Origin of the sequence: Pseudomonas asgharzadehiana (genome assembly GCF_019139815.1) — a bacterium.
Taxonomy (GTDB): domain Bacteria; phylum Pseudomonadota; class Gammaproteobacteria; order Pseudomonadales; family Pseudomonadaceae; genus Aquipseudomonas; species Aquipseudomonas asgharzadehiana.
Genome location: NZ_CP077079.1, coordinates 4,861,766 through 4,917,367, shown reverse-complemented (window position 1 = coordinate 4,917,367; position 55,602 = coordinate 4,861,766). Strand labels below are relative to the sequence as shown.

The 55,602-nt window shown below is 61.0% G+C and carries 51 protein-coding genes, 3 tRNA genes, 3 pseudogenes and 1 riboswitch (2 of these 58 only partly in view); of the genes and pseudogenes, 33 read left to right on the top strand and 24 right to left on the bottom strand.

Annotated elements, in window-relative coordinates; all coding sequences use genetic code 11:
• A protein-coding gene (locus KSS96_RS22255; protein WP_017529116.1) for a LysR family transcriptional regulator crosses the window boundary here: on the top strand, positions 1 to 791 show its 3' portion. The gene continues 106 nt to the left of window position 1, outside the view; only the last 791 of its 897 coding nucleotides appear in the window; the start codon falls outside the window, past its left edge; the stop codon is at positions 789 to 791.
• Here KSS96_RS22255 and KSS96_RS22250 read toward each other — a convergent pair.
• Entirely contained in the window at positions 788 to 1,705 is a 918-nt protein-coding gene (locus KSS96_RS22250; RefSeq protein WP_026067362.1) for a LysR family transcriptional regulator, read from the bottom strand. The two genes, KSS96_RS22255 and KSS96_RS22250, sit on opposite strands and share 4 nt — an antisense overlap.
• Positions 1,706 to 1,822: 117 nt before the next feature.
• Here KSS96_RS22250 and KSS96_RS22245 point away from each other — a divergent pair, with 117 nt between their 5' ends.
• From KSS96_RS22245 to KSS96_RS22235, 3 genes are read left to right on the top strand one after another with little or no spacing between them, the layout of a single operon-like run.
• Positions 1,823 to 2,629: a 5-oxoprolinase subunit PxpA gene (locus tag KSS96_RS22245; protein WP_065876707.1), complete on the top strand. Its 807-nt coding sequence runs from the start codon at positions 1,823 to 1,825 to the stop codon at positions 2,627 to 2,629.
• Positions 2,622 to 3,500, top strand: a complete 879-nt coding sequence (locus tag KSS96_RS22240) for a 5-oxoprolinase subunit B family protein (RefSeq protein ID WP_065876708.1) — start codon at positions 2,622 to 2,624, stop codon at positions 3,498 to 3,500. The genes KSS96_RS22245 and KSS96_RS22240 overlap by 8 nt, the downstream gene beginning before the upstream one ends.
• Positions 3,497 to 4,471: a 5-oxoprolinase subunit C family protein gene (locus tag KSS96_RS22235; RefSeq protein ID WP_017529112.1), complete on the top strand. Its 975-nt coding sequence runs from the start codon at positions 3,497 to 3,499 to the stop codon at positions 4,469 to 4,471. Before KSS96_RS22240 ends, KSS96_RS22235 begins: the two co-directional genes overlap by 4 nt.
• A gap of 60 nt (positions 4,472 to 4,531) precedes the next feature.
• On the opposite strand, the gene KSS96_RS22230 is transcribed toward KSS96_RS22235, so the two are convergent.
• The 3 genes from KSS96_RS22230 to KSS96_RS22220 form a co-directional block, all read right to left on the bottom strand.
• A complete protein-coding gene (locus KSS96_RS22230) occupies positions 4,532 to 6,148 on the bottom strand; it encodes an inorganic phosphate transporter (RefSeq protein WP_065876709.1) in 1,617 nt (538 codons plus the stop codon).
• Between the two features lie 157 nt (positions 6,149 to 6,305).
• Positions 6,306 to 7,325: a transporter gene (locus KSS96_RS22225; RefSeq protein ID WP_017529110.1), complete on the bottom strand. Its 1,020-nt coding sequence runs from the start codon at positions 7,323 to 7,325 to the stop codon at positions 6,306 to 6,308.
• Positions 7,326 to 7,475: 150 nt separating this feature from the next.
• Entirely contained in the window at positions 7,476 to 7,790 is a 315-nt protein-coding gene (locus KSS96_RS22220) for a PepSY domain-containing protein (RefSeq protein WP_065876710.1), read from the bottom strand.
• Positions 7,791 to 7,942: 152 nt separating this feature from the next.
• Here KSS96_RS22220 and KSS96_RS22215 point away from each other — a divergent pair, with 152 nt between their 5' ends.
• Positions 7,943 to 8,806, top strand: a complete 864-nt coding sequence (locus tag KSS96_RS22215; RefSeq protein ID WP_017529108.1) for a sterol desaturase family protein — start codon at positions 7,943 to 7,945, stop codon at positions 8,804 to 8,806.
• Here the strand turns inward: KSS96_RS22215 and KSS96_RS22210 are convergent.
• Positions 8,798 to 9,463: a helix-turn-helix domain-containing protein gene (locus KSS96_RS22210; RefSeq protein ID WP_065876712.1), complete on the bottom strand. Its 666-nt coding sequence runs from the start codon at positions 9,461 to 9,463 to the stop codon at positions 8,798 to 8,800. The genes KSS96_RS22215 and KSS96_RS22210 overlap by 9 nt on opposite strands.
• The gene (locus KSS96_RS22205; RefSeq protein WP_065876713.1) at positions 9,464 to 10,591 is read right to left on the bottom strand and encodes a glycerophosphodiester phosphodiesterase family protein; all 1,128 of its coding nucleotides are present in this window, start codon (positions 10,589 to 10,591) and stop codon (positions 9,464 to 9,466) included.
• Between the two features lie 232 nt (positions 10,592 to 10,823).
• Between KSS96_RS22205 and KSS96_RS22200 the strand changes: the two genes are divergently transcribed.
• Entirely contained in the window at positions 10,824 to 11,147 is a 324-nt protein-coding gene (locus KSS96_RS22200; RefSeq protein ID WP_017529105.1) for a DUF2025 family protein, read from the top strand.
• Between the two features lie 47 nt (positions 11,148 to 11,194).
• On the opposite strand, the gene KSS96_RS22195 is transcribed toward KSS96_RS22200, so the two are convergent.
• Together KSS96_RS22195 and KSS96_RS22190 are read right to left on the bottom strand one after the other, a co-directional pair.
• Entirely contained in the window at positions 11,195 to 11,515 is a 321-nt protein-coding gene (locus KSS96_RS22195) for an antibiotic biosynthesis monooxygenase family protein (RefSeq protein WP_017529104.1), read from the bottom strand.
• Positions 11,512 to 12,213 carry a CTP synthase C-terminal region-related (seleno)protein gene (locus KSS96_RS22190; RefSeq protein ID WP_065876714.1) on the bottom strand — a complete coding sequence of 234 codons (702 nt, stop codon included), beginning with the start codon at positions 12,211 to 12,213 and terminating at the stop codon, positions 11,512 to 11,514. The genes KSS96_RS22195 and KSS96_RS22190 overlap by 4 nt, the downstream gene beginning before the upstream one ends.
• A gap of 81 nt (positions 12,214 to 12,294) precedes the next feature.
• Here KSS96_RS22190 and KSS96_RS22185 point away from each other — a divergent pair, with 81 nt between their 5' ends.
• On the top strand, positions 12,295 to 13,176 hold the full coding sequence (locus KSS96_RS22185; protein WP_017529102.1) for a LysR family transcriptional regulator: 882 nt from the start codon (positions 12,295 to 12,297) through the stop codon (positions 13,174 to 13,176).
• Positions 13,177 to 13,207: 31 nt separating this feature from the next.
• Here the strand turns inward: KSS96_RS22185 and KSS96_RS22180 are convergent, their stop codons facing one another.
• The 5 genes and pseudogenes from KSS96_RS22180 to KSS96_RS22165 form a co-directional block, all read right to left on the bottom strand.
• Positions 13,208 to 13,726, bottom strand: a complete 519-nt coding sequence (locus tag KSS96_RS22180; protein ID WP_017529101.1) for a DUF1003 domain-containing protein — start codon at positions 13,724 to 13,726, stop codon at positions 13,208 to 13,210.
• A gap of 81 nt (positions 13,727 to 13,807) precedes the next feature.
• Positions 13,808 to 14,242: pseudogene (locus KSS96_RS28395) on the bottom strand (methyl-accepting chemotaxis protein); the annotation flags it as partial.
• A 117-nt stretch (positions 14,243 to 14,359) separates the two neighbouring features.
• A pseudogene (locus tag KSS96_RS28390) lies at positions 14,360 to 15,127 on the bottom strand (PAS domain-containing protein); the annotation flags it as partial.
• 260 nt (positions 15,128 to 15,387) lie between these two features.
• Positions 15,388 to 16,446 carry a diguanylate cyclase gene (locus KSS96_RS22170; protein ID WP_217855329.1) on the bottom strand — a complete coding sequence of 353 codons (1,059 nt, stop codon included), beginning with the start codon at positions 16,444 to 16,446 and terminating at the stop codon, positions 15,388 to 15,390.
• Between the two features lie 187 nt (positions 16,447 to 16,633).
• The gene (locus KSS96_RS22165; RefSeq protein WP_017529098.1) at positions 16,634 to 17,260 is read right to left on the bottom strand and encodes a TetR/AcrR family transcriptional regulator; all 627 of its coding nucleotides are present in this window, start codon (positions 17,258 to 17,260) and stop codon (positions 16,634 to 16,636) included.
• A gap of 123 nt (positions 17,261 to 17,383) precedes the next feature.
• On the opposite strand from KSS96_RS22165, the gene KSS96_RS22160 reads away from it, so the two are divergent.
• Positions 17,384 to 18,430 (top strand): MBL fold metallo-hydrolase, encoded by a 1,047-nt coding sequence (locus KSS96_RS22160; protein ID WP_068937296.1) that lies wholly within the window; start codon positions 17,384 to 17,386, stop codon positions 18,428 to 18,430.
• 142 nt (positions 18,431 to 18,572) lie between these two features.
• Positions 18,573 to 19,298 carry a hypothetical protein gene (locus tag KSS96_RS22155; protein ID WP_225913299.1) on the top strand — a complete coding sequence of 242 codons (726 nt, stop codon included), beginning with the start codon at positions 18,573 to 18,575 and terminating at the stop codon, positions 19,296 to 19,298.
• A gap of 83 nt (positions 19,299 to 19,381) precedes the next feature.
• Here KSS96_RS22155 and KSS96_RS22150 read toward each other — a convergent pair whose 3' ends face one another.
• From KSS96_RS22150 to KSS96_RS22115, 8 genes and pseudogenes are all read right to left on the bottom strand, one after another.
• Complete coding sequence (locus tag KSS96_RS22150) at positions 19,382 to 19,669, bottom strand: helix-turn-helix domain-containing protein (protein ID WP_017529095.1); 288 nt, start codon at positions 19,667 to 19,669, stop codon at positions 19,382 to 19,384.
• Positions 19,670 to 19,775: 106 nt separating this feature from the next.
• A complete protein-coding gene (locus KSS96_RS22145; protein ID WP_065876718.1) occupies positions 19,776 to 20,723 on the bottom strand; it encodes a hypothetical protein in 948 nt (315 codons plus the stop codon).
• Between the two features lie 115 nt (positions 20,724 to 20,838).
• Entirely contained in the window at positions 20,839 to 21,486 is a 648-nt protein-coding gene (locus tag KSS96_RS22140) for an HAD-IB family hydrolase (RefSeq protein ID WP_032883485.1), read from the bottom strand.
• A gap of 71 nt (positions 21,487 to 21,557) precedes the next feature.
• Positions 21,558 to 21,731, bottom strand: a pseudogene (locus KSS96_RS22135) (HNH endonuclease); the annotation flags it as partial.
• A 4-nt stretch (positions 21,732 to 21,735) separates the two neighbouring features.
• Positions 21,736 to 22,245 carry a hypothetical protein gene (locus tag KSS96_RS22130; RefSeq protein ID WP_017529092.1) on the bottom strand — a complete coding sequence of 170 codons (510 nt, stop codon included), beginning with the start codon at positions 22,243 to 22,245 and terminating at the stop codon, positions 21,736 to 21,738.
• 76 nt (positions 22,246 to 22,321) lie between these two features.
• Positions 22,322 to 23,572 (bottom strand): ribonucleotide-diphosphate reductase subunit beta, encoded by a 1,251-nt coding sequence (locus KSS96_RS22125; protein WP_217855327.1) that lies wholly within the window; start codon positions 23,570 to 23,572, stop codon positions 22,322 to 22,324.
• A gap of 458 nt (positions 23,573 to 24,030) precedes the next feature.
• Positions 24,031 to 24,615, bottom strand: coding sequence for a LysR substrate-binding domain-containing protein (locus tag KSS96_RS22120; RefSeq protein WP_263978345.1), 585 nt, complete (start codon positions 24,613 to 24,615; stop codon positions 24,031 to 24,033).
• The gene (locus tag KSS96_RS22115) at positions 24,564 to 24,947 is read right to left on the bottom strand and encodes a LysR family transcriptional regulator (protein ID WP_083221600.1); all 384 of its coding nucleotides are present in this window, start codon (positions 24,945 to 24,947) and stop codon (positions 24,564 to 24,566) included. The genes KSS96_RS22120 and KSS96_RS22115 overlap by 52 nt, the downstream gene beginning before the upstream one ends.
• 93 nt (positions 24,948 to 25,040) lie before the next feature.
• On the opposite strand from KSS96_RS22115, the gene KSS96_RS22110 reads away from it, so the two are divergent.
• The 3 genes from KSS96_RS22110 to KSS96_RS22100 are packed head-to-tail and all read left to right on the top strand — an operon-like array spanning position 25,041 to position 26,726.
• A complete protein-coding gene (locus KSS96_RS22110; protein WP_217855325.1) occupies positions 25,041 to 25,373 on the top strand; it encodes a 3-isopropylmalate dehydratase small subunit in 333 nt (110 codons plus the stop codon).
• Between the two features lie 7 nt (positions 25,374 to 25,380).
• The gene (locus KSS96_RS22105; protein WP_217855324.1) at positions 25,381 to 26,400 is read left to right on the top strand and encodes an aconitase family protein; all 1,020 of its coding nucleotides are present in this window, start codon (positions 25,381 to 25,383) and stop codon (positions 26,398 to 26,400) included.
• Positions 26,286 to 26,726, top strand: a complete 441-nt coding sequence (locus KSS96_RS22100) for an aconitase family protein (RefSeq protein WP_217855323.1) — start codon at positions 26,286 to 26,288, stop codon at positions 26,724 to 26,726. The genes KSS96_RS22105 and KSS96_RS22100 overlap by 115 nt, the downstream gene beginning before the upstream one ends.
• 66 nt (positions 26,727 to 26,792) lie before the next feature.
• Here KSS96_RS22100 and KSS96_RS22095 read toward each other — a convergent pair whose 3' ends face one another.
• On the bottom strand, positions 26,793 to 27,062 hold the full coding sequence (locus KSS96_RS22095; protein WP_017529408.1) for a DUF2790 domain-containing protein: 270 nt from the start codon (positions 27,060 to 27,062) through the stop codon (positions 26,793 to 26,795).
• A 397-nt stretch (positions 27,063 to 27,459) separates the two neighbouring features.
• On the opposite strand from KSS96_RS22095, the gene acs reads away from it, so the two are divergent.
• From acs to KSS96_RS22060, 7 genes are all read left to right on the top strand, one after another.
• On the top strand, positions 27,460 to 29,415 hold the full coding sequence (gene acs, locus KSS96_RS22090) for an acetate--CoA ligase (protein ID WP_065876832.1): 1,956 nt from the start codon (positions 27,460 to 27,462) through the stop codon (positions 29,413 to 29,415).
• A 669-nt stretch (positions 29,416 to 30,084) separates the two neighbouring features.
• On the top strand, positions 30,085 to 30,870 hold the full coding sequence (locus KSS96_RS22085; protein ID WP_017529410.1) for an ABC transporter substrate-binding protein: 786 nt from the start codon (positions 30,085 to 30,087) through the stop codon (positions 30,868 to 30,870).
• Between the two features lie 92 nt (positions 30,871 to 30,962).
• Positions 30,963 to 31,652, top strand: coding sequence for an ABC transporter permease (locus tag KSS96_RS22080; protein ID WP_010208305.1), 690 nt, complete (start codon positions 30,963 to 30,965; stop codon positions 31,650 to 31,652).
• On the top strand, positions 31,649 to 32,347 hold the full coding sequence (locus KSS96_RS22075; RefSeq protein WP_017529411.1) for an ABC transporter permease: 699 nt from the start codon (positions 31,649 to 31,651) through the stop codon (positions 32,345 to 32,347). Before KSS96_RS22080 ends, KSS96_RS22075 begins: the two co-directional genes overlap by 4 nt.
• 1 nt (position 32,348) lies before the next feature.
• Complete coding sequence (locus KSS96_RS22070) at positions 32,349 to 33,461, top strand: succinylglutamate desuccinylase/aspartoacylase family protein (protein WP_017529412.1); 1,113 nt, start codon at positions 32,349 to 32,351, stop codon at positions 33,459 to 33,461.
• A 27-nt stretch (positions 33,462 to 33,488) separates the two neighbouring features.
• On the top strand, positions 33,489 to 34,253 hold the full coding sequence (locus tag KSS96_RS22065; RefSeq protein ID WP_017529413.1) for an ABC transporter ATP-binding protein: 765 nt from the start codon (positions 33,489 to 33,491) through the stop codon (positions 34,251 to 34,253).
• A gap of 200 nt (positions 34,254 to 34,453) precedes the next feature.
• Entirely contained in the window at positions 34,454 to 35,434 is a 981-nt protein-coding gene (locus tag KSS96_RS22060; protein WP_017529414.1) for a GlxA family transcriptional regulator, read from the top strand.
• 10 nt (positions 35,435 to 35,444) lie between these two features.
• On the opposite strand, the gene KSS96_RS22055 is transcribed toward KSS96_RS22060, so the two are convergent.
• Entirely contained in the window at positions 35,445 to 40,493 is a 5,049-nt protein-coding gene (locus KSS96_RS22055) for a leucine-rich repeat domain-containing protein (protein WP_217855322.1), read from the bottom strand.
• A gap of 299 nt (positions 40,494 to 40,792) precedes the next feature.
• Between KSS96_RS22055 and KSS96_RS22050 the strand changes: the two genes are divergently transcribed.
• The 7 genes from KSS96_RS22050 (at position 40,793) to astE (ending at position 48,678) form a co-directional block, all read left to right on the top strand.
• A complete protein-coding gene (locus tag KSS96_RS22050) occupies positions 40,793 to 42,013 on the top strand; it encodes an aspartate aminotransferase family protein (RefSeq protein WP_065876830.1) in 1,221 nt (406 codons plus the stop codon).
• Between the two features lie 260 nt (positions 42,014 to 42,273).
• A complete protein-coding gene (gene aruF, locus KSS96_RS22045; protein WP_017529417.1) occupies positions 42,274 to 43,293 on the top strand; it encodes an arginine/ornithine succinyltransferase subunit alpha in 1,020 nt (339 codons plus the stop codon).
• 60 nt (positions 43,294 to 43,353) lie between these two features.
• Positions 43,354 to 44,379 (top strand): arginine N-succinyltransferase, encoded by a 1,026-nt coding sequence (gene astA, locus KSS96_RS22040; protein WP_017529418.1) that lies wholly within the window; start codon positions 43,354 to 43,356, stop codon positions 44,377 to 44,379.
• Positions 44,376 to 45,845 (top strand): succinylglutamate-semialdehyde dehydrogenase, encoded by a 1,470-nt coding sequence (gene astD, locus KSS96_RS22035; RefSeq protein ID WP_161979904.1) that lies wholly within the window; start codon positions 44,376 to 44,378, stop codon positions 45,843 to 45,845. Before astA ends, astD begins: the two co-directional genes overlap by 4 nt.
• Positions 45,846 to 46,001: 156 nt before the next feature.
• Complete coding sequence (gene astB / locus KSS96_RS22030; RefSeq protein ID WP_017529420.1) at positions 46,002 to 47,348, top strand: N-succinylarginine dihydrolase; 1,347 nt, start codon at positions 46,002 to 46,004, stop codon at positions 47,346 to 47,348.
• Positions 47,349 to 47,374: 26 nt separating this feature from the next.
• Complete coding sequence (locus KSS96_RS22025; RefSeq protein ID WP_017529421.1) at positions 47,375 to 47,662, top strand: hypothetical protein; 288 nt, start codon at positions 47,375 to 47,377, stop codon at positions 47,660 to 47,662.
• Positions 47,663 to 47,673: 11 nt separating this feature from the next.
• Positions 47,674 to 48,678, top strand: coding sequence for a succinylglutamate desuccinylase (gene astE, locus KSS96_RS22020; protein ID WP_017529422.1), 1,005 nt, complete (start codon positions 47,674 to 47,676; stop codon positions 48,676 to 48,678).
• Positions 48,679 to 48,750: 72 nt separating this feature from the next.
• On the opposite strand, the gene KSS96_RS22015 is transcribed toward astE, so the two are convergent.
• Complete coding sequence (locus KSS96_RS22015; protein ID WP_003175649.1) at positions 48,751 to 49,260, bottom strand: 6,7-dimethyl-8-ribityllumazine synthase; 510 nt, start codon at positions 49,258 to 49,260, stop codon at positions 48,751 to 48,753.
• Between the two features lie 97 nt (positions 49,261 to 49,357).
• A riboswitch (FMN riboswitch) is annotated at positions 49,358 to 49,527 on the bottom strand.
• A gap of 190 nt (positions 49,528 to 49,717) precedes the next feature.
• Between KSS96_RS22015 and ltaE the strand changes: the two genes are divergently transcribed.
• The 7 genes from ltaE to KSS96_RS21980 all read left to right on the top strand — a co-directional run.
• Entirely contained in the window at positions 49,718 to 50,722 is a 1,005-nt protein-coding gene (gene ltaE / locus KSS96_RS22010) for a low-specificity L-threonine aldolase (RefSeq protein ID WP_217855321.1), read from the top strand.
• A 146-nt stretch (positions 50,723 to 50,868) separates the two neighbouring features.
• Positions 50,869 to 53,487 (top strand): alanine--tRNA ligase, encoded by a 2,619-nt coding sequence (gene alaS / locus KSS96_RS22005; RefSeq protein WP_017529424.1) that lies wholly within the window; start codon positions 50,869 to 50,871, stop codon positions 53,485 to 53,487.
• Between the two features lie 94 nt (positions 53,488 to 53,581).
• Complete coding sequence (locus tag KSS96_RS22000) at positions 53,582 to 54,823, top strand: aspartate kinase (RefSeq protein ID WP_017529425.1); 1,242 nt, start codon at positions 53,582 to 53,584, stop codon at positions 54,821 to 54,823.
• A 175-nt stretch (positions 54,824 to 54,998) separates the two neighbouring features.
• Positions 54,999 to 55,187 carry a carbon storage regulator CsrA gene (csrA, locus tag KSS96_RS21995; RefSeq protein ID WP_003175645.1) on the top strand — a complete coding sequence of 63 codons (189 nt, stop codon included), beginning with the start codon at positions 54,999 to 55,001 and terminating at the stop codon, positions 55,185 to 55,187.
• A 62-nt stretch (positions 55,188 to 55,249) separates the two neighbouring features.
• Positions 55,250 to 55,340, top strand: a tRNA-Ser gene (locus KSS96_RS21990).
• 108 nt (positions 55,341 to 55,448) lie between these two features.
• A tRNA-Arg gene (locus KSS96_RS21985) sits at positions 55,449 to 55,525 on the top strand.
• A gap of 72 nt (positions 55,526 to 55,597) precedes the next feature.
• A tRNA-Arg gene (locus KSS96_RS21980) sits at positions 55,598 to 55,602 on the top strand; it runs 72 nt beyond the window's last position.

Below are 55,602 nucleotides of genomic sequence, written 5' to 3'. Positions count from 1 at the left end.
ATGTGCAGGCATTGGAAGAACTGCTCGGTGCGCGCCTGTTGCAACGCACCACGCGCAAGGTGCAAGCCACCCAGGACGGCCGCGTTTTGTATGAGCGCAGCAAGGATCTGCTGGCCCATATGGACGAGCTGGAAGGCCTGTTCCGCCAGGATGAAGCGCAGTTGGCCGGGCGCATCCGTGTGGACATGCCCAACGTGATGGCCCGCGATTTGATCTTGCCGCGCCTGCCGCAGTTCATGGCCGCGCACCCGCTGATCGAGCTGGAAATCAGCACCACCGACCGCCAGGTCGACCTGCTCGCCGAAGGGTTTGATTGCGTGTTGCGGGTCGGCGCGCAACCGGACCAGACGGTGGTGGCGCGGCTGCTGTGCAGCATGCCGATGATCAACTGTGTCAGCGCCGCCTACCTGCAACGCTTTGGTGTGCCGCAAACCCTGGCTGACTTGGCCGGCCACCACTTGGTGCACTACGTGCGACCGTTGGGTTCGCGCTCGGCGGGGTTCGAATACCTGCAAGGCAACAAAGTGCAACGTATCCCCATGGCTGGGCGTGTCACTGTCAGCAGCACCGATGCGTACAAGTCGGCGTGCCTGGGCGGCTTCGGGATTATCCAGGTGCCGGCCCTGGGCATCGGCGATGAGTTGGCCAGCGGCGAGCTGATCGCGGTACTGCCGCAGTACCCGGCGCCGCCCCTGGACGTGTCGTTACTCTACGCCGGGCAGCGGCATTTGCCATTGCGGGTGCGGGTGTTCATGGACTGGTTGGCGGCCATCGTGCAAACCCATCTTTAACGCCGCGCCGACAACTGCTGCGGCGCCAGGAACGCGTCGTGGAAGTAATCGCGCAGCGCCTGCATCGCCGGGGTAAACGCACGCTCGCGGTGCCAGGCCAGGCCGACGCTCATGGGCGTGACGGGGTCAGTGACGGTCAGGGTTTCGATGCGCTTGCCTTCCAGTGACCAGGGCCGGTGCACCAGGTCTGACAGGATCGCCACGCCGCTGCCGTTGGCGACCATGCTGCGTACCGCCTCCACCGAACTGGTGCGCAGCCGCACCTTGGGTGTCTGCCCGGCCTGTTCCCAGTAGCGCATGGCGCTGTGTTCGGCTTCATCCACGGTGAGCAGGATGTAGGGGTGCCGGGCCACCTCGGCCAGGCTGACGCTGGCGTGTTCGCACAGTGGGTGATGGCTGGGCAGCCACAGGCGCCGTTCCGAGTTAAACAGGATTTCGGAGACGATATCGGGGTGGGTCAGGTTGGCAGTGAGCACCACGGCCATGTCGAACTGGCCGTCGAGCAAGCCCTGTTCGATGGCCTGGCGCTCCTGCTCGAACACCTCGATGGTCACGTCCGGATGCCAATGCTCCAGGCGCTGCAAGTGGTGGGGCAGGAAGTAACCGAGCACCGTGTAACTGGCGGCCAGGCGCAGTACGCCGCTGGCGCGATGGTCGGGCAGGGGGCTGTTCAACGCATCGTCGACACTGCGCGCAATCACATAGGCGCGGTTGAGAAAATGCCGCCCGGCGTCGGTCAGGTTCATGCCCTGGGCCGAGCGCACAAACAGCTGCACGCCGAGCATCGCCTCCAGCTCCTTGATCGCCGTGGTCACCGCCGACTGGGAGATATTCAGGTGAATCGCCGCCTGGGAGATCTGGCCGATCTCGGCGGTGGCGATGAAGTAACGCACTTGGCGCAAGGTCAGGGACATCATCGCTCCCAGCATCGGGTTATCTGTTTTTCAGAAGAAGGGCCATCTGATAATAGATCTTCCCAAGGGGTCAAGCCGCGCCTACTTTTCCAGCATTACCTTGGCGGAGCGACCTTGATGCAGGCAGTGGATTTCAACTCGGACATGGGCGAAGGCTTCGGCCCCTGGACCATCGGCGATGGTGTCGATGCAGAACTGATGGCCTATATCAGCTCGGCCAATATCGCCACCGGCTTCCATGCCGGCGACCCCGGCACCATGCGCCGTACCGTCGAACGCGCCAAGCAACTGGGCGTGGCCATCGGCGCGCACCCAGGCTTTCGCGACCTGGTGGGGTTTGGCCGCAGGCACATCAATGCGCCGGCCCAGGAATTGGTGGACGACATGCTCTACCAACTGGGCGCCCTGCGTGAAATTGCCCGTGCCCAGGGCGTCAGCCTGCAACACATCAAGCCCCACGGCGCGCTCTACATGCACTTGGCCCGCGACGAAGAAGCCGCGCGACTGCTGGTGCAAAACCTGCAAGTCGTCGAGCCGACGCTGCTGCTGTACTGCATGCCCAACTCGGTGATCTGGCAGGTGGCCAAGGAGCTTGGGCACCCGGTGGTGCGCGAGTTTTATGCCGATCGTGAATATGATCTGAGCGGCTCCATTGTGTTTACCCGTAAGGTCCGGGCGTTGGACCCCGCAACGGTCGCGGCACGTGTGCTGCGGGCTTGCCAGACCGGGCTGGTGCGAACCGTGGAAGGCGAAGACCTGGTTATCGAGTTCGATTCGATCTGCCTGCACAGCGACACCCCCGGTGCGCTGGAACTGGTGGAAGCCACCCGCGAAGCGTTGGACCAAGCGGGGATTGCGGTGCGCAACGCGGCTTGTGTCATCGGGCAGGCCCGCTCATCCCACCCGAGGAACACCCATGGCTGAAACGTCGCCCATCCGCTACAGCTTCGGCGGTGATGAACACCTGTTTGCCGAGGTCAGCGACAGCATGTCGCTGGAGGCGTTTTTCAAGGGCATGGCCGTGACCCGCGCGGTGGAGCGCCTGGCGCTGGACGGTGTGCTGGATGTGTGCCTGGCCAACGCCTCGTTCCAGGTCCGCTTCGACCCCGACCGCATCGCGCCTCATGTGCTGCTCGACGCCGTGCAAAGCGCCGAAGCCCAGGCCGTGGCCGAACGCCGTCTGCACACGCGCATCATCGAAATCCCGGTGCTCTACAACGACCCCTGGACCTTGGAGACCTTGATGCGTTTTCGCGACCGCCATCAAGACCCCAGCGGTACCGACCTGGAGTACGCCGCACGCATCAATGGCCTGGCCGATGTGGACGCGTTTATCGCCGCCCACAGCGGCGCGCCGTGGTTTGTGTCGATGGTCGGGTTTGTTGCGGGTCTGCCGTTCATGTTCCAGATGGTCGAGCGCGCGCGGCAATTGCAGGTGCCCAAGTACCTGCGCCCACGCACCGACACACCGAAACTCACCCTGGGGCACGGCGGTTGTTTCGGTTGTATCTACTCGGTGCGCGGCGCCGGCGGTTACCAGATGTTCGGCGTGACCCCGGCACCGATCTATGACCCGGCGCAGCAGTTGGCCTACCTCAAGGAACATATGGTGTTCTTCCGCCCCGGTGACATCGTGCAGTTCAAACCGATTGACCGCGAAGCCTACGACCGGGCCCTCGCCGAGGTGGACGCGGGACGTTTCGACCTGCGTATCCGCCCGGTGGAGTTTTCCCTCGATGCGTTCCTCGCCGACCCGATCGGTTATCCGAAAACCCTGCAGGAGGCGTTGGCATGATCAAAGTGCTCAAGCCCGGTCTCGCCACCTCCGTGCAGGACCTTGGGCGCGAAGGTTATTACCACTTGGGCATCCCGCCTTCGGGCGCGCTGGACCAATATGCGTTGAGCGCGGCCAACCATCTGGTGGGCAACCCACTCGGCGCGGCGGGCCTGGAGTGCACGTTGATCGGGCCTGAGTTGGCGTTCCGGCAGGATGCGTTAGTGGCGTTAAGCGGCGCATTGATGTCGCCGCGTCTGGACGGTGAAGTGGTGCACCAGGACACCGCCTTTCACGTGCGCGCGGGGCAGGTATTGCGCTTCGAATTTCCCCAGGCCGGTGCGCGCACGTACCTTGCGGTGGCCGGTGGCATCGACGTGCCGCAGGTGCTCGGCAGCCGCTCCACTTATACCCTCGGCGCACTGGGTGGGTTTCACGGGCGGCGTTTGCAGGAGGGCGACGAACTGCCCATCGGCGTGGCGAGCGGGCAGGGCCGGGCGGGTAACAGCCTGCCGATGGCTTTGCGCCGCTCGGTGGGCGGCGACATTACCCTGCGCGTGGTGCCCGGTCTGTATTACGAACGCCTGATGGATACGGCCAAACACAGCTTTTTTGCCGAGCCGTGGACAGTCGGCTCCGAAGCCGACCGCATCGGTTATCGCTTCAAGGGCGGCAGCGCGTTGAGCTTCCAGCCACGGGAGCAGCCATTTGGTGCGGGCTCGGACCCTTCGAATATCGTCGACAGTTGCTACCCCATCGGCTCGATCCAGGTGCCGGCGGGGCTGGAACCGATCGTGTTGCATCGCGATGCGGTGTCGGGCGGCGGCTACGCAATGATCGGCACGGTGATCAGTGCCGACCTGGATTTGATCGGGCAGATGCAGCCGAACCAGCGGGCGGGGTTTGTGGCGGTGACGCTGGAGGAAGCGTTGGAGGCGCGGCGGGTGTACAAAAAACGGCTGAAGGCGATGGCTGCACTCTTTAGTCACTGACACCGCACGGTACTCATGTGGAAGGGAGCAAGCCCCCTTCCACATTCAAGCGATGGTGTGTCAGAAAAGCTTGGTGAACAGCCAGTAGAGGCTGCCCGACAGAAGAATCGCTGCCGGCAATGTCAACACCCAGGCCATCAACAGATTGCGGATGGTCCGCATCTGCAACCCACCGCCATTGGCCACCATGGTGCCCGCCACACCGGACGACAACACATGGGTGGTCGATACCGGCAACCCATACATATCGGCCGCGCCGATGGTCAGCATCGCCACGGTTTCCGCCGAGGCGCCCTGGGCGTAGGTCATGTGGGTCTTGCCGATTTTTTCGCCGACGGTGACCACGATGCGCTTCCAGCCGACCATGGTGCCCAGGCCCAATGCGATGGCCACGGCGATCTTGACCCACAGCGGAATAAAGCGCGTGGAGTTATCGATCTGTTGCTTGAACAGTTGCAGCTTGCCTTGGGTGTCGGCGTCAAAATTGCCGACTTTGCCCTTGTCCATCAAGCGGATGGTTTCGCTGGTCAGGTACATGTCGTTACGTACGTTGCCCACCGCTTCGGCGGGGACCTTGGCCAGGGAGCCGTAGCCTTTTACCTCTTCGCCGATATGCCCGGTGAGGGCCGCCAGGGCCGGTACCAGTTGCGGGGTGGCTTCCTTGGTGCGCACGTAGGTCGACAGGATCGGCCGTGGGTCAGCCGCCAGTGCCTGCGGCGCGGTTTTCATCAAGGCCACCTGGGTGACTTCCGCCACCGCCGCAAACTGCAACGATTGCTCGGCCGGCATCGTGCGGTTCAGTGCGTAGGCCATCGGCAGGGTGCCGACCAGGATCAACATGATCAGCCCCATGCCTTTTTGCCCGTCGTTGGAACCGTGGGCGAACGACACACCGGTGCAGGTGGCGATCAGCATGCCGCGAATCCACCATGGCGGCGGGGTGTCACCTTTGGGGGCCTTGTACAGCGCGCGGTTTTTCACGAAGGCGCGCAGGGCCAGCAACAGCAATGCGGCAAACGCGAAGCCGATCAGTGGCGACAGGAGCAGCGCGTAACCGATCTTGATCGCCTGGCTCCAGTCCACACCGCTGGTGCCGTCACGCCCGTGCATCAGGGCATTGGCCACGCCCACGCCGATGATCGAACCGATCAGTGTATGGGACGACGACGCCGGCAGGCCCAGCCACCAGGTACCCAGGTTCCACAGGATCGCGGCGATCAGCAGCGCAAAAATCATTGCGAAGCCGGCCGAGGAGCCCACCTGTAAAATCAGCTCGACGGGCAGCAGGGCGATGATGCCGAAGGCCACCGCGCCGCTGGACAGCAGCACCCCGAGGAAATTGAAGAAACCCGACCACACCACCGCGAAATGCGGCGGCAGCGAGTTGGTGTAGATCACCGTCGCCACCGCGTTGGCGGTGTCGTGGAAGCCATTGACGAACTCAAAGCCGAGGGCGATCAGCAGCGCCACGCCCAGCAGCAGGAACGGCGTCCAGGTGGTGACCACCGTGCCCAGCTCCCTCATGTCGTGCATCAGGCTGTAGGCGGTGAACAGCAGGCCCATGGCGAGCACGGCGAAGAAAATGATCACCGTCACCAGGCCGGGTTTCTTGTCCAGCCTGGGTTTGGGGTTGGCAGTCGAGGTGTGTGTGGAAGCAGTCAGGGAAGGGGTGGCCATGCCGGAGCATCCAGGTAATGAAGGATGTCGTTCATAGTCATTGCAGAATGTTACAGAGATGCTGCGATAAGTCACTGTTTGTGAAATTGGCTATGCCGCTCGTCTACAACACCCCGTAGAGCCCTGCGATCTACCCTTTCCCACAGCCGGTCGCCTTTCAATTCGAGAATTTGCGAAAGGCCCAGCGCCCCGCGATCAGCGTGAATGTCGCGACCAGCGCCACCAGAATCCAGAACCCCTCGGGGTCTTGTGAAAGCGGTACACCGCCCACGTTCATGCCAAAGAAACCGGCGATGATGTTGATCGGCAACGCCAGCACCGTGACCACCGTGAGGGTGAACAACGTGCGGTTGCTTTGCTCGTTGAGGTTAGCGGCGATCTCTTCCTGCAATAACTTGATTCGTTCGCCCAAGGCCGTCAGGTCGTTGATGACCAGCGCAAACTCCTCGGTAGATTTGCGCAGTTCCTTGACGTCTTCCTTTTGCAGCCATTGCGGTGGACGGTTGAGCAGGCGCAGCAGCGACCCCGGCTCCAGCGCCAGCAGGCGCTGCAGGCGCACCAGCACGCGGCGCGCGGCGCCCAATTCAGCGCGGTTGGTGGACAGGCGCGAGGACAGCAACTGGTCTTCGATATGGTCGACGCTGAGGCTGGTCTTGCGCACGATCTGCGTGAGTACTTCGCCCTGGTCGCGCAGCAAATGCACCAGCAACTCCAGGGGCGAGCGAAAGCGCTCACCGGCCTTTACCGATGAGCGCAGTTTGTCCACCGAGTGCAGCGGTTGCAGGCGCGCGCTGACCAGCAGGCGGCTGCGGGCGCATACCCACAGCGTGGAAATGTCCGACGAAACCAAACTGCTGAAGTTGAACACCACGTCGTTGACCACCGCCAACAAGGCCGAGTCGACGTGCTCGATCCGCGTGGAGCGCGAGCCCTCGTGCAGGGCTTCGAAGAACTCTTCGGGCAATTGCAGGTGCGTCTGCATCCAGCGCTCACAGGCGGCGTGGGCCAGGTTCAGGTGCAGCCACAAAAACTCTTCGGGGTCTTGAGGGCTTGTCAGCGCCGCCAGCGCAGCGGCTGAATCAATCTGTTCCGCCTTTTCACCTGGGCGAAAACGAAAACCGTAAAGCAAGCCAAACAGATCGGAGTCCTGATGGCTGTGGTCAATGCTGTGGTTCATGGAGGCTCGCAGAGAAAGCGCCTGTAGGACGTTTCACAGGATCGCGTAGGCGAATCATTGCAAGGCGGTATGACGGTTATGTGACGGTTTAGCGGCGCCCATAAAAAAACCGCGCCACCCGAAGGTGGCGCGGTTTTACAGCGGGGTGACTCAAGTGTCTTGCTTGTTTTCGAGTACGGCGCCGGTCTTGGCGTCGAGCTTGACTTCAAACTTCTTGCCCGCCGTGTCAGTCAGGTCGACTTCGTACACATATTCATTGGCTACACCGTGTTTGGTGTCCAGTTCGGTATCGGTAATCGTCGCCCCTGGGTGGGTGGCTACGGCGGCTGCGTTGAGTTTGTCGAACTGCATGACGGCGCCGGATTTGACCAAGCCTTCGATGTGGTCCGGACGAACATCAGCCTGGGCCAGGCCGGCAGTCAGAGTCAGGGCCGCGGCGGCGAACAAAGTGGTCATGGTTTTCATGGTGTGTCCTTCTGGGGGTGAGCTGTTTAAGTGGGATCAGGTTATCCCGCGCAACTTAATTCACGCTTAATTATGTCAAGTGGTTGCGCAGTTTGTTCAATCCACCCGCCGCCGACACTTTCATGCTGGGGCTCACTTGGAAGGAGACTCGGATGAAACGGTTAATGAGCTGGATCTATGCACCGGCGTTTATGACGGGATTTATCGGTTGGGCCATCGCGCAGCCAAATGGGCTGGTGCTGGTGTTTGCCACGGCGGTAGGGGTGTCATTTTTCATGGAGCAGTGGTTGCCCTATGAGCCGCAGTGGAATCGCAGCCTGGGGGACCGGCGGCGCGATACGCTCCACGCGTTGGTCAACGAAAGCCTGAATGCCGTGGGCCTGCTGATGCTGCCGGGGCTGACTGCGCTGTTGGCGTTCGAAAGCATCTGGCCGCGTGGTTGGCCGTTGTGGGAGCAACTGCTGATGGCCATCGTACTCGCCGACGCAGGCATTACCTTGATGCATTACGCCAGCCACCGCATCGCGCCGCTGTGGCGTTTGCATGCGGTGCACCACAGCGTGCAGCGGCTCTACGGGTTCAACGGTTTGATGAAGCACCCGTTACACCAGATGCTGGAAGCGACTGCCGGCTTGCTGCCGCTGATCCTGCTGGGCATCCCGCTGGAGGTGGCGCAGCTGTTGGCCCTGGCTATTGCCGTTCAACTGTTGCTGCAGCATTCCAATGTGGATATGCGCCTGGGGCCGCTGCGCTGGGTGTTCGCCTGGGCACCCGTGCATCGGTTTCATCACATGAAGTACGGCCGCGCCGGGGATGTCAATTTCGGCCTGTTTTTCAACCTCTGGGACTGGCTGCTGGGCACGGCGTTTTATCGCGACCGCTATCGCATGGGGCCGGGGGATCTGGGCATTGGCAGTCGCCCGGATTTTCCAGTGGCCTATGGGGCGCAGTTGCGTGATCCGTTCCTGCCCGTTTGCGTGCGCAAGGAGCCGCCGCTGCCGGAAGAGTTACGCTAGAAATTGCACGTTCAGTTGGCGCAGCGATGCGGCGGCCGTTACGCCGAACAACTGCTTCATGGTCCGCGAGAAGTGCGCCGAATCGGCAAAGCCTGCGGCATGGGCAGCCTCGGTCAACGTACTGCCGGCGAGCGCCAATCCCAGGGCGACGCGCAATCGTCGCCACACCACCAGGCGGCGCACCGGCAAACCCAACTGATGGGTGAACAGGCGTTCCAACTGGCTCAGTGACAAATGTGCCACCTCGGCCAAAGCCTGGGCCGACACCTTGCCGCCGAGCTGTTGGTCCAAGGTGTCGAGGGCGCGCTCCAGGCGTGGATCACCGAGGCTGCGCCGGGGCAGTTGGTGCAGGGCGTCCAGTGACAAGTCGGCGCCGGTCAACAGCTGTTGCAAAGGGGCGGTATCAAATACGGCGGGTTCGGCGTACAGCACCCGCACCTCACCCTCGCTGTCGAGAATGGCATGGGTTTTTCGCGAAGGGATAAACAAGCGCTGGGCCACGGTGATCTGGCCATTGAGGCGGACCGTGATGGCGCCGCCGGGGCAGAACATCAACTGATGGGCGTAGTGCGCATGGGGCGCGGTACGCCCCAGCTCGCCGAGGATCAAGCCGTAGTCGCGCCCCAGCCACAGGCGGCCTGACCATGGGGCCTTCACTCAGTATTTATAGTCGTTGAGCAAATCCTGCACGCTCGATGACGGCCAGCGCTTGTAGAACTTCAGCAGTTCGGCGGCGCGGTTGGTGAAGATGCCATCGACGCCGGCCTTCATGACTTTTTCGAAGTCCACCGGCTCATCCACGGTGTACACATGCACCAGCAGGCCTTTGTCGTGGGTCAGCTGGTTCATTTCAGGCTTGACCAGGTCGGTGTAGCTCTGGTCGCCATGATCGGTCAGCTCTGCCGACGGGCCGGTGCCGATGGCGCCGAGGCTCTTGGCTTCGTCGACCCATTTTTCGAACTCGGCGGCGTCCTTCGGCTCTTGTTTGGCGTAGTAGGCGGCCTTGGTGGGTTCGCCGGACTCGGCGAAGGTCTGCTTGGATTTGGGTTCGATGCTGCCTTCACCGACCCACAACAGCAGGATTTTCGGGGTGTTGGGCATTTCTTTTTGCAGCTCTTTGAGGCTGGCGGTTTCGAAGGTTTGCAGCACCACGCGGCCCTTGCCCTGGCCGACGCCGGTGTTGCTCTTGCCCAGCTTGGAACCGGCGGAACTCAACCAGCCTTTATCCAGCAGTTTGTTTTTCAGGTCGGCTTCGATTCCAGGAAATTGCTTGGGCTCTTTGGTTTCGATGTACAGGCCGGGTTTGTGCTGCGGGTTGCCTTCGGCGATCTTGATGATGTCGTCCAGGCTCAGGATCTTCAGGCCGGCGAAACCGGGGCGTGCGCGGTCCGGGTAAGCCGCGTTGAACCAGCTGCCGGCGTCGAGGGTTTGCAGCTCTTTCCAGGTGAATTCGTTGGCCGGCGCGTCTTTGCGCTCAGGGAACTTGGTGGCCACGTCGGTGGTGCGCTGCAGGTTGTTGTCGTGCAGGGCGAACAGCACGCCGTCCTTGCTGCGCTGCAAGTCCAGCTCCAGATAGTCGGCGCCCAGGTCACGCGCGACCTTGTAGGCTGCGGCGGTGGATTCAGGCGCGTCGTACGAGGCGCCACGGTGGGCGATCACGGCGGGGTACGGGATGCCTTCGTTAGTTGCCAATTCAGCCGGGCTGATCGGGTCGGCAGCCTGCGCCTGGCCAAGGCCGAGCATCAGAGCCAGCAGCAAGGCGCTCTTGGTAAACGTGACAGGCATATGCGAAGTCCTTTCGTGGAGGTAGCTTTGAGATGGCCTCCTTTTTAACAATTGATTGCGAAAGGCGCTATCACCAAACCGACATTAACGTGCGCCCGCGCCAATTTTTCGGTTTTTTTTGCCAGGCATTGCAGTACTCTTGTTCGCAGCCGCCCCGTCAGAGGGCAGTACTTTCCGCCACGCGTGTAAACCATCTTTCCAGTCCATGTAGGACTTTTCAGTGAGGTTTACCATGCGCATCACCTCCGAGCTTATCTGCCAGGCCGCCGACCAACTTAACGGGTTTGTGGGCCTTAACCGCAAGACCGGCCAATACATCGTGCGTTTCAGCGAAGACTCCTTCGGCATGGACGTTGCCGACGACGGCATCATCCCCACCGCCGAATTCGTCTGGTTGCCGGCCCCCGGGCAAACCATGACCCTGTCGCGCGAGCGCATCCGGTTGTTGCTGGACCAGAACATCGACGACCGCATCAACATCACCGAGCCGCTGCGCGTGTACATGCGCCGGGTAGAGATCCCGCAGATCAGCGCGTTGCGCAGTCTTGTGAGCTAGGTTTGCGCGTTGCCCGCAGGGTTTTGCAGTGTGTTATCGACTGCCTTTCAATGCGCGAATCCATAGTCTCGTTCCACCTTGCACACCCGCGTATGAAACGCCGCGTACCAGGTGGAGCGTCCTCTCTCACGCACGGCGCGGTGCTCGGCCTGCTGCTTCCAGGCCAGGATCGCGGCTTTGCTGCTCCAGTACGACACGGTAATCCCCAGCCCATCTTCTCGTGCCGATTCCACCCCGAGGAAGCCTGGTTGTTCCCGCGCCAGTTCCAGCATGCGGCCGGCCGCCTCAACGTAACCGTGGTCACCGTCGGTGCGCAGTGAGCTGAAAATCACTGCGTAGTAGGGCGGGGCGGGCGTCTTGGCGATCATGCCGTTTGCGCCTGGCAAGCCTTGAGCAAGGCCAGCGCCAAGGGTGGTGTGCGACCCTTGAGCGCCGCGCGTTCGGGTTGGAACAGGGTGGCGACGAAGAACGGATGGTCCAGCGACTCGATGGCGCGCAGGTCGCCTGCCGAATCGTGGCCGCTGGCTATCAAGTCACGTGCGAGCAACGCCGCGGCAAAATCAGGGTTGATGCCATAGCGACAGCGGTAGCCTTCCTCAACCTCAAGCGTGTCGTAGGCCTCGGCGATGCGTGTGTAAGGCGCCAAGCGTATGGTGTCGCGCGCTTCCACCAAGGCGCAGCTCAGGGGCGTGATCACCGCGCGCTTGGCATCCGGAGCCAGTTCACCATGTTCGGCGTCGGCCCAGCCCAGTACGTTGCGGGCATATTCCAGCACCGCATGTTGAAAACCGCCGCAGGTGCCGAGGAACGGTCGCCGTTGTTCGCGGGCAAAACGGATCGCGCGCAGTGCGGCTTCGGTGTCGCGATAGGGGCTGGCGGGCACGCACCAGAAACCGTCGAAGTCGTGCAGGGAGTGCGTGAGCGTATCGGTGTCGAGCCAGTGGGCGTTAACTGTCACGCCCAAGTTGGCGGCAGCCTGTTGCAGCGCCAGGGGGATGGCCTGGTGGGCGATCACCTCAGGGTTGTAGTCACCGATCAGGGCAAGGCTCAGAGGGCGGGTTGTCATCGTAGGCGTTCCATGGCTTGTGGTGGGGCTGGGGTGCACTATAGATTGGCGCTCACGCAATCAATATTGGCGTTTACCCATATGCTCAATGCGGCCACGCACTATTCAATCGCTTATACCGACCTGTCGCTGATCCTCGCCCTGGTGCGCGGCGGCAGCCTGGCACGCGCGGCGGCGTTGCTGCGCGTGGATGTGTCCACGGTGTTCCGCGCGGTGCGGCGCCTGGAGGCGGCGCTGGGCCAGACGCTGTTTGAAAAAAGCCGCGCGGGTTACTTGCCGACCAGCCTGGCCAGCACCCTGGCGCAGCAGGCCGAGCGCGCCGAGCAGGCGTTGGAGGCCGCGCGCATTGGCGTGGAGCAGGGCGGCGAAGTGATCAGCGGCACGGTGCGCCTGACATGTACCGACTCGGTACTGCAAGGCCTGCTGCTGCCTGCGCTGGCGCAGTTTATGCCGCAGTATCCCGCGCTCACTCTGGAGTTGAGCACCTCCAATGATTTCGCCAACCTCAGCCGTCGTGATGCGGATATCGCCCTACGCTTGACCAGGACGCCACCGGAGCATCTTGTAGGGCGCTGCCTCGGTACTGTGTCGTACGTCGTGTGTGCCAATGCCGACTATGCCCGGTGCCATGCCGGTCGGGAGTTGGCCGAGTTGGCCTGGATCGCACCGGATGATTTCCTGCCCGACCACCCCACCGTCGCCTGGCGCCGCGAACACCTGCCAGGCGTGCGCCCCAGCTATCGTTGCAACAGCATGTTGTCGGTCACCGAACTGGTGAAGGCCGGGCTCGGCGTGGCGGCGTTGCCCGACTTTTTATTGGATGACGCCCTGCAACCGCTGGGGCCGGCATTGGCAGGGCACGACACTGCGCTGTGGTTGCTCACGCGCCCCGACTGCCGGGCGTTACGCTCGGTGGTGACGTTGTTTGACGAGCTGGGACGGCACGTGCGCTTGAATAAATGAACGTTTGGGGCGAACTGCACCGACCTTGGCTTCAGGTTTTTCTCACAAAGTGCTCATGCATTTCACACGTCAGGGTTTCGATGTGTTCCGTCAGTTGCTTGGTCATTTCTGTCAGCCGGGTGTTTTGTTCGAGCAGTTCCAGCAGTTGTCTGGTGGTCTGCGCGGCCTGGGCCTGGCGTTCGGTATTGGCGATGGCCAGGGCTTCGCGGTGTTGCGCGTCGGCGTCTGACTGGGCTTTATCCCGTGCGGCTTGCCGGGTCTGGGCCAGCAGAATCAGCGGTGCGGCATAGGCTGACTGCAGGCTGAAGGCCAGGTTGAGCAGGATGAACGGGTACACGTCGAAGTGGGTGATGCCGGTGGCGTTCAATGCCACCCACAGCACCACGATGGCGGTTTGCGCGCCGAGGAAGGTCGGCGTGCCAAAGAAGCGCGCGAACGCTTCAGCCTTGAGCGCAAAGGTGTCGTTGCCAAAGGTGGGCGCCAAGTGCGCGTGGGCACGATGGAAGCGCAGGTGGTCGACGGGGGCTGTGTCGGGCTTTTCTGAGTGCATGGCGGGCTCGGGTCATCGTTAAGACAGGGGGTGACTATAGCCCTGGCGACCTGTCTTACGCATGAATAACCCGTAGCCTGCTTAGCGCCCGGCGCGCTCGTTGGCAAACGCACTCACCGCCTGCACCGCCTCGCTGGTGCCCTCGCGGATCTGCAGGATGACCGTGCCGGCTCGGTTGGCCAGGTCCACGGCTTGAGCGGCGCGGTCGCGGGTGCCGTCCATGCTCTCGATGGCCTGGCGGGTTTCGTCCTGGATCATCGCGATCATGCTGGAAATTTCCGCCGTTGAGCCACTGGTGCGTGCCGCCAATTGCCGGACTTCGTCGGCCACCACGGCAAATCCGCGGCCTTGCTCACCCGCGCGGGCTGCTTCGATGGCTGCGTTGAGGGCCAGCAGGTTGGTCTGCTCGGCGATGCCGCGAATGGTGTTGACGATGGTGGTGATCTGCTGCGAACGCTCGCCCAGCTTGGCGATCAGGTGCGAAGAGTCGTCGATGTCGGCGGCGATGTCGCGCATGCCGTTGGCGCTTTGCTGGATCACCTCGGCGCCTTTTTCGGCGATGTCCCGGGTACTCAGGGAAATGTGATACGCCTGGGCCGCGCTGGCCGCATCGGCCGCGTGTTGTTGCACGCTCGCGGTCACGTCCGAGGCGAACTTGACCACTTTGCACAGCTGGCCGCTGGCGTCATACACCGGGTTGTAGTTGGCTTCGAGCCAGACGGTCTGGCCGTTTTTGTCCACGCGTTCGAACTGGCCGCTGAACAGTTCGCCCTGGTTCAAACGTTTCCAGAATTCTTTGTAGGCCGCACTGTTGGCCAGTTGCGCCGGGCAGAACAGGCGATGATGCTGGCCCTGGATCTGCGCCAGGCTGTAGCCCATGCGCTGCAGGAAGTTCGCATTGGCCGTGATGATGGTGCCGTCGAGGTTGAATTCGATCACCGCCATTGCCCGGCCGATAGCCGCCAATTTGGCATTGGCTTCGCTCTCGGCCTGCAGGCGGTGGGTGACGTCCATGGCGTACTTGACCACCTTGATCACTTGGCCTGCCTCATCACGTACCGGGTTGTAGCTTGCCTCCAGCCACACCGACTGCCCCTTGTCGCCCACGCGTTCGTACGTACCGGCCTGAAATTGGCCGCTGCGCAGGTTCGACCACAACTGCTGGTACTCGGCGCTACGGGCGAACGCGGGGGGACACAACAGACGGTGGGGCTGGCCCACGATCTGCTCGGCGCGGTAGCCCATGGTTTTGAGGAAATTGTCATTGGCCCGCAACACATGGCCCTGCAGGTCGAATTCGATCACCGCCATGGAGCACTCGATGGCGTTCAGCAGGCTGGCCTGTTGCGCGAGGGTGTGGTGCAAGAGGCTGATGGTTTTTTTATGGGCGTTGAATAACATGTTCGGGGGCTCGTACAGGCAGACGTGAGGTATCCATGAATGTGCGCCTGTCCCCGTAAGGCATTCTGCCTTACGGTTGACCTGCTCATTGTCAGTGTCCTGTTTCTGACAGCGGGGGGGGAACAAGGGGCTCAGAGTGGTCAGCGTGACAAGAAGTTCGCCCCAGGGGCAGGACCTTTTTTGGGTAGGCGACCAGTGGCGGCATTGTGCTATCGCTCAGCCGGCCTGACGGGAGAATCAGACGAGGTGCGTAAGGCCTTTCAACTGCAGTGAACGACCTTTTTCTCACTGAGGTTGACCCGGTTGCGCCCGGTGTCCTTGGCGGCATACAGCGCCCGGTCCGCCGCATTCAGCCACATCGCGGCGTCGGTGAAGGAAGGATGGAAATCTGCCAGGCCGATGCTCAGGCTCACGCGCAGTTCGGGGATATGCGCGGGACGGTAGTTGCTGAATTTTTCGCGCATGCGCTCCATGATTCGCGCCGCTTCCTCCTGATGCATCTGCGGAAGAATCACACAGAATTCATCGCCGCCATAACGTCCCGCCAAGTCGTTATTCCCCAGGTTGCGCCGGAGCTCCAGGCTCAGTTGGCGCAGCACGGCGTCGCCGACGATATGGCCGTGGGTATCGTTGATCTGCTTGAAGTGGTCGATATCGATCAGCGCGATGGTGGCGTGGCTTTGTTGCTGCCGGCACTTGTGGAACGTGAGGTGCAGCAGGTCTTTCCATGAGCCGTGATTGAGCAGGCCGGTGAGGCTGTCGATGCGGCTTAACGCGCTGAGGGTGCGTTTGTGTGCCGACAGGTTGATCGCCAATTGATAGCAGACCATGCCGATGGCCATCGGGTAGAGGGTCAGCATCGGCAGGCAGGCATAAACTTGCACCAAACCGACGCTGGGGTTGAAGTGCAAGCCAAACAGCAGCACGGCCACCCCGGCGCCGAACAGTTGGGCCAGTGCGCCGCGAATCAACAGGCGTTTGCCGCCGGCGGCCACGTTGTTCATGGACACCATCGACAGCAGGGTGACGCTGGTTAACGGTGTGAACTGCAGCGTCGCGACCCAGAACCCACTGAACAAGGCGTCATACACCAGGTTGCGCTGTTCGCCGTCATAGGGAACCTTGGAATGGGCCGCCCACTGATACGCCAGGTGAGGCCAGACCACGCCATTGAACAGCAGTAATGCCCAGACCCAGCCAGGCATGGCCAACGGATACAGGGCTGCAATCACGCCGATGCTGCACATGGCCGCGCCGATGATCCTTGGCCTGTAGATGCGTCTGGCAAACGAAAGCCCTTTGCCTTGTCTGTTTTCCATAGATTCCCGGTTCAGCTGCTTGACCTGCACGGCGATGCACGCTCGGTGGATTAACCGTTGATCGGATAAGCGCGGTGAATATTGTGGGGACTCGCAGGGGAATAATCAGTGTCCTTCCAGGCCATTTGCGCAGAGCAGAGGGCGAAAGCGTCAAAAACGACCTGGAATGTCGCGCCTGCAACACCTTTTATGGGCGGCGCGGGGCAGTGACTTCGTAGCCGGCCAGGAACAGGTCGATGGCCGACTCGATGACATTGGCCTGGCTGGCAGTGTCGAGGATGGGTTGGCCGAGGGTGATCTGGGGCCAGAAAGCGAAGGCTTTGAGCAGGCTTTGGATCTGGTGGGCGGCAAACGCCGGGTCGGTGCAGCAGAGGCGGCCGTCTTCCTGGGCGGCACGTACCCATTGGGTGAAACCTTCTTCGCGCTGGCTCAGGCGGTTGACCATGTCTTGCGCGCGGTCCGGCGAATGAATGGTCGCAGCGATGGCGACGCGGGCCAGGTCGAGGAAATTGGCATCCGACATCATCTTCATCTTGGCCTCCAGCAACCCGCGCAATTGTTCGCGCAGCGGGCGTTCGCTGGCGTAGCTGACATCGAGTTGCGCGACGCTGCTGGCCCAGAGTTGGTGCAGGATTTCGGCGAACAACTCTTCCTTGCTGGGGAAGTGGTTGTACACGGTGCGTTTGGAAACCCCGGCGGTGGCGGCGATTTTGTCCATGCTGGTGACCTCGAAACCGTTCTCGCGAAACTCGGCGATGGCCGCTGCCACGATGGCTTGGCGTTTACGGTCGGTGAGGCGCTGAGGGGCAGTCATGGGTGGCGTTCGGCTCTTGAAGTAAAATTACACTCGGTAGTTTACTTGCTAACGGTTTTGTTGCAATCTTGAAACTACACTGTGCAGTGTAGTTTAGCTGCGGACCGTAGGAGTCACTCTGCAATGGCCACCGTCTCACCCCGCATCGACCCTTCCTCCACCGCCGTGCAGGGCAAATCGCATTTCAGTAACGCCCCCCCTGTGCCGCACGGTGGCTTCGGCAAAACCTTGCGTATCTTTTGGAACATGCTGTTCAACAAACCGCGTACCACGCGGCCGGTAGGGGCGATTCCGGTGCAACCGTTGTCCCGCGACCAATTGCTGGCCGCACCCGATCACAGCGTGTTTCGCCTTGGGCATTCCACCGTATTACTCAAGATGCGCGGTAAGTTCTGGGTGACCGACCCGGTATTCGCCGAACGCGCCTCGCCATTCAGTTGGGCCGGCCCCAAGCGCTTTCACCAGCCACCGATCAGTCTGGATGAGCTGCCTGAGCTGGAAGCGGTGATTCTTTCCCACAACCACTACGATCATCTTGACCGCAAGGCTGTCATCCAACTGGCCGCCAAGACCCGTTATTTTCTTGCGCCGCTGGGCGTGGGTGACCTTCTGGTCAAGTGGGGCGTGGCGGCCGACAAGGTGCGCCAGCTGGATTGGTGGCAGGGCACCGAGGTGCAGGGCATTCGTTTCGTGGCGACGCCGGCGCAGCATTTTTCCGGGCGCGGGCTGTTTGATGCCAACCAGACGCTGTGGTGTTCCTGGGTGATGGTCGACGGCGCGCGGCGGATCTTTTTCAGCGGTGACACCGGTTATTTCGACGGCTTCAAGCGGATCGGCGAACAGTACGGCCCATTTGACCTGACGCTGATGGAAACTGGGGCCTACAACGTCGACTGGCCACACGTGCACATGCAGCCGGAGCAAACCCTGCAGGCGCACATCGACCTCAAAGGGCGTTGGCTGCTGCCGATTCACAACGGCACCTTCGACCTGGCTTTCCATGCCTGGCACGAACCGTTCGACCGCATCATGGCGCTGGCGTGGGAGCGCAATGTGTCGATTACCACGCCGCCGATGGGGCGCGCGTTCAGTTTGAATCACCCTGAGCGTGGGTATGCATGGTGGTTGGAGGTGGAAACTCAGGATGCGCAACAGCCCCTCGTGAGCTGATGAGGGGGGATCGGAAAAAGGAGTTTTCAAGCTGTTTCAGGACTGCGACACGTGCCCATGAAGGGTGCGATGATCCCCGAAAATGAGTGTTCAGGGGGCAGATCTGATGGAAGGCAAGTGTAAGAAATATGGGTGGCCGGGCATGGGTTGTCAGATCGGAGCGTGGGGGCCCGCGCTCACGGAATCCACCGGCCTGGCGACGGCAACCTGCCATTCCGCCGTCGAACCCGCGAGCCCGCCCAGCATTGCGTTTGGTGGTGTTCCCTTGCCTCAGGTGCATGCCGACAGCCGCGTCCCGATCCCGGGTTATGACGCACCGGCACTTCCCATAAAGCCCATGCGGGATCCCTCGTTGTCGCTGATCGCCTTGAACGGTGTCGACCCAAGGGAGCCAGTCATGGTGGCGGTGCCGCCGGTGCAAGACAATTGCACGTTTACGACCGTCTACGGGTTGTCCGGCAAACGCATAGGGTTTGCCGACTGCTACGGGAGTGGCCCTGATCAAACGTCTATCGCACACCGGCCGCCCTTCACGCGGGCGCTGGAAACCCTGTGTCGGGCCGGGGTAAAGCTGGTTCCGGTACCGGCACGACGGGTTGATGCAAGCCTCCAGTTCAACCTGCACACCCACAATGAAATCGACGAACTGGTGAACGAGTATCGGCTGGATGCCCTGGTATCCGACAGCCAGAGTGCCGCGTTCCATGAGGCGTGTTGGGCTGGGTATCCACGGTTTGGCGAGCCACTCGAGGGCGGCACTACGGTGTGGTTCTACGGTGCGCGATGGTCGAGGGAATCACTGGCCGTGGTGGTGCAGGGGTATCGCAGCGTGCGTTTGAACAACCCCACGCCTGACCCTGGGCACTGAAACCAATGGCTCCATCATTGTGCCCGCGGTGTTCCAACGCCGTGGAGCGAACCCCGCCAAAGTAGGCGTCAAACCTGGGGGGTTTAGCCTGCGCACCTGGCGTCGGCCCTCATTCCCCACCCCGGCGCAAACCCTGGAAAAAATACCAGCCCTTCTGCTTCCAGCCGAAACGCCAGGGCCAGACGGGTTTTGTCATCCACCTCGCCAAGGCCTTCAAACTGTTGAACCGATTCGACCGCGACGCCCGCGTGACGGGCCAGGTCTTCGCGGCTCCAGCCCAGCATGAGCCGGGCCTGTGCGCTATGTTTGGCGGTGAATTGGTGCAGGACGATCTGCTGTTCTACAAAAGAGCTCATTGCCAGAGAGGACATCGGGTTTCTCCAGGGTTCGACGGGGAGGGCAAACTATACTGTGTTTTTGTACAGTTGTTTCGACCGCTCATCAACTGGATTTTTTTGATGGCTTTTCAGCCTCCCTCTATTCGACCCTCGGCGCCTCCCGAATAATCAGGTGGTCCAGGTTCTCGATATTCGCGCTGAACACCCCGAACGTCTGCTCGGGGTTCTTCTTGCTCGGCACCTGTTTCAGCTCGGGCGTCACTCCATAAAAGAAGCAATACAGCGACCGCTCACTGCTCGCAGCGGCTTTGATCTGCTCCAGGAATGCGGTGCGCTTGCGGTAGTTGTCGATGAGTTTTTTGCTCAGGTAGACGTTCACCGAATACGGCTTCTTGTCGTGCCATACCTTCTTTTCGAAGTCGATGCGAAAGCTGCTGGTGTAATCCTTGATCGCTTTGATCTTGCCCCAGTAGATCAAGCCCTTGTTGTCTTGCAGGTATTCGATTTTCTTGAAAAAAGCCCAATAGGTCGCCGTGTGATCACCGATCTTCAGCGGCATGCGCTTGAGCGTATCCTTGTCGTCGATATTGGACACGTAGCATTCCACCGGGTGGGCGAATACGCTGGTTTTATCTGGGGTATGGTCGCTGGCGCCGTGGGATGGGGTTGCTTGAGGTGACGGCACCTTCGTGTGGGCTTGTGGGAGGCTTCCTTCGGTACCGGCGGGTGCGGGTTTGCGTGGGTACTGACGCCGCGTCAGCACCCATTCCGACGGGAAGTTGTCCTCGCGCTCGTCGTCATTTTCACCCGCAGCGGCCTTGTGCGTACTGGCATAGCGGCAGCCTTCGATATGCCGGGTGCTGGTTTTGTTCTTGAAATGCGGCGTGCGCACATAATTGACGTTTTTCGCGTTGAAGGTGCCCAGTGCATTGCCCGTATCGAACGCCCCACGGCAGGCGTCGTTGGGGCAGAGGAAGCTATCCTGTTCGGAGTCGTAGGCTGCGGTTTCATCGAAATTCAGCTCTCGGACGTCGTAGATCGACAGCTTGTCATCGAGGCTCAGGCTGTAGGCCGTATCGAATTTCATGGGGCTTGGGTCCGGGAGAAGTTTCGCTGGATATTACGCAGATATCGGTCATTGCAGCGATCGAATGTACAGGCTTACGGCCCCCAGCGAAGCTACCGCCAACCCCGCCACCGCATTAGCGCTGCAACCGAGCCCGCTTTTTCTTCTTCGCATGAAAATGCCGAAAATGCGCGTCCTGCGCCGCCGCCAGCAACTCCCGGTCCCCGCGCGTATCGCCCCAGGCCCTGAGCCGGTACTCCCCCAGGTCGCCATACACCGCTTCGAGCCGCAGCACCTTGTTCTCACAGCGGCAATTATTCCCGGTGAGCTTGCCGGTCAACACCCCATCCACCACTTCAAGCTCAGTGCCGATCAAGCGGATGCCAAGCCGATCGGCAAACGGCTGCAACACCAACGCCGGCGACGCCGAACACAGCGTCACCACCGCCCCCGAGCCCAACTCCTGCTCCACCGACAACACCCCCGCCGGGCGCATCAACCGCGCCCAATTGCGCTGGCAATACTCCTCGGCCTTCTGCTGCACCCACGTCTTCTCCACCCCCGTCATAAAGGTGCGGATCAACTGCGCCTTCAACTCATCCCGGCTGATCTGCCGCACCAAAAAGCGCAGCCCCGGCACCGCCAGCTTGACCATCCGGCCATAAAACTCGCCGGGGCCAAAGGCAAACTTGAGGAAGGGCACAAAACTGTCGTGGTGGGTGAGGGTGCCGTCGAAGTCAAAGACGGAAAGTACTTTGGCATCAACGGGGCCGGCTTCGAGCATGTCTGGGTTCACGGGTTGGCCTCGGTCCTATCTAATAGTTTTGAACGTGCATCAGCTGTGACAGCAGGAGTCTACTCCCGTGCCAATCTTCCGATTTTGGCGTAAAGCCCTTCGGTGAAAGCCTCCCGATCACTCGACCGGTGACGACGCTGATGGCAATTGGGGCACAAGGCTACAGCATTGGTGATGCGATCCGAACCCTTCTGGGCCAGGTGCTTGACGTGATGTACTTCGAGGAATGGCAAACGTTTATGGGTAGTCCATTTGTTCCAGCCGTTCAAGGGCCTTGTCCAACGCAGTTTGTTGCACGCACAACCGACAGCGCAGGTCGTCAAGCTGTTCTCTCCGCTGTGCTATCGATAGCTTCGTGGGGTTATCCAATAGCCGCTGCGCATGCTGTTGGATCATCGCGATGTGGTTGTAAACCAGCCTCACGGCAGCCTTTGCAGAGTGTTTATCCGCTTTGGCTAGATGCTGGGCTTTCAATAGGATGCCGCTTGCAATCAAACTTCCGCCGGCAGCTGCGATGGTGTAGCTGACAAGTGCGGCGGCCAGCTTAAGGTCGCTAAAGTACTTAGCGACTTCGGCGTTATCGGCGGCTTCTTGCAAACTGTAGGAAAGGTATCCGCCGGCGAGGGCCAGGACAAAACCCATGACGCAGAGAACGAACGGTTTTCTGAAGACAAACCCACCGAGAAACATCCAGGTAGCCAGTCCGATTGACGCGATTATGATTAGGGTGGCGTAGAGCATTTCCATGTGCTGATTGGACCTTCTAACTTCCATATATAAAAAAAGAGCCGCCCATGGGCGGCTCTATCTGGTGTTTGTAACTTCAATCCCAGCTCAGCGCGCCGCCGGTCTGGTACTCAATCACACGGGTCTCAAAGAAATTCTTCTCTTTCTTCAAATCCATAATCTCGCTCATCCACGGGAACGGGTTGGTCGTGCCTGGATACTCTTCCTTCAGCCCAATCTGCGACAAACGACGATTCGCGATGAACTTGAGGTAATCCTCCATCATCGCCGCATTCATCCCCAGCACCCCACGCGGCATGGTGTCACGCGCATATTCGATCTCCAACTGAGTCCCTTGCAGGATCATCTGGGTCGCTTCTTCCTTCATCTCGGCATCCCACAAATGCGGGTTTTCGATTTTGATCTGGTTGATCACGTCGATACCGAAGTTCAGGTGCATCGACTCATCGCGCAGGATGTACTGGAACTGCTCGGCCACGCCGGTCATTTTGTTGCGGCGGCCCATGGAGAGGATCTGGGTGAAGCCGCAGTAGAAGAAGATGCCTTCCAGTACGCAGTAGTAGGCGACCAAGTTGCGCAGCAGTTCTTTGTCGGTGTCGACGGTGCCGGTTTCGAACTTGGGGTCGGAGATCGAGCGGGTGTATTTCAGGCCCCACGCGGCCTTTTTAGCCACCGATGGGATCTCGTGGTACATGTTGAAGATCTCGCCTTCATCCATGGCCAGCGATTCGATGCAGTACTGGTAGGCGTGGGTGTGGATCGCTTCTTCGAAGGCCTGGCGCAGGATGTACTGGCGGCACTCCGGGTTGGTGATCAGGCGGTACACGGCCAGCACCAGGTTGTTGGCGACCAGCGAGTCGGCGGTGGAGAAGAAGCCCAGGTTGCGCATGACGATGCGGCGTTCGTCGTCGGTGAGGCCTTCGGGGTTTTTCCACAGGGCGATGTCGGCGGTCATGTTGACCTCTTGCGGCATCCAGTGGTTGGCGCAGCCGTCGAGGTACTTCTGCCAGGCCCAGTCGTACTTGAAGGGCACGAGTTGGTTGAGGTCGGCGCGGCAGTTGATCATGCGTTTTTCGTCAACGGCGACGCGGGCGGAGGCGCCTTCGAGTTCGGCGAGGCCTTCGGCGACGTCGAGTTTGTCCAGGGCAGCCTTGGCGCGGATGATGGCGGCGGAGTCGTTGGCGGTGACGGCGCGGGCTTCGACGGCGGCAGCGGCGCCGGCACCGTCGAGGCGGTCCATGTTGGCTTCGGTGGCGTGGCCGGCGTTGGCGCCTTTAGCGGCTACTTCGCCTTCTTCTTCTTTGTCGAATTCGTCCCAGCTCAGCATGACGTGTCGTCTCCTGCGTGAGGGCTCAAAGGTGCCCGTGTGAAACCGCGTGGTTGGGTGTTCACACGGCCCTGAGGCCGCGGTGGATCTTAAGGAATCGTTTGTTGCAGCAGCTCGCGCAGGCATTAAACGGAATAGGGTTACGGGTACTCTGCGTGAGGCTTGAGGTGCGGAGCGGTGCGCGCTTGCTCCAGCGGAGGCCTCAGGTCTGGCTCTTCGTCCCAATGTAATGGGATATTGCAGGCCCGATTTACCCGCGCATTATAGGGAAAAAATCGGCGCTGTGTTGCGGCGGATGGTCTCGGCGCGCGCACAAAATGAAGACTTTTTTACCCGGAGTGCGGGTTTACAGGGGTTGGCGGGGTAGGAATTTTTTGACGGACGGTGACGAGATTTCAGTGGGCATTTGCCGCATGCAGGCGCCAGCCCTGTAAATCGGGCAGTTGGCGGGGTAGGGCTCAATGTGCAGGGCCGGGTATTTGAGCGCGCAGAAACTGCAGCAGGCTTCTGCATGCCGCCGATTGATACGGCGTGGGCCGGGTGATGATGTGAAAGCGCCTGGACGCCCAACTGTCGCTCAACCCGATGCTGACCAGCCCCGGCCCGTCGGTGTAGCTGACCGCTTTGCGGGGAATGACGGCGATACCCATGTGTGCCTGGATCATCCAGCACACCGCATCGAAGCTCTTTACATGCACGTCGTACTGGATCGTTTGGCTGTCGCTGCGGGCCGCGTGGTCCAGCATTCGGTACAGCGGGCTGTCCGTGTGCAGGGCGATATGGCGGAACGACAGGCTGTCTGAAAAGGCGATCACGCGATGCTGGCACAACGGGTGGCCCATCGGCACCATCAGCACCAGTTCGTCCCAGTGGTAATCATGCACCTGCAGCCCGCGCTCTACCGCGTCGCACAGGCCCGTGCCAATACCCAGTTCATGTTGATTGCCGAGCACCGATTCCAGGACCTCTTCGCTGGTCTGTTCCTCCAGTGCTATTTCAATACCGGGGTACTCCGTACGGAAGGCGCGAAGGTCGTGGGGCAGGAACTGAATGATGCTGGAGCGGTTCGCGCCGATCCTGATATGCCGCGTCGGCCCTTGGCGAAGCCGGACATCTGCGCGCTCATCTGCAATAAGTCATCGACGACCCGCGTTGCGTGTTCAAACAGGCACTGGCCGGCAGGCGTGGCGGTGATGCCTTTTTTGTGCCGATAGAACAAGGGGGTGCCAACGGCTTCTTCCAGTTCCGCAATGCGTTTGCTCACCGCCGAGGCCACCCTGTTTTCTCGTTCCGCGGCGCGCGCAATGCTGCCCAATTCGCAGGCGGCAATGAAGAGCTTCAAGGAGGTGGGGTCAAATCGCCAGATTGATTGCATGGAGCACCGCTATTTGGTGATGGGTGTGCTGAGCAATGATCACTACCGTTAAACGGGTCGAAGTTTAGTCTCGCTCTCAAAAGGAGAGGGCATATGGCTAAAACACCCCTGCGCTTTGAAGGACGCATCCTGTTTTTATCCAGCCACTGCGAGGCCGTTCGTGCCCAGCTCCAGGGGCACGACATCACGCTGACCGCTGCGCTGCCACTGCGTGATGATATTTCCACCGATGAAATCACGCCCGTGGTCGTCATGATGACCTATGACGCGCGGCTGGGTGAGTTTCCCTACGTGGGCTTCAAGGTTGAAGGCGTGTGCCCGATCGGCAATTTTGCGGTTCAGGCGGGCGGGTTCACGGTCACGGTGGCAGGCAAGCGTTATGGCAAGGGCTCTTCGCGCGAATCCAGCCCACTTGCCGTCGCGTGATGGCAACGTGTTCAACCCGCTCCCGAGCAGCCGGCCTCTCACGTTGGTCGAAAAGATCATCGAGCGTCGTCGCCTCGGGCCTGATAAGGCGGTGGCGAAAGGGGATGGCGTATTTATCTCGGCGGACTGGCGTTTTAGCCACGATTACTTCACCGGGATGTGCGCGCACTTGATGCACGACGCTTTTGGTGACGATGTGGCGCTGGTGCGTGCCCATGAAATTATTGCTTTTCAAGACCATCTCATCCTGGCCAGCCAGAGTGTGGCCCATGTGCGAGACAACCTGCTCGCTGCGGTCGGTGGGCTGGCCAGCGCCCATCACGCGTTTGTACGGCGCTACCCGGTGATCGAGCACGGCGCATTGCACGACAGGCCTGGCTCGGAGGGTATCTGTCACGCCTTGATGACCGAGAAGTACGCGCTGCCCGGTCAGGTCGTCGTCGGTACCGACTCACATTCCCCGCACTCCGGCGCGCTGGGCTGCCTGGCCTTCGGGGCCGGCGCCACCGACATTGCCAACAGTTGGGCCACGGGTTACATCCGTTGCCGGGTGCCCGAGATCATCCGTGTCGAGCTCAATGGCCGGCTTGTGCCGGGGGTTACCGCCAAGGACGTGGTACTGCAGTTGCTGAGCCTGGCATTCATTCGTCAGGGCCATGGGATTGGCGCGGTGTTCGAGTACACCGGCGAAGCGGTGCGGGCCATGTCCATTGATGAGCGGGCCACGTTGACCAATATGGTGGCGGAGCTGGGCGGGTTCACCGGTATCGTGCAGCCCGACCAGAAAACTGTCGATTTCATCCTTGAGCGCCGGGGCGTGGCTATTGAATTGGAAGGGTGGTTATTCAGCGATGCGCAGGCCGAGTACAAAGAGCGGTTGGCGATCGACTGTTCGCGCCTGAGGCCCAGGGCTTGTCCCTGCATGAGCGCACCCGGCTCTACCTGCAATATGGCACGCTGGCAGTTCGCGACTACTGCATCGAAAAGGGCTACCTGGCCACCTTCGAGCGCCTGGGCGTCGAAATGATCATGCCCGGGTGTGGCGCCTGCGCGAACTGTGGGCCGGGGTCATCCACGCGCGCGGACCAAGTAACGGTGAGTGCGATCAACCGCAGCATTGCTATCGCCGGGGGGATTGCCGCCGTGAATACGGTGGGGCAGCTCAGTGGGATGGTCGCGCCGTTGCTGGTGGGCTACATCAACGATGTAGGCGGCAACACCTACCTTGGCATGTTGGCGCTGGCACCGTTCTGCCTGATATGCACAGGCGTGGTGTACTGGGGGTTGCCGGATGATCGCACCACAGGCAAGCCTGCTCGTCGGTTTATGAACGTCGCGCGGCTGGGGCGATAAAAGAGGCTGGGCCTTTGCCGCAAGAACGATTTCTTGCGGCGAGCAAGCATTCAACTTGAAAACTCATTACCCGTTGGAGCAACCATTGCCCATCACGTGATAATTAAGAATATGCCGTTGGCCGTGCGAGTCTTCATATTCCATCTTCACCGGTACAACTTCGCAGACTTCCGGGATATTACTCATGGACACTACTTTGGCGACATCCAAGTGCGTGCTGTAGGTGTAGTCCTCAACAATCGGGGCGTTCTGGCCGGCCAGCTCGGTCGGGGCTTCGTCGGCCAAGACGGTGGTGGCAAACAGGCTGCTGAGGGCCATTGCTACTAGAACTTTCATTTCTTTACTTACCTTCTTTGGGGCGAAAGGGGTCACGGGGCCCTTGTGAGGCCGCGTGCGTAACTTGAAGTTTGGGAGTTCGGATTAACGTTGCCTTCGTGGGGGCTGTTGCGGTGTTAATCAGATTGCCTTGTTGGCGGAGTTGATTTTAGGCGTGGGGGTTATATTCATATACCCGTGGTTTTGATAAACACTTTTAGCGGTTTTTGTAACAATCCCGTGTTAAAGGTTTTTTCACAAACCGTCGAAGCGCCGCAGGCCGCGGGCCAGAGCGCCAAAGCTGGATACCGGGGCAATTTGTAGGGGCTTGTTACTACCATCGTCGAATGGTTCTATAGGCCGGCCCCGGCTACAACAGGGCCATACAAAAACAACTATTGTCACCGAGGTAAGAAAGATGAGTGCGGCTTCCCTGTACCCCGTTCGCCCCGAAGTAGCAGCCAACACGCTGACCGATGAGGCGACCTACAAGGCCATGTACCAGCAGTCGGTGGTCAACCCCGATGGTTTCTGGCGTGAGCAAGCCAAGCGTCTTGACTGGGTCAAGCCTTTCACCGCGGTGAAGCAGACCTCTTTCGACGACCACCATGTCGACATCAAGTGGTTTGCCGACGGCACCCTGAACGTTTCCTACAACTGCCTGGACCGTCATCTCGCCGAGCGTGGCGATCAGGCGGCGATCATCTGGGAGGGTGATGACCCTGCCGAAAGCCGCACCATCACCTACCGCGAGCTGCACGAAGAAGTCTGCAAGTTCGCCAACGCCCTGCGTGGCCAGGACGTGCACCGCGGCGACGTGGTGACGATCTACATGCCGATGATCCCCGAAGCCGTGGTCGCCATGCTGGCCTGTACCCGCATCGGTGCGATCCACTCGGTGGTGTTCGGCGGTTTCTCGCCGGAGGCCCTGGCCGGCCGTATCATCGACTGTAAGTCGAAGGTGGTGATCACCGCCGACGAAGGCATCCGCGCAGGTAAGAAAATTCCGCTCAAGGCCAACGTCGATGACGCCCTGACCAACCCGGAAACCAGCAGCATTCAAAAGGTCATCGTGTGCAAGCGCACCAATGGCGCGATCAAGTGGAACCAGCATCGCGACATCTGGTACGAAGACCTGATGAAAGTGGCCGGCACCGTGTGTGCGCCTAAAGAAATGGGCGCCGAAGAAGCGCTGTTCATCCTCTATACCTCCGGTTCCACCGGCAAGCCTAAAGGCGTGCAGCACACCACCGGCGGCTACCTGTTATACGCAGCCCTGACCCACGAGCGCGTGTTCGACTACCGCCCGGGCGAAATCTACTGGTGCACCGCCGACGTTGGCTGGGTCACCGGCCACACCTATATCGTCTATGGCCCGCTGGCCAATGGCGCGACCACGCTGCTGTTCGAAGGCGTGCCGAACTACCCGGACATCACCCGGGTGGGCAAGATCGTCGACAAGCACAAGGTCAACATCCTCTACACCGCGCCGACTGCGATCCGCGCGATGATGGCCTCGGGCACCGCCGCTTGCGAAGGCGTGGATGGCAGCAGCCTGCGCTTGCTGGGTTCGGTGGGTGAGCCGATCAACCCCGAGGCGTGGGACTGGTACTACAAGAACGTCGGCCAATCCCGTTGCCCGATCGTCGATACCTGGTGGCAGACCGAAACCGGCGCCACCCTGATGAGCCCGCTGCCGGGCGCTCATGCGCTCAAGCCGGGTTCGGCCGCACGGCCGTTCTTTGGCGTGGTGCCGGCGTTGGTGGACAACCTGGGCAACATCATCGAAGGCGCCGCCGAAGGCAACCTGGTGATCCTCGATTCGTGGCCAGGCCAGGCGCGTACGCTGTACGGCGATCATGACCGTTTTGTGGACACTTACTTCAAGACCTTCCGCGGCATGTACTTCACCGGCGACGGTGCGCGTCGTGACGAAGACGGCTACTGGTGGATCACCGGGCGTGTGGACGACGTGCTTAACGTGTCCGGCCACCGCATGGGCACCGCCGAGATCGAAAGCGCGATGGTCGCCCACCCTAAAGTCGCCGAAGCGGCGGTGGTGGGTGTGCCGCACGACATCAAGGGGCAGGGCATTTATGTGTACGTCACCCTTAAAAATGGCGAAGAGCCGAACGAAGCGCTGCGCCTGGAGTTGAAAAACTGGGTGCGCAAGGAGATCGGGCCGATCGCTTCGCCGGATGTGATCCAGTGGGCGCCGGGCTTGCCGAAGACCCGTTCGGGCAAAATCATGCGCCGCATCCTGCGCAAGATTGCCACGGCTGAGTACGACGGGCTGGGTGATATCTCCACCCTGGCCGACCCAGGTGTGGTGGCGCATTTGATCGAAACCCACAAGACCATGAACGTCGCGTAACGCGGGCTAGGTGGCAAAGAGCCCCATTCGGCATGAGCCGGCTGGGGCTTTTTTGTGCGTTCTCGAAACCACGAAGATCCCCTGTGGGAGGGAGCTTGCTCCGATAGCGGAGGTCCAGTGACCTAGGTGTTGGCTGACACACTGCAATCGGGAGCAAGCCCCCTTCCACATTTGGGCTGCATTTCAGGTCAGGCTCATGACCAGTCCAATAAATATCGGTTTTTCACGTAGGAGGTTTCTGAATGTTACCGAGCGGCGCAAATGTGTAACCCTGCGCCCAAACATGAGGCAAAGCGCTACGCCCGCGCCGCGAAAAACCGCGTTTTAGACACCCCCGCAAATAAGATCAAACGCCACACTTGCCGTGCTAGAAGGGTTTGCGAATAATAGGCCCGCAATTTGCAGCGTCTACAGGTTTAGTGTCTTTTGTCTCTGCATAAAATTCAGGGGCTGTCAATGAGCTGGAACCGCTTTCTCGGTGCTTCTGTAAATTGTTGTCGCATTGAGGAAATATCGGCTTCCGGCCTGTCGTTAGAATGCCGATCACTCGCTCGTCGTCTCCAGTGTTGAACTGGCGTAGGACGCAGCACCGCTATTCGGTTTCACCTTCGCCGCATCGTGGGCCATGGCTCATACTGCTGTTTTGCCCTATACCGATGGAGTCCCAAGATGAAGAAACTCGTGCTGTTGGGCGCCCTGGCGCTGTCCGTGCTGTCCATGCAGGCTTTCGCTGAAGGCAAGCCTCTGAAAATTGGTATCGAAGCGGCCTACCCTCCGTTTGCCTCGAAGGCGCCGGATGGCAGCATCGTCGGTTTTGACTACGACATCGGCAACGCCCTGTGCAAGCAGATGGACGTCAAGTGCACCTGGGTCGAGCAGGAATTCGATGGCCTGATCCCAGCGCTCAAAGTGCGCAAGATCGACGCGATCCTGTCGTCCATGTCCATTACCGACGACCGCAAGAAGTCCGTGGACTTCACCAACCGCTACTACCTGAGCCCGGCGCGCCTGGTGATGAAGGACGGCACTGCGGTCAGCGACAGCCTGGATGAGTTGAAAGGCAAGAAGATCGGCGTACAGCGTGGCTCGATCCATGACCGTTTCGCCCATGAAGTCCTGGCGCCAAAAGGTGCGGACATCAAGGGTTACAGCACCCAGAACGAAATCTACCTGGACGTGGCTGCCGGTCGTCTCGACGGTACCGTGGCTGACGCTACCCTGCTGCAGGACGGTTTCCTGAAAACCGACGCCGGCAAAGGCTACGCGTTTGTAGGCCCGTCGTTCACCGAAGCCAAATACTTCGGCGACGGCATCGGCATCGCGGTACGCAAGGGCGACAAGGAAAACCTGGACCGCATCAACGCAGCCATCGCCGCGATCCGTGCCAACGGCGAATACAAGAAAATCCAGGACAAGTACTTCGACTTCGATATCTACGGCGCTGACGCCAAGTAAATCGTCGCGGCTGTCTGTGCAAAATGGCGCAAGCAACAGAACACTCTGAAGTTTGCGCCATTTTTTCATCCCCCTTTTCGAGGACCTGAATCATGTTGAAAGGCTACGGGGCCGTCATCCTCGATGGCGCATGGTTGACGCTTCAGCTCGCCTTGTCGTCCATGGCCTTGGCCATTGTTCTGGGTCTGATCGGGGTCGCGTTACGCCTGTCGCCGGTGCGCTGGCTGGCCTGGCTGGGTGACTTGTACTCCACGGTGATCCGCGGGATCCCCGACCTGGTGCTGATCCTGCTGATTTTCTACGGCGGTCAGGACCTGCTCAACCGCGTCGCGCCGATGCTCGGCTACGACGACTATATCGACCTGAACCCCTTGGCCGCCGGTATCGGCACCCTGGGTTTCATCTTTGGCGCCTACCTGTCGGAAACCTTCCGCGGTGCCTTCATGGCCATCCCCAAGGGGCAGGCCGAAGCCGGCCTTGCCTATGGCATGAGCAGCTTCCAGGTGTTTTTCCGGGTGATGGTGCCGCAGATGATTCGGCTGGCTATCCCTGGGTTCACCAATAACTGGCTGGTACTCACCAAGGCCACTGCGCTGATTTCGGTGGTGGGCCTGCAAGACATGATGTTCAAGGCCAAGCAGGCGGCAGATGCCACCCGCGAGCCTTTTACCTTCTTCCTCGCGGTGGCGGCGATGTACCTGGTGATCACCAGCGTGTCGTTGCTGGCCCTGCGTCATCTTGAGAAGCGCTACTCGGTAGGCGTAAGGGCGGCTGATCTATGATCTTCGACTACAACGTCATCTGGGAATCCATGCCGCTGTACCTTGGCGGTTTGCTGACCACCCTGAAACTGCTCGCCATTTCGCTGTTTTTCGGCCTGCTCGCCGCCTTGCCGCTGGGCTTGATGCGCGTGTCCAAGCAGCCGATCGTCAACGGCGCGGCGTGGCTCTACACCTACATCATCCGCGGCACGCCGATGCTGGTGCAGCTGTTTTTGATCTACTACGGGCTGGCGCAGTTCCAAGCGGTACGCGAGAGCTTCCTGTGGCCGCTGCTGTCCAGCGCCACCTTCTGCGCGTGCCTGGCCTTTGCGATCAACACCAGCGCCTACACCGCAGAAATCATCGCCGGCAGCCTCAAGGCCACGCCCAATGGCGAGATCGAGGCAGCCAAGGCCATGGGCATGTCGCGCTATAAGCTGTACCGCCGCATCCTGCTGCCGTCGGCCTTGCGCCGCGCGCTGCCGCAGTACAGCAACGAAGTGATCATGATGCTGCAGACCACCAGCCTGGCGTCCATCGTCACCCTGATCGACATCACCGGTGCCGCGCGCACGGTGAATGCGCAGTTTTACCTGCCGTTCGAGGCCTACATCACCGCCGGCGTGTTCTACCTGTGCCTCACCTTCATCCTGGTACGCCTGTTCAAGTTGGCCGAGCGCCGCTGGCTGAGCTACCTGGCGCCACGGAAGCATTGATATGGAACGTATCGATCACCTATTGCCCTGGGGGCATCTGGGCTGCGAACGCCAACTGAGCGTATTCCGCTTTGGCAGTGGCGAGCGCAAGGCCTATATCCAGGCCAGCCTGCACGCCGATGAACTGCCCGGCATGCGCGCCGCCTGGGAACTGAAAAAACGCCTCGGCGAACTGGAACGTCAAGGCGCCCTCAACGGGGTAATCGAGTTGGTACCGGTGGCCAACCCGATGGGCCTGGGCCAGTTGCTGCAAGGCAGCCACCAAGGGCGTTTCGAGGTAGGCAGCGGCAAGAATTTCAACCGTGATTTCGTCGAATTGAGCGAACCGGTCGCGGCGTTGCTGCAAGGCCGGCTGGGCGATGATGCCCACGCCAACGTGGGCATGATTCGTCAGGCCATGAGCGCCGCGCTCAGCGCGTTGCCGGCCCCGAGCAGCCAGTTGCAAGGCATGCAGCGTATCTTGCTGAGCCACGCCTGCACCGCCGATGTGGTGCTCGACTTGCACTGCGACGCCGAGGCCGCGCTGCATATGTACGCGTTGCCCCAGCATTGGCCGCAGTGGCGTTCGCTGTCGGCGCATTTGAACGTGAAGGTCGGCCTGCTGGCGGAAGATTCCGGCGGCAGCTCGTTCGATGAAGCGTGCTCGTTGCCGTGGTTGCGTCTGTCGCGGATGTTCCCTGAGGCGCAGATCCCGCTGGCGTGCCTGGCGACGACCCTGGAATTGGGTGGCCAGGCCGATACCGGCCGGGATGAAGCGATCTTCCACGCCGAAGGCATCCTCGCATTCCTCGCCGAGCAGGGCCTGATCAAAGGTCAATGGCCGGAGCCGCAGTTCGAGCCTTGCGAAGGCATGCCTTTCGAAGGTACGCAATTGCTGTTCGCCCCCCACGCCGGGGTCATCAGTTACCTGCGTAAGGCCGGTGACTGGGTTGAGAAGGGCGATGCGATTTTTGAAGTGATTGACCCCCTGGAAGACCGCGTGAGCGTCATCTGCGCGGGCACCTCGGGGGTGTTGTTTGCCGTTGAACGGCTACGTTATGCCCAAGCGGGTTTCTGGCTGGCCAAGGTGGCGGGGCGCGATGCGCTGCGGCACGGGCGCTTGCTCAACGACTGACCACCTGTTTTTGTGAGAACCGACCGCATGTACAAGCTTGAAGTCCAAGACCTGCATAAACGCTATGGCAGTCATGAAGTGCTCAAAGGCGTGTCCCTGGCCGCCGCGGCCGGTGATGTGATCAGCATCATCGGTTCCAGCGGTTCGGGCAAAAGTACCTTTTTGCGCTGCATCAACCTGCTGGAGCAACCCCACGCCGGCAAGATCCTGCTCAATAACGAAGAGCTGAAACTGGTGGCCAACAAGGACGGCGCCTTGAAGGCCGCCGACCCCAAGCAACTGCAACGCATGCGTTCGCGCTTGTCCATGGTGTTCCAGCATTTCAACTTGTGGTCGCATATGACCGCCGTTGAGAACGTGATGGAAGCCCCGGTGCATGTGCTGGGCGTGTCGAAGAAAGAAGCCCGTGAAAAGGCCGAGCACTACCTGGCCAAAGTCGGCGTTGGGCATCGTAAGGATGCGTTCCCCGGCCACATGTCCGGCGGCGAGCAGCAGCGCGTGGCGATTGCCCGTGCCCTGGCGATGGAGCCGGAGGTGATGCTGTTCGACGAACCCACCTCGGCGCTCGACCCGGAGTTGGTTGGCGAGGTGCTCAAGGTGATGCAGGACCTGGCTCAGGAAGGCCGCACCATGGTGGTGGTGACCCACGAAATGGGCTTTGCCCGCGAAGTGTCCAACCAGTTGGTGTTCCTGCACAAAGGCATTGTTGAAGAGCGCGGCAACCCGAGGGAAGTGCTGGTCAATCCACAGTCCGAGCGCCTTCAGCAGTTCCTGTCCGGCAGCTTGAAATAACACCCCTGCTGAAATTGCTGGCGCTTTAGGTGGGAGGGGGCTTGCTCCCGATAGCGGTCCATCAGATACACATGTGCTGACTGGTACACCGCTATCGGGAGCAAGCCCCCTCCCAGATTTGTTTTTGAGCTTTGTATTGGTTTACGGGCTAGCATTGCCCCACAGTTTCTTTCACTGTTTTTGTTTCGGATAGCTCCCACATGACCGCCCACAAAATTGGTTTCCTGATTTGGCCCAGCACAAAAGCGCTCACGCTTGCGCTGGCTGAGGAGGCCTTGCGCGTTGCTCAGCGGGTGCATCCGGATGTGGTCTACGAGCTGTCGTTCCTGCTCGCCGAACCTGCCACCGACGGCGCCTGGCAACTGCCGGGCGAGCCATGGGCCGGCAAGCTCGAAGGCTTCCAGAAACTGTTCCTGCTGGCTGACGAACCGCCCACCGTCATCGCCTCTCAACTGAGCAGTGCCCTCAAGCAACTTGTGCGGGCCGGCTGCGTGATCGGTGGTCTGTCGGCAGGCGTGTATCCACTGGCCCAACTCGGTCTGCTCGACGGCTACCGCGCCGCCGTGCACTGGCGCTGGCAGGACGATTTCGCCGAGCGCTTCCCCAAGGTCATCGCCACCAGCCATCTGTTCGACTGGGACCGAGACCGCTTGACCGCCTGCGGTGGCATGTCGGTGCTCGACCTGCTGCTGGCGGTACTTGCCCGTGATCACGGCGCCGAGCTTGCCGGCGCGGTGTCCGAAGAGCTGGTGGTGGAGCGCATCCGCGAAGGCGGCGAACGCCAGCGGATTCCGCTGCAAAACCGCCTGGGTTCCAGCCACCCGAAGCTGACCCAGGCGGTGTTGTTGATGGAAGCCAATATCGAAGAACCGCTGACCACCGACGAAATCGCCCAGCACGTGTGCGTGTCGCGACGACAACTTGAACGCATCTTCAAGCAGTACCTCAACCGCGTTCCCAGCCAGTATTACCTGGAACTGCGCCTGAACAAGGCGCGCCAGATGCTCATGCAAACCAGCAAGTCGATCATCCAGATCGGCCTCTCCTGCGGCTTTTCCTCGGGGCCGCATTTCTCCAGTGCCTACCGCAACTTTTTCGGCGCCACGCCGCGTGAAGACCGCAACCAACGACGCAGCAGCAGCCCCTTTGAATTGTCCTCGGTGCCGTCCGAACGCGGTTGACCCGCAGGCTCTATTGTTCCATTTCCTCCTCGGACACGTCGGGTGACGCAGCAAGCGGGTTCATCTGCGGGTCCAGCGTGACTTCTACTACGCCAAAGTCCACCGCATGGCGTCGGTAGTAAGGGCGCAGCATGGCAATTGTCGCGGGTGAGAGTGGGTTGCCATTCAGATCGAAGCCATCGGCCAGGTCAGGCGTGATTTCAAGAATGTCGCTGGGAAGCTCGGTGATCTGGTTGTCGCTCAAATCCAGTTGATCGAGCAGCGGCAGGTTGAATGCGCCCGCGGGGGCTTCGGTAAGCCCGGCATTCGAGAGCATCAGCGTTGAGAGCCCGGTCATCAAGCGTACGTTCGGTGTAATGCCCAGCGGGTTTTCGCTCAGGTCCAGGTAGTTAAGGTGCTCCAGGCCGCTTAACGCGTCGGCGCTGGCAGGGCTCAGGCGCAGGCCGCTGAACGTCAGGCTCAGCGACCTGAGCTTGGCCAGGTTGAACACCTCCAGTGGGATGTCCGGCAATGCGTAGCGATGCACCAGCAAGCTTTCAAGCTGAGGGAAGCGCTTGAGGAAGCCCGGCGGGATCGACGTATGGTGCTCGCCCACCAGTTCAATCCTCGCGACATGGTTAAAGCTCACGTTCAGTGCCGGCAAATCCCCCAGGATCGCGTGGGTGCTGACCAGTTCGTGAGTGTCTCGCGGCGACTCATGATCCGCGTACAGGGCGGTTTCCCGGCGCCAGCAGTCTTGCAGCAACGTCTTGAACGCCCGCCGTGTGATTTGCTGTTGCGCGCGCGTTCGGGTGTCCAGGGGGGCGTGGGTGACGGGGTGTCGCTCGGGGACTTCCACCGCCCACTGCTCAAGGTCTGTTTGCAGGCGCTCGTAGTCCGCTTTCATGTCGGTGAGGGTAGCCATTGCGTCGTCCAGGCTGCGCGGCAGCTTGAAGATAAATTGGCTGGCCTCCCTGTCGGTGAAGGTAGGGTAGAGCTCATGGACCCGGCGCCGCTCTTCAAGGCCGGCATCCGCGCCGAAGTGTTCGCCGGTTTGCTGGCAATAGGTTTTGACCCGCTCCAGGGTGGCCCGCGAGAGCGGGTTGCCGGAAAAATCAAAGGCCTTGGCGCGTTCGGCCGGCAACGTAAAGAGGGCATCGGGCAGTGCTTGAAACTGGTTGTCGCTGAGGCTGGCGTCGATCAAGTGGGGCAGGTCCGTCAGGCCTTGGGGCGCTTGGGCAATCTCTGTGTGGCTCAGGTTCAGCAGCTGCAAGTCGGTCATGTGTTCAAGGTTGGGCGCCAGCGTCAGCGGGTTGCTGGACAGGTCGAGGGTCTTTAACCCGCGCAGGCTGGCCAGGTTTTCACGGCTTTGCGCGGTCAACTTGATGGCCGTGTTGCGCAGTGTCAGGTCATTGAGATGGGGTTGCGACGTTACCTCGGTGGGCAGTGTTCGCAGGGCTATGCCGTGGATATTCAGGCTGCGCAGCTTGGGGAATTGGGCCAGGAACGCCGGTGTGCCTCGGGTGGACACATAGCTGTTCAATTCCAGGTAGGAGATGTGGTCGAAGTTGGCGCTCAGTTTTGGCAGTTCGCCATAGATCGGCTGGGTGAGGCGCAGCGTGAGGCCGTTGTCATCGGGGTTGGGGAAATGGCTATCGGACGGGGTTTCATGGCGCCAGGCGTGAACTATTTCTTCTACCCACCGCGCTCGATTGTGCCGCTCGGCCGTGATCACCGCGCGGCTCAGGGGGATCTGCGTATCGAGGAACGTCTGCGGCGTGTTGTGAAGCCAGGTCGCCAGGTCGGCTTGCAATCTCAGCAATTCTCTTTTGACGGATTGCAGCGTCAGCAACGGCGGACCCGCTTGGGCGCGCATGGCTTCCAGCACATTGCGCACTTCTTCCGGGTTCAGGCTGGGGTAAAGATCGCGCAGCCGATCTTCCAGCGACGGTTGCCCACTGGGGCCAGGCGTGGGTGAGGTCCGGTCATAGCCTTCCATGCCCCCTGGCAGGCGCATCAGTTTCGGGTCGTAAAGAGGCTTGCGCACGGGCATCTCGGCGAGCAGCGTGCCAACCTCTTCGCGCGTCAGCGCGTGTTGGCGCAAGGTCTGGCGCAGCAATCGGCCTTGGCCGATCTGCATGCCCAGCGCGTCGCGCTGGGCGTCGGGGAGTGCCTGGAGCACCGCTGTATAGAAGTCGGTTTCTCCAAAGAGCGTGCCCTCGCCGTTTTCTGGAACGTAAGCGCCCTCGGCCGTACGCACCAACGTACGTTGGATCGGCGCTTGAGGCGTGCCGATTGAGTCGCGCACGCGGCCTGTGCGCGAGTAGTCGGTGACGACCAGGCGCACCTGGGGCGACCAGCCCGGCAGCTTTTGCAAGGTGTGCAGGGCAAGGCGATGGGTGTCGCTGCTGTCCACCGAGTCCAGGTACAGCCCTTCGTAGGCGCGGCTGATCCTGACTTGGTGCGCCGCCCAACGTGCACGTTCCGTCAAGGTTGCGGGCAGGCTGCCCTGGTCGATTTCCAGCAGCTCCTGGCCGGTCGCTTCGCGCAACACCTCTTCGGCGGTGCTGGTAGGTAGGCCGGGCGTGGTGTCGATGATTTTTTGCACGCGAGGGTCGTGGGTGACCTCCTGGCCGCGATAACGCGCGTCAAACAGGGCAAAGCGTTTCTCCTCGGCTTTGCGCGCCAGGCGTTTGCGCAGTTTGGCCGCGCGCACGTGGGGCTGTGTGACGGCCGCGCCAAACTCTTCTTCCAGTAGGATTTTGCGTTCGGGTTCGTCGAGGGTTTCGAGCAGGGTCTTGAGCAGGTCGCCATTTTTCAACTGCGCTTGGTGGACCTGCACCACTGCGGCGTTTTCCTTGCCTTTGAGTTCCCACAACGTGCGGCCTTCGGCGTCGAGAAAGCGCAGGGTTTTGGATGCAGGCCACAGGGCCGTATTGCTGAGCAACCAGAGTTGGGTCTGTGAATCGGCTTTTTGAAACAGCTCAGGGTCGTCGCTGTTCATCTGGTCGATGAAGTCTTGCAGTTGTTGGTCGAGGGTGACGCGCTTGAGTGCGTCGGCTAGCAGGGGCGGCGGTGGCTGGCGGTCCATGAACTGCTTGCGCAGGGCCGGTTCATCGGTACCGCTGATCAGCCGCGCCTCCTCCAGGCGTGCGTCGCTGAGGTGCTCGGCGAGTGGGCCTTGTCGGCGCAGGAGGGTGGCGCGGTCCCAGCTCAAAGGCTGATCCACTTCGGTGACCCAGGCGCCCGCGCCGTTGCCCATGATCCGGGGGCGGTAGGCGTGCGGGCGGGTCGGGTGTTGCATGAATGCGTGGCCGGCGCGTTGCTCAACGGCGAAGTGTTTGCCGTCGAGCGCCAGGATCTGTTTGCCTTGGTGGGTGTGCAGCCCTTCGGGGTTGGCAGATGATTCGGCAGCCAGGGTGATGTCGTGGGCGTAGGGCGTGAGGTCAGGCTTCCAACGGCGGGTTTTGCCGTCTTCGCCGCTGACCGGGTGAAGCGTGTCGAAAAAATCCCACAGTGGCTGGGGCAGCGCCTGTCGTAGCAGGCTTTCGGCAATCGGCGCGCCCACCGCGAACATCCCCAGTTGCACCATTTGTTCAAGGATCGACATCAGGTGGCCGAAGGCCTGGCGCTTGAGCCCTTCGGCCCAATCGAGGATGCCTTCGAAGGTGTCGTCGAGCAGTTGGAAGGCGGTATAGCCGAGCATCAACGCCCCCAGCGGCGGTATGAAGGGGGTGGCGATAAAGGCCGCCACTTCGAGAATCGCCTTGGCGACTTTTTGCACGATGCTCCAGCGTTGCCAGCGCGCCTGGCGATCGGCGTCGGCGCTGGACACGGCGGTCACGCGTGCGTCATTGAGCAGCTGGTTGAGTTTGTTTTCGTAGAGGTGTTCGTACAGGCCGCCGCTGATCTTGGTGGCGAAAAACTGCAGGTTGGGCTCCGCCACGGGCTTTTCGCGCCAGGCCGGTCGTGGGTCGCCGGGTTTGGGCTTGTGCCAGGCCACTTGCGACAGGCGATTGTTAAGGTCGGCGAAAAAATAGCCGCGGTGCTCCTGTTTGACGAAGCGGCAGAAGAACTTCTGGTAGTCGGCGCTGCGCAGCTTCGAGGTGAGGTCGAGCATGAACGCCGTGCCGTTGGGGTAGTACTTGAGCGGCGCCTGTGGGTCACCGGGGATGTAAGCCACCACGGGCGTTGAATCGTGGTGCGCCTCCAGGTCGGCGGCGAACAGCACGATACCGGTCAGCGGCGCTGCCATCAGGCTCAGGTCGTGGCTGAGCAGCAATTTGCCTTCCAGCATCATGCCGCGCAGGCCTTCGAGTTGGCCCTGAAGGGTGTAAAAGGCGGCGTCGCTCACGTCTTTTTTCAGGCGCGCCATATGCAGGCTGGTGTTGGCCTCGGCCTTGAGGCTTTGGATCAGCGTGTCGCGCAGGGTGGCCTTGACGGTGGCGTCTTCGAAGCCGAAAAAGCGCTTGAGGTAGCGTTGGTAGCGCGCGCCGATATCCAGCTCGCGGCACAGCTGGATGAACTGTCGGATGCTGACCTTGCTGGCGAACGAGGGCAACGTGTCGAACTGCCCGGTGGCGCTGGGTTGGGTGATAAAGGTTGAGTCGTTTGTGTAAGCGTGCGGCTGGCTTTCGGCCGCGTCGAAGTTATGCAGCGCGGCCGAAAGCAGCGACACGGTCCAGACTTTCGCGCCGCCGGTCGGCACGGGCAGCAGCGGGGTCGTCAGCGGTGTGTACAGGCGCAGGTAGGTGGTCGTTACATCGGCGTCCAGGCCGAACCGTTGCTTGAGCGCTTGCTGCAGCAGGGGCGCGGCGAACTGTTGCGGGGTCTGGAGTGTCGCCAGGGCGCTGTCCACCTGATTGTGCGCGTTCCAGTTCGTCGCCAGCGCCAGTTTGAGCGGCGCCTGCCGTTCGCGGCTGGTGGTGGCATGCCAGTCGGCAAATACCATCGGTGTGGCTTTTAATGCCTGGCGCTTGGCGGCTGAGGCGTTTCCCAGCCAGCTTGGCAGCGTTGTGTGTACACCGGCGGGCGCGATGCGTGTGGCCTGGATAACGCTTTGAATGACAGCGGAAGCCATGTGGCTGATCCTTCAGTGAATTGAGTCACCGAGATCAAAACAGGCTTTGGGTTCGTTCAGGCTTCAGATAGTTAGCGCGTGGCGGCAAATCAGCCGTGCATGCCTCTGCCTCTCGGGCCCTGCACGGTTTAAACTGCGCCTTTGCGACGCTATTTGTCGCATTGGCGTAAACCCGCCAAAAACGCGGGTTGGCGCTATAAGAAGTTGTCGCTTGGCGGCAAGGCCGCGCTGAAAACTGTCCTTACAATCCCTGCATCGCCCGCCAGTTCCAGGCAGGCGTTCCTCTTCAGGAGACTCCGATGTCCGTTGAGCAAGCCCCGGTGCAACGTGCCGATTTCGACCAGGTCATGGTTCCCAACTACGCACCTGCCGCGTTCATACCTGTGCGTGGCGCAGGGTCCCGCGTATGGGACCAGGCGGGTCGCGAGCTGATCGACTTTGCCGGCGGCATCGCGGTCAACGTGTTGGGCCACGCCCACCCGGCGCTGGTCGGTGCGCTGACCGAACAGGCCAACAAGCTGTGGCATGTCTCCAACGTCTTCACCAATGAGCCGGCCCTGCGCCTGGCGCATAAATTGATCGACGCCACCTTTGCCGAGCGCGTGTTCTTCTGCAACTCCGGCGCCGAAGCCAACGAGGCCGCGTTCAAGCTGGCCCGTCGCGTGGCGTTCGACCGTTTCGGCAGTGAAAAGTACGAAATCATCGCCGCACTGAACAGCTTCCACGGCCGTACCCTGTTCACCGTCAACGTCGGTGGCCAGTCCAAGTACTCCGATGGCTTCGGGCCTAAAATTACCGGCATCACCCACGTGCCTTATAACGACCTGGCGGCGCTGAAAGCCGCCGTGTCGGGCAAGACCTGCGCGGTGGTGCTGGAACCGATCCAGGGCGAAGGCGGTGTACTGCCGGCCGAACTGGCTTACCTGCAAGGGGCCCGCGAGCTGTGCGACGCCAACGACGCGCTGCTGGTATTCGACGAAGTGCAAACCGGCATGGGCCGCAGCGGCCACCTGTTTGCCTACCAGCACTACGGCGTCGTGCCGGACATCCTCACCAGCGCCAAGAGCCTGGGCGGCGGTTTCCCGATCGCGGCCATGCTGACGACTGAAGCGCTGGCCAAGCACCTGGTGGTCGGCACTCACGGCACCACCTACGGCGGCAACCCGCTGGCGTGCGCGGTGGCTGAGGCGGTGATCGACGTGATCAACACACCCGAGGTGCTGGCCGGCGTCAAGACCAGGCATGAACAGTTCAAGGCGCGCCTGGAGCGGATCGGCACGCAATACGGCATCTTCACCCAAGTGCGCGGCATGGGCCTGTTGATCGGTTGCGTGCTCAGCGACGCGTTCAAAGGCAAGGCCAAGGACGTGTTCAACGCGGCCGAAAAAGAAAACCTGATGATCCTGCAAGCCGGCCCCGACGTGGTGCGTTTTGCCCCGAGCCTGGTGGTGGACGAAGCGGACATCAATGAAGGCCTGGATCGTTTTGAGCGGGCTGTAAAAACACTGACGCAAGCATGATGGACCGTTCGATGCCCGCGCGATTGAGCATCGAACCCAAATTTTTATGCCGGGCCCGTCAGTTGGAGCGGTGAAGATCCAAATGTGGGAGGGGCGGTGCGACGATTCGACTTGCTCCCGATGGCGGTGTGTCAGTGAATTCATTCATCAACTGACACACTGCCATCGGGAGCAAGCCCCCTCCCACACCGGACGTCACTGGTTTCTGGACTGTGCCTGGTATTTTTTTCTATGAGTTTTTCGAGTTAAGGAGTGACACCATGCTGGTGATGCGCCCCGCGCAAATGGCTGATCTGGGCGAGGTACAGCGTCTGGCTGCGGACAGCCCGATTGGTGTCACTTCCTTGCCGGACGATGTGGAACGCCTGAGCGACAAGATCGCCGCCAGCGAAGCGTCCTTCGCGGCCGAGGTGAGTTTCAACGGTGAAGAAAGCTATTTCTTCGTGCTCGAAGACACCGAGACCGGCCAGCTCGCCGGTTGTTCGGCCATCGTCGCCTCGGCCGGCTACTCGGAGCCCTTTTACAGTTTCCGTAACGAAACCTTTGTGCACGCCTCCCGCGAGCTGAAGATCCACAACAAGATCCATGTGCTTTCCCAGTGCCACGATCTCACCGGCAACAGCCTGCTTACCAGTTTCTATGTGAAGCCTGCGCTGGTCGGTTCGCCGTGGTCGGAACTCAACTCCCGTGGCCGTCTGTTGTTCGTCGCCAGCCACCCCGAGCGCTTTGCCGACTCGGTGGTGACCGAGATCGTCGGCTACAGCGACGAGAACGGTGATTCGCCGTTCTGGGACGCCATCGGCCGCAACTTCTTCGACCTCAACTACGCCGCCGCCGAGCGCTTGTGCGGGCTGAAGAGCCGCACCTTTCTCGCCGAACTGATGCCGCATTACCCGATCTACGTGCCGCTGCTGCCGGACGAAGCCCAGGAAGCCATGGGCCAGGTGCACCCGCGTGCGCAGATCACCTTCGACATCCTCATGCGCGAAGGCTTCGAGACCGACCATTACATCGACATCTTCGATGGCGGCCCGACGCTGCATGCACGGGTTTCGGGCATTCGCTCGATCGCCCAGAGCCGCGTGGTGCCGGTGAAGATCGGTGAGATGGCCAAGGGTGTCGGCCGCCAGTACCTGGTGAGCAACGCGCAATTGCAGGATTACCGCGCGGTGATGCTGGAACTGGACTACGCCCCCGGCAAGCCGGTGACCCTGGACCTGGCGGCGGCTGAAGCGCTGGGCGTTGGCGAAGGCGCCAGCGTGCGTCTTGTTGCAGTTTGAGAGCCGGTATAAAACAGAGTTTCGCGGGTGGCTGCAAAGCGGCCCGTCTGAGGAGATAGCATGATCGTTCGTCCCGTACGCAGCAGCGATTTACCGGCCCTGATTGATCTGGCGCGCAGCACCGGCACCGGCTTGACCACCTTGCCGGCCAACGAAGAGCGCCTGACCCACCGGGTTGGCTGGGCCGAAAAAACCTTTCGCGGCGACGCCGGGCGCGGCGACGCGGACTACCTGTTCGTGCTGGAAAACGATGAAGGCCGCGTGGTGGGTATTTCCGCCATCGCCGGTGCCGTTGGACTACGTGAACCTTGGTACAACTTCCGGGTCGGCCTGACGGTCAGCGCCTCCCAGGAGCTGAACATCTACCGCGAGATCCCGACGCTGTTCCTGGCCAACGACCTCACCGGCAATTCCGAGCTGTGTTCGTTGTTTTTGCACGCCGATTACCGCAACGGCCTCAACGGTCGCATGCTGGCCAAGGCGCGCCTGCTGTTTATCGCCGAATTCCCGCAGCTGTTCGGTAACAAGATCATCGCCGAGATGCGCGGCGTGTCCAACGAGGCCGGGCGTTCGCCGTTCTGGGAAAGCCTGGGCCGGCACTTTTTCAAGATGGAATTCAGCCAGGCCGACTACCTCACCGGCGTGGGCAACAAGGCGTTTATCGCCGAGCTGATGCCGAAGTTTCCGTTGTACAGCTGCTTCCTGTCCGAGGATGCGCGCAACGTGATCGGCAAGGTGCATCCAGACACCGAGCCGGCGCTGAGCATGCTCAAGAGCGAAGGTTTCAGCTACCAGGGCTATGTCGACATCTTTGACGCCGGCCCGGCGGTGGAGTGCGAAACCGCCAAGATCCGTGCGGTGCGCGACAGCCAGTCGCTGGTGCTGGCCATTGGCACGCCGGGGGACGACGCCACGCCGTTCCTGATCCATAACCGCAAGCGCGAAGATTGCCGCATCACCGCCGCACCGGCGCGCCTTGCCGCCGGCACCCTGGTGGTTGATCCGCAGACCGCCAAACGCCTGCAACTGGTGGTGGGTGATCAAGTGCGCGCTGTACCGTTGTCCGCTGCTCGGGAGTCGAAATAATGAATTCGTTGTATATCGCAGGGAGCTGGCTGGCTGGCCAGGGTGAGCTATTTGAATCGCGTAACCCGGTAACCCAACAGGTGTTGTGGGCCGGCAATGGCGCCAGCGTCGAGCAGGTTGAATCCGCCGTGCAGGCCGCGCGCCAGGCGTTCCCGGCGTGGGCCCAGCGCTCGTTGGAAGAGCGCATCGGCGTGCTGGAAGCCTTCGCCAGTATCCTGAAACGCCGCGCTGATGAAATCGCCCGCTGCATCGGTGAGGAAACCGGCAAGCCGCTGTGGGAATCGGCCACCGAAGTCACCAGCATGGCCAACAAGATCGCCATCTCCGTGCAAAGCTACCGTGAACGTACTGGCGAGAAGAGCGGCCCCCTGGGCGACGCCACCGCCGTATTGCGCCACAAACCTCACGGCGTGGTGGCGGTGTTCGGCCCCTACAACTTCCCTGGGCACTTGCCCAACGGGCATATCGTCCCGGCCTTGCTGGCGGGTAACACCGTGTTGTTCAAGCCGAGCGAACTGACCCCCAAAGTCGCCGAGCTGACCGTGCAATGCTGGATCGAAGCCGGCTTGCCGGCGGGCGTGCTGAACCTGCTGCAAGGCGCGCGGGAGACCGGCATCGCGTTGGCGGCCAACCCAGGCATCGACGGTTTGTTCTTCACCGGTTCCAGCCGCACCGGCAATCACCTGCACCAGCAGTTCTCCGGGCGTCCGGACAAGATCCTGGCGCTGGAAATGGGGGGCAACAACCCGCTGGTGGTCGACGAAGTGGCCGACGTGGATGCGGCGGTTTACACGATTATCCAATCGGCGTTTATCTCGGCCGGCCAGCGCTGCACCTGTGCCCGTCGCCTGTTGGTGCCGCAAGGTGCCTGGGGCGATGCGTTGCTGGCGCGCCTGGTGGCGGTCAGCGCCACGATTGAGGTGGGCGCCTTCGATCAACAACCGGCGCCGTTCATGGGCTCGGTGATTTCCCTCGGCGCGGCCAAGGCCTTGATGCAAGCCCAGGAGTTGATGCTGGCCAACGGCGCCGTGGCGCTGCTTGAAATGACCCAGCCGCAGGATCAGGCGGCGTTGCTGACCCCCGGCATCATTGATGTGACCGGCGTCACCGAGCGCGAAGACGAAGAACTGTTCGGCCCGCTGCTGCAGGTGATTCGCTACGTTGATTTCGAAGCGGCGATCACCGAGGCCAACAACACCCAGTACGGCCTGGCTGCCGGTTTGCTGTCGGATTCCGAAGCGCGTTACCAGCAGTTCTGGCTGCAAAGTCGCGCCGGTATCGTCAACTGGAACAAACAACTGACCGGCGCCGCCAGCACCGCGCCATTCGGTGGGGTAGGGGCTTCGGGCAACCATCGCGCCAGTGCGTATTACGCGGCGGATTATTGCGCGTACCCGGTGGCGTCGCTGGAGACCCCGAGCCTGGTGGTGCCGGCCACGCTGACCCCCGGCATAACACTGATCTGAATGTGGGAGGGGGCTTGCTCCCGATAGCGGTGTGTCAGTCACCTGATTCATAACTGACAGACTGCTATCGGGAGCAAGCCCCCTCCCACACTGGATTTATGGTGTTTTAAAGACTTTTGCTGCCTTATAAAAACAGATGTTCGTGGAGCCTCGCCGATGAAATCCTATGAAGTCAATTTTGACGGTCTAGTGGGGCCGACCCATAACTATGGCGGTTTGTCCTTCGGCAACGTCGCGTCCCAGAGCAACAGCCAGCAGCATTCCAACCCCAAGGAAGCTGCGTTGCAGGGCCTGCAAAAAATGAAAGCCCTGATGGACATGGGGTTTGTGCAAGGCGTGCTTGCACCGCAGGAACGCCCGGACGTAGCCGCTTTGCGCAGCCTCGGTTTCGGTGGCACTGATGCCCAGGTGATCGAGCAGGCGGCCAGGCAAGCCATGCCGTTGCTGGTGGCCAGTTGCTCGGCATCAAGCATGTGGGTGGCCAACGCCGCCACCGTCAGCCCGAGCGCCGACACGTCTGACGGCCGCGTGCACTTCACCGCCGCCAACCTCAACTGCAAATACCACCGCAGCATCGAGCATCCGACCACCAGCCGCGTGCTGGGGGCGATGTTTGCCGATGGCAAGCACTTCGCCCACCACGCCGCGTTGCCGGCTGTGGCGCAGTTCGGCGACGAAGGCGCGGCCAACCACACGCGTTTCTGCCGTGAATACGGCGAGGCGGGCGTGGAGTTTTTTGTGTTCGGGCGCAGTGCATTCGACCCGCGTTACCCCGCGCCGCAGAAATACCCGGCGCGCCAGACCCTCGAAGCGTCCCAGGCCGTTGCACGCCTGCACGGCCTGAAGGACGAAGGCGTGGTCTATGCCCAGCAGAACCCGGCGGTGATCGATGCCGGCGTGTTCCATAACGACGTGATCGCGGTGGGCAATGGCGAAGTGCTGTTCTATCACGAGGATGCGTTCCTCAATACCGAACCGATGCTCGCCGAGCTGCAAGGCAAGTTGGGCAAGCTGGGCGGCAACTTCCAGTCGGTGTGCGTGCCACGTGCGCAGGTCAGCGTCGAGGACGCGGTGCGTTCCTACCTGTTCAACAGCCAATTGCTGACCCGCCCGGACGGCTCGATGCTGTTGATCGTGCCGGAGGAATGCCGTGCCAACGAACGTGTGTGGCACTACCTGCAAGGCCTCACCGCCTCCGGTGGGCTGATCCGCGAAGTGAAGGTGTTCGACCTCAAGCAAAGCATGCAGAACGGTGGTGGCCCGGCGTGCCTGCGCTTGCGCGTGGCGCTGAACGAAACTGAACTGGCGGCCGTGAACCCAGGGGTTATCATGACCGCGCCGTTGTACGACACGCTGACCCAGTGGGTCCACAAGCACTACCGCGACAGCCTGCGTGAAACCGACCTGGCTGACCCGCAATTGCTGCTTGAGTGCCGGACGGCACTGGATGAACTGACGCAAATCCTTAAACTGGGCTCGGTTTATCCTTTCCAGATCAATTAATGCCGCACGGCTGAGAGCTTTTATTTATGACCGACACCCTGCAACTTATCCTTGAAGACACCGACGGCACCCAGTTGGAAACCTCCTGCACCCGCGTCGCCGTGGTCTGGCAGGGCAAGGAGATCTGGATCCAGCACGACGGCCGCGGCCAACTGCTGATCGGCGTGGATGTGGAAGAAGGCGATGCCGAGTACGCCAACCTGCTGATGCGCCCACTGGCCACCAACCTGATGAGCCTGCAACTGGAAATGGAACCGGCCGACGTCGAAGGTGATGACGACGATCACGTCCACGGCCCAGGCTGCAACCACTAAGGAAGCTGCGTATGCTCGCCCTCGGCAAACTGCTTGAACTGACCCTCGCCGGTCGCGAACCGGCGCAAAAAATTCAACTGACTGTCGACGGCGTGCAGATGCGCTGGCTCAGCGAGGGTGCGCTTGAAGTGCGCCCGCCGCAGGCTCGGGACAACGGCGGCGACCTGCTGCTGTCGTCCGGCATCCATGGCAACGAAACCGCGCCGATCGAACTGCTCGACCGCCTGTTGCATGGCATCGCCCGTGGGGAGATCAAGCCCCGCACCCGTATTCTGTTCCTGTTCGGCAACCCCGAGGCCATGCGCCGCGGCGAGCGTTATCTCGAACTGGACATCAACCGGCTGTTCAACGGCCGTCATGAAAGCAACATCGGCCCCGAAGCCATGCGCGCCGCCGAACTGGAGCAACTGGCCCGCAGCTTTTTCAGCCAGCCTGGCCGTTCGCGCCTGCATTACGACCTGCACACGGCCATCCGCGGCTCGAAGATCGAGCAGTTCGCCCTGTACCCCTGGAAGGAAGGGCGCCAGCACTCGCGTCGTGAGCTTTCGCGCCTGCGCGCCGCCGGCATGGAAGCGGTGCTGATGCAGAACAAGGCCTCGATCACCTTCTCGGCCTTTACCTACGAGCAGTTGGACGCCGAGGCCTTCACCCTGGAACTGGGCAAGGCCCGGCCGTTCGGGCAGAACCAGGGGGTGGATGTGTCGCGCCTGGAGCTGCGCCTGAAGCAGATCATCGAAGGCACCGAGCCTGAGGCTGACAGCCTCGACGGTCTGAAGCTGTTTGCCGTTGCGCGGGAGGTGATCAAGCACAGCGACGCCTTCCTGCTGCACCTACCGGCAGACGTGGAAAACTTTTCGGAATTGGAAAAGGGCTATTTGCTGGCCGAAGACGTGGCGAAGACCCGCTGGGTGATCGAGGAGGAGGGCGCACGCATCATCTTCCCCAACCCGAAGGTCAAGAACGGCTTGCGGGCGGGGATTCTGATTGTGCCGACTACAGAGGCCGGTCTGGCGTAGATCTCAAGGCTCGTGTAGTTCCAAATGTGGGAGGGAGCAAGCCCCCTCCCACATTTTGTTTGGCGGTGTGGCTTAGACCGCTACCGCACGCGGTTCGCTGCGACGGATCGCACGGACTTTGTGCAGCGTGTCGGCGCAGGTGCGTGCCGCTTCCTGGCCCTTGTGCACGAAGTGATCGTGGAAGAATGCATGGTGTTCGCTGCCCGCATGGAAATGGTGTGGGGTCAGGGAGACCGAGAACACCGGTACTTCTGTTTCCAGTTGCACTTGCATCAGGCCACTGACCACCGACTGGGCGACGAATTCGTGACGGTAGATACCACCGTCCACCACCAGTGCGGCGGCGACGATACCGGCATAACGGCCGGTCTTGGCCAGCAGTTTGGCGTGCAGGGGCATTTCAAAGGCGCCGCCGACTTCGAAGAAATCGATGTCCGATTCCTGGTAGCCCTGAACGAGCATTTCGGCGAGGAAGCCTTTACGGGATTGGTCGACAATATCCTTGTGCCAGCAGGCCTGGATAAACGCGACGCGCTCGCCATGATGGTTTTTGCTTTTGCTGTCGATAGCGGTGGGTTGCATGTTCTGACTCCTGTTTAAGAAAAAAACAGGGCGTTATGAATCGAATGGGATTTAAGGGTACGCATGCGCGAACAGGCGCGCGGCCCTTAGGTGCCAATCCCGTTCTCTCTTCATCCGGACTATGACCGTCGGCCCCGGGATCACACCGGGTCTGCTGACCTTGTCGCCGTCCCGCGTGAGCAGTTCGAGGCGCCAAGCGCTCGCGGGCTATACACATTGCGTGTAATTACCGCCGGTGGGGAGTTACACCCCGCCCTGAGAACGTTACCGCCAGAACCCTGGCGGCGGAGAGTTTTTAACATGGTTTTTCAAAAACTGCACGAGCGCCGTATCGATAAGCTATATCGGTTTGTTTGGTTGGTATTCGATTGAGTGCAGACGGGGCTTGATATTCCTCGGCTTTGCCCGCAGTAATCACTCACAAAAGGACTTATCCAACTTGCCCGAGGCCTGCTTCATGACTGTGATTGACCTGCGTAGCGATACTGTGACCCAGCCCACCCCCGGCATGCTCGATGCGATGGCCAGTGCCGTCAGCGGCGATGACGTCTACGGTGAGGACCCCAGCGTCAATCGTCTGGAAGCCGAACTGGCCAAGCGCCTGGGGTTTGCGGCCGCGTTGTTCGTGCCCACCGGCACCATGAGCAACCTGCTGGCGTTGATGGCTCACTGTGAGCGCGGCGAGGAATATATCGTTGGCCAGCAGGCCCACACTTACAAATACGAAGGCGGTGGCGCGGCGGTACTGGGCTCGATCCAGCCGCAACCGCTGGAAGTGCAGGCAGACGGCTCCCTGGATTTGAAGCACGTGCTGGAAGCGATCAAACCGGACGATTTCCACTTCGCCCGCACCCGCCTGCTGGCACTGGAAAACACCATGCAGGGCAAGGTGTTGCCCTTGGATTACCTGGCCCAGGCGCGGGCCTTTACCCGTGAGCATGGCCTGGCTCTGCATCTGGACGGGGCGCGCCTCTATAACGCAGCAGTCAAGTTGGGGGTAGACGCGCGGGAGATCGCCCAGCATTTCGATTCGGTGTCGGTGTGCCTGTCCAAAGGCCTCGGTGCGCCGATTGGCTCGGTGCTATGCGGCTCCACCGCGCTGATCGCCAAGGCCCGCCGTTTGCGCAAGATGGTCGGCGGCGGCATGCGCCAGGCCGGTTCTCTGGCGGCAGCCGGGTTGTATGCGCTGGATCAACAGGTGCAGCGCCTGGCTGACGACCACGCCAACGCCCAGTGGCTGGGGGACCAATTGCGCAAAGCGGGGTATGAGGTGGAGCCGGTGCAGACCAACATGGTCTATCTGCGCGTCGGTGACCTGGCCTCGGCGCTCCAAGCCTTTGCCGCCGAACGCGGGATCAAGTTGAGCGCCGCGCCGCGCCTGCGTATGGTCACCCATTTGGATGTGAGCCGGGCTCAGATTGAGCAGGTGCTCAAGGCATTCGTCGATTTTTCGCGCAAATGAGCGTGTTGACCGTCTAATTGAGCTTCTCTATCGCATAAACACGCTGTACCACCGGCAAAGGGCCGATATAATGCGGCCTTTTGCCGTCGCTCCGTCTGATGATGTTGCGCACTGGCCTTTGGCCGCAGCCTCCGTGGAAGAACCTAATGAAAAGCGCAGAAATCCGTGAAGCCTTCCTTCGCTTCTTCGAAGAGCAAGGTCACACCCGTGTCTCCTCCAGCTCCTTGATCCCAGGCAATGACCCGACCCTGCTGTTCACTAACGCGGGGATGAACCAGTTCAAGGACTGCTTCCTGGGCCAGGAAAAACGCGCCTACACCCGCGCCACCAGCAGCCAGAAGTGCGTACGCGCCGGCGGTAAGAACAGTGACCTGGAGAACGTCGGTTACACCGCTCGCCACCACACATTCTTCGAAATGCTGGGTAACTTCAGCTTCGGTGACTATTTCAAGAAAGACGCGATTACCTTCGCCTGGACCTTCCTGACCGGCGTGTTGAAGCTGCCCCAGGAAAAACTCTGGGTCACCGTGTACGCCACGGACGACGAAGCGTATGACATCTGGACCCAGCACATCGGCGTGCCCGTCGAGCGCATGATCCGCATCGGCGACAACAAAGGCGCGCCGTATGCCTCCGATAACTTCTGGACCATGGGCGATACCGGCCCGTGCGGCCCCTGCACCGAGATTTTCTACGATCACGGCGCCGATATCTGGGGCGGCCCGCCAGGCTCGCCGGAAGAAGACGGCGACCGCTATATCGAGATCTGGAACAACGTGTTCATGCAGTTCAACCGCACCGCCGATGGCGTGTTGCATCCGCTGCCGGCGCCGTCGGTGGACACCGGCATGGGCCTGGAGCGGATCAGTGCGGTGATGCAGCACGTTCATTCCAACTATGAAATCGACCTGTTCACCAACCTGCTGAGCGCGTCGGCGGCGGCCATTGGTTGCGCCAATGAAAGCCAGTCTTCGCTCAAGGTGGTGTCGGACCACATCCGTTCCTGCGGTTTCCTGATCGCCGACGGTGTGCTGCCGTCCAACGAAGGCCGTGGCTACGTGTTGCGCCGCATCATCCGTCGCGCTTGCCGTCACGGTAACAAGCTGGGCGCCACCGGCAGCTTCTTCTACAAAATCGTGGCCGCGCTGGTTGCCGAGATGGGCGAAGCGTTCCCGGAACTCAAGCAGCAGCAAAGCAACATCGAGCGTGTGCTTAAGGCCGAGGAGGAGCAATTCTCCAAGACCCTGGAACACGGCCTGAAGATTCTGGAGCAGGACCTGGCTGAGCTCAAAGGCACCGTGGTGCCGGGCGACGTGGTGTTCAAACTCTACGACACCTATGGTTTCCCGATGGACCTGACCGCCGACATCGCCCGTGAGCGTGAGCTGACCGTCGATGAAGCCGGTTTTGAGCGTGAGATGGAGGCCCAGCGCGTGCGTGCGCGTTCCGCCAGCTCCTTTGGCCTGGACTACAACACCCTGGTCAAGGTTGACGTACCGACCGAGTTCACCGGCTACAACGCAACCGTTGGCTCGGCCAAGATCGTTGCCATTTACAAAGACGGCAAATCGGTCGACGTGCTGAACGAAGGCGACGCAGCGGTGGTGGTCCTGGACCAGACGCCGTTCTACGCCGAATCCGGTGGCCAGGTCGGCGACTGTGGTTTCCTGAGTTCGACTTCCGGGCGCTTTGAAGTGCGCGACACCACCAAGACCGGCGGTGCGTTCCTGCATCACGGCGTGCTGGTGCTGGGCAACCTGACTATCGGCGCGCCGGTCGACACCCAGGTAGATGCCGATGTACGCCACGCCACCGCGCTGAACCACTCGGCCACGCACTTGCTGCACGCCGCGCTGCGCCAGGTGCTGGGCGACCATGTTCAGCAGAAAGGTTCGTTGGTCGACAGCCAGCGCCTGCGCTTCGACTTCAGCCACTTTGAAGCGATCAAGCCTGAGCAGATCAAGGCCCTGGAAGACATCGTCAACGCCGAGATTCGCAAGAACACCGCCGTAGAAACCGAAGAGACCGATATCGAGACCGCCAAGGCCAAGGGCGCCATGGCGCTGTTCGGCGAGAAGTACGGCGACAGCGTGCGTGTATTGAGCATGGGCGGCGATTTCTCGGTAGAACTGTGCGGCGGTATCCACGCCAACCGGACCGGCGACATCGCCTTGCTGAAAATCATCAGCGAAGGTGGCGTGGCCTCTGGTGTGCGTCGTATCGAAGCGGTCACCGGCGCTGCGGCCCTGGCCTATTTGAATGCGGGTGAAGAACAACTCAAGGAGGCGGCCAGCCTGGTCAAGGGCAGCCGCGACAATCTGATCGACAAACTGTCCGCCGTGCTGGAGCGCAACCGTGCGCTGGAAAAACAGCTGGAGCAGTTGCAAGCCAAGGCAGCCAGCGCAGCGGGCGACGATCTGTCGGCTTCTGCGGTGGACGTCAAGGACGTGAAGGTCCTGGCCGCACGCCTGGACGGTCAGGACGGCAAGGCGTTGTTGGCCCTGGTCGATCAGTTGAAGAACAAGCTCGGCCGCGCAGTGATCCTGCTCGGCAGTGTCCATGAGGATAAGGTCGTTCTGGTTGCCGGTGTAACCAAGGACCTGACTGGCCAACTCAAGGCTGGTGATTTGATGAAGCAAGCCGCTGCGGCAGTGGGCGGCAAGGGCGGTGGGCGTCCGGACATGGCGCAAGGCGGTGGTGTAGACGCCGGTGCCCTGGACGCGGCCCTGGCCTTGACCGTGCCGTTTGTCGAAGCGGGTATTTAAGGCACAGCTGACTGGCCCGTGGTTCACTCGCGGGCCATGCGGTGTGGGTTGATTGGATATTAGGCGCCCCTTTACGGGCTGAGGCGGCTTGGAAATGGCTTTGATCGTACAGAAATTTGGAGGCACCTCGGTCGGCTCTGTTGAAAGAATCGAGCAGGTGGCCGACAAGGTTAAGAAGTTCCGCGATGCCGGCGACGACCTGGTGGTGGTGCTGTCTGCCATGAGCGGCGAGACCAATCGCCTGATCGATCTGGCCAAGGCCATTAGCGGCGACCAGCAACCGCTGCCGCGTGAGCTGGATGTGATCGTGTCCACCGGTGAGCAGGTGACCATCGCCTTGTTGGCCATGGCGCTGAACAAGCGTGGCGTACCGGCGGTGTCCTACACGGGCAGCCAGGTGCGCATCCTTACCGACAGTGCGCACACCAAGGCGCGCATCCTGCAAATTGATGATCAGAAAATTCGTACTGATCTGAAAGCAGGCCGCGTGGTAGTTGTAGCGGGTTTCCAGGGTGTGGACGAGCACGGCAACATCACCACCCTCGGGCGCGGTGGTTCGGACACCACCGGTGTGGCCCTGGCCGCAGCCCTCAAGGCTGATGAATGCCAGATCTACACCGATGTGGACGGCGTCTACACCACCGACCCGCGCGTGGTGTCGGTGGCCCAGCGCCTGGACAAGATCACCTTTGAAGAGATGCTGGAAATGGCCAGCCTCGGTTCCAAGGTGTTGCAGATCCGCGCGGTGGAGTTCGCCGGCAAGTACAACGTTCCGCTGCGCGTATTGCACAGCTTCAAAGAGGGTCCGGGCACCCTCATTACTATTGATGAAGAGGAATCCATGGAACAGCCGATCATTTCCGGTATCGCTTTCAACCGTGATGAAGCCAAGCTGACTATCCGTGGCGTGCCAGACACCCCGGGCGTGGCTTTCAAGATTCTGGGCCCTATCAGCGATGCGAATGTTGAAGTCGACATGATCGTGCAGAACGTCTCGCACGATAACACCACCGATTTCACCTTCACTGTGCACCGCAATGAGTACGATGCGGCGCTGAAAATCCTGGAGAACACTGCGCGCGAAATTGGCGCCCGCGAAGTGGTGGGCGATACCAAGATCGCCAAGGTCTCGATCGTGGGTGTAGGCATGCGTTCCCACGCCGGCGTTGCCAGCCGCATGTTTGGCGCACTGGCCAAGGAAAGCATCAACATCCAGATGATCTCCACCTCGGAAATCAAGGTCTCGGTGGTGATCGAAGAGAAGTACCTGGAGCTGGCTGTACGCGCACTGCATACCGCTTTTGAGCTGGACGCTCCGGCCCGACAGGGCGAGTGATGTGTTGCCAGGAAGGCGCGGACTACCGCGCCTTTCCTTTTTTTGTAGGGCGCATGGTCTTTTGCCTGCGCTCGACAATACTTAGGCCGTTAGGGCTGCGTCCATCAGGTCGTAGGTCGAACGCCTTTTTTTTGCAGACTGTTGTTCCTGAACTGAAATGCGTGAGGAGAAAGGTATGCTGATTCTGACTCGTCGGTGCGCAGAAAGCCTGATTATCGGTGATGGCGAAATCACCGTGACCGTGCTCGGCGTCAAAGGCAATCAAGTACGTATCGGGGTTAACGCTCCGAAAGAGGTAGCGGTCCACCGCGAGGAAATCTACCTGCGGATCAAGAAAGAGAAGGACGAAGAACCAAGCCTTTAATTTTTATCGTTTTTTATGTTTGCAAACGGGGATGAACGTGGTTAATATACGCCCCGTGTTGCGGAGAGCTGGCCGAGTGGCCGAAGGCGCTCCCCTGCTAAGGGAGTACACCTCAAAAGGGTGTCGGGGGTTCGAATCCCCCGTTCTCCGCCATTATTTGCTTAGTACGTTGCAATCTGGTTTTTTCGTTAAGTTGTTGAAGTTAAACGAAAAAATAGCTTTACATAGAGATTGAACGGCCTATAATGCGCGGCAACAAATGCACTCGTAGCTCAGCTGGATAGAGTACTCGGCTACGAACCGAGCGGTCACAGGTTCGAATCCTGTCGAGTGCACCATTTAAGAGTTAGTTGCAGCAATGCAGGTAGCTTGGCTTCAGCCAGTTGTGATCTGGTCTAAAAACACAATCTGCACT

What these genes read in the sequence shown, in the direction of transcription:
- KSS96_RS22250 (WP_026067362.1), bottom strand. Translation starts at nt 1,705, where the DNA reads ATGTCCCTGACCTTGCGCCAAGTGCGTTACTTCATCGCCACCGCCGAG.
- KSS96_RS22245 (WP_065876707.1), top strand. Translation starts at nt 1,823, where the DNA reads ATGCAGGCAGTGGATTTCAACTCGGACATGGGCGAAGGCTTCGGCCCC.
- KSS96_RS22240 (WP_065876708.1), top strand. Translation starts at nt 2,622, where the DNA reads ATGGCTGAAACGTCGCCCATCCGCTACAGCTTCGGCGGTGATGAACAC.
- KSS96_RS22235 (WP_017529112.1), top strand. Translation starts at nt 3,497, where the DNA reads ATGATCAAAGTGCTCAAGCCCGGTCTCGCCACCTCCGTGCAGGACCTT.
- KSS96_RS22230 (WP_065876709.1), bottom strand. Translation starts at nt 6,148, where the DNA reads ATGGCCACCCCTTCCCTGACTGCTTCCACACACACCTCGACTGCCAAC.
- KSS96_RS22225 (WP_017529110.1), bottom strand. Translation starts at nt 7,325, where the DNA reads ATGAACCACAGCATTGACCACAGCCATCAGGACTCCGATCTGTTTGGC.
- KSS96_RS22220 (WP_065876710.1), bottom strand. Translation starts at nt 7,790, where the DNA reads ATGAAAACCATGACCACTTTGTTCGCCGCCGCGGCCCTGACTCTGACT.
- KSS96_RS22215 (WP_017529108.1), top strand. Translation starts at nt 7,943, where the DNA reads ATGAAACGGTTAATGAGCTGGATCTATGCACCGGCGTTTATGACGGGA.
- KSS96_RS22205 (WP_065876713.1), bottom strand. Translation starts at nt 10,591, where the DNA reads ATGCCTGTCACGTTTACCAAGAGCGCCTTGCTGCTGGCTCTGATGCTC.
- KSS96_RS22200 (WP_017529105.1), top strand. Translation starts at nt 10,824, where the DNA reads ATGCGCATCACCTCCGAGCTTATCTGCCAGGCCGCCGACCAACTTAAC.
- KSS96_RS22195 (WP_017529104.1), bottom strand. Translation starts at nt 11,515, where the DNA reads ATGATCGCCAAGACGCCCGCCCCGCCCTACTACGCAGTGATTTTCAGC.
- KSS96_RS22190 (WP_065876714.1), bottom strand. Translation starts at nt 12,213, where the DNA reads ATGACAACCCGCCCTCTGAGCCTTGCCCTGATCGGTGACTACAACCCT.
- KSS96_RS22185 (WP_017529102.1), top strand. Translation starts at nt 12,295, where the DNA reads ATGCTCAATGCGGCCACGCACTATTCAATCGCTTATACCGACCTGTCG.
- KSS96_RS22180 (WP_017529101.1), bottom strand. Translation starts at nt 13,726, where the DNA reads ATGCACTCAGAAAAGCCCGACACAGCCCCCGTCGACCACCTGCGCTTC.
- KSS96_RS22170 (WP_217855329.1), bottom strand. Translation starts at nt 16,446, where the DNA reads ATGGAAAACAGACAAGGCAAAGGGCTTTCGTTTGCCAGACGCATCTAC.
- KSS96_RS22165 (WP_017529098.1), bottom strand. Translation starts at nt 17,260, where the DNA reads ATGACTGCCCCTCAGCGCCTCACCGACCGTAAACGCCAAGCCATCGTG.
- KSS96_RS22160 (WP_068937296.1), top strand. Translation starts at nt 17,384, where the DNA reads ATGGCCACCGTCTCACCCCGCATCGACCCTTCCTCCACCGCCGTGCAG.
- KSS96_RS22155 (WP_225913299.1), top strand. Translation starts at nt 18,573, where the DNA reads ATGGGTTGTCAGATCGGAGCGTGGGGGCCCGCGCTCACGGAATCCACC.
- KSS96_RS22150 (WP_017529095.1), bottom strand. Translation starts at nt 19,669, where the DNA reads ATGTCCTCTCTGGCAATGAGCTCTTTTGTAGAACAGCAGATCGTCCTG.
- KSS96_RS22145 (WP_065876718.1), bottom strand. Translation starts at nt 20,723, where the DNA reads ATGAAATTCGATACGGCCTACAGCCTGAGCCTCGATGACAAGCTGTCG.
- KSS96_RS22140 (WP_032883485.1), bottom strand. Translation starts at nt 21,486, where the DNA reads ATGCTCGAAGCCGGCCCCGTTGATGCCAAAGTACTTTCCGTCTTTGAC.
- KSS96_RS22130 (WP_017529092.1), bottom strand. Translation starts at nt 22,245, where the DNA reads ATGGAAATGCTCTACGCCACCCTAATCATAATCGCGTCAATCGGACTG.
- KSS96_RS22125 (WP_217855327.1), bottom strand. Translation starts at nt 23,572, where the DNA reads ATGCTGAGCTGGGACGAATTCGACAAAGAAGAAGAAGGCGAAGTAGCC.
- KSS96_RS22115 (WP_083221600.1), bottom strand. Translation starts at nt 24,947, where the DNA reads ATGCAATCAATCTGGCGATTTGACCCCACCTCCTTGAAGCTCTTCATT.
- KSS96_RS22110 (WP_217855325.1), top strand. Translation starts at nt 25,041, where the DNA reads ATGGCTAAAACACCCCTGCGCTTTGAAGGACGCATCCTGTTTTTATCC.
- KSS96_RS22095 (WP_017529408.1), bottom strand. Translation starts at nt 27,062, where the DNA reads ATGAAAGTTCTAGTAGCAATGGCCCTCAGCAGCCTGTTTGCCACCACC.
- acs (WP_065876832.1), top strand. Translation starts at nt 27,460, where the DNA reads ATGAGTGCGGCTTCCCTGTACCCCGTTCGCCCCGAAGTAGCAGCCAAC.
- KSS96_RS22085 (WP_017529410.1), top strand. Translation starts at nt 30,085, where the DNA reads ATGAAGAAACTCGTGCTGTTGGGCGCCCTGGCGCTGTCCGTGCTGTCC.
- KSS96_RS22080 (WP_010208305.1), top strand. Translation starts at nt 30,963, where the DNA reads ATGTTGAAAGGCTACGGGGCCGTCATCCTCGATGGCGCATGGTTGACG.
- KSS96_RS22075 (WP_017529411.1), top strand. Translation starts at nt 31,649, where the DNA reads ATGATCTTCGACTACAACGTCATCTGGGAATCCATGCCGCTGTACCTT.
- KSS96_RS22070 (WP_017529412.1), top strand. Translation starts at nt 32,349, where the DNA reads ATGGAACGTATCGATCACCTATTGCCCTGGGGGCATCTGGGCTGCGAA.
- KSS96_RS22065 (WP_017529413.1), top strand. Translation starts at nt 33,489, where the DNA reads ATGTACAAGCTTGAAGTCCAAGACCTGCATAAACGCTATGGCAGTCAT.
- KSS96_RS22060 (WP_017529414.1), top strand. Translation starts at nt 34,454, where the DNA reads ATGACCGCCCACAAAATTGGTTTCCTGATTTGGCCCAGCACAAAAGCG.
- KSS96_RS22055 (WP_217855322.1), bottom strand. Translation starts at nt 40,493, where the DNA reads ATGGCTTCCGCTGTCATTCAAAGCGTTATCCAGGCCACACGCATCGCG.
- KSS96_RS22050 (WP_065876830.1), top strand. Translation starts at nt 40,793, where the DNA reads ATGTCCGTTGAGCAAGCCCCGGTGCAACGTGCCGATTTCGACCAGGTC.
- aruF (WP_017529417.1), top strand. Translation starts at nt 42,274, where the DNA reads ATGCTGGTGATGCGCCCCGCGCAAATGGCTGATCTGGGCGAGGTACAG.
- astA (WP_017529418.1), top strand. Translation starts at nt 43,354, where the DNA reads ATGATCGTTCGTCCCGTACGCAGCAGCGATTTACCGGCCCTGATTGAT.
- astB (WP_017529420.1), top strand. Translation starts at nt 46,002, where the DNA reads ATGAAATCCTATGAAGTCAATTTTGACGGTCTAGTGGGGCCGACCCAT.
- KSS96_RS22025 (WP_017529421.1), top strand. Translation starts at nt 47,375, where the DNA reads ATGACCGACACCCTGCAACTTATCCTTGAAGACACCGACGGCACCCAG.
- astE (WP_017529422.1), top strand. Translation starts at nt 47,674, where the DNA reads ATGCTCGCCCTCGGCAAACTGCTTGAACTGACCCTCGCCGGTCGCGAA.
- KSS96_RS22015 (WP_003175649.1), bottom strand. Translation starts at nt 49,260, where the DNA reads ATGCAACCCACCGCTATCGACAGCAAAAGCAAAAACCATCATGGCGAG.
- ltaE (WP_217855321.1), top strand. Translation starts at nt 49,718, where the DNA reads ATGACTGTGATTGACCTGCGTAGCGATACTGTGACCCAGCCCACCCCC.
- alaS (WP_017529424.1), top strand. Translation starts at nt 50,869, where the DNA reads ATGAAAAGCGCAGAAATCCGTGAAGCCTTCCTTCGCTTCTTCGAAGAG.
- KSS96_RS22000 (WP_017529425.1), top strand. Translation starts at nt 53,582, where the DNA reads ATGGCTTTGATCGTACAGAAATTTGGAGGCACCTCGGTCGGCTCTGTT.
- csrA (WP_003175645.1), top strand. Translation starts at nt 54,999, where the DNA reads ATGCTGATTCTGACTCGTCGGTGCGCAGAAAGCCTGATTATCGGTGAT.